Annotated in this window: 58 protein-coding genes (2 of these 58 running past the window's edge); 18 read left to right on the forward strand and 40 right to left on the reverse strand. The window is 65.6% G+C overall.

Translation table 11 applies throughout. The features are described from left to right. From ribH to fabR, 7 genes are all read right to left on the reverse strand, one after another. On the reverse strand, positions 1-81 hold the beginning of the coding sequence (ribH, locus tag G7Y85_RS01770) for a 6,7-dimethyl-8-ribityllumazine synthase (protein WP_166250926.1). The gene continues 450 nt to the left of window position 1, outside the view; the window shows 81 of its 531 coding nt (coding positions 1-81); the start codon lies at positions 79-81; the stop codon falls past the left edge of the window. Further along, positions 81-1,217, reverse strand: coding sequence for a bifunctional 3,4-dihydroxy-2-butanone-4-phosphate synthase/GTP cyclohydrolase II (gene ribBA / locus G7Y85_RS01775; RefSeq protein WP_166250928.1), 1,137 nt, complete (start codon positions 1,215-1,217; stop codon positions 81-83). Before ribBA ends, ribH begins: the two co-directional genes overlap by 1 nt. A 75-nt stretch (positions 1,218-1,292) precedes the next feature. Beyond that, positions 1,293-1,895 (reverse strand): riboflavin synthase, encoded by a 603-nt coding sequence (locus G7Y85_RS01780; protein WP_166250930.1) that lies wholly within the window; start codon positions 1,893-1,895, stop codon positions 1,293-1,295. A 3-nt stretch (positions 1,896-1,898) separates the two neighbouring features. Further along, on the reverse strand, positions 1,899-2,993 hold the full coding sequence (gene ribD, locus G7Y85_RS01785; RefSeq protein ID WP_241695911.1) for a bifunctional diaminohydroxyphosphoribosylaminopyrimidine deaminase/5-amino-6-(5-phosphoribosylamino)uracil reductase RibD: 1,095 nt from the start codon (positions 2,991-2,993) through the stop codon (positions 1,899-1,901). Positions 2,994-3,004: 11 nt separating this feature from the next. Beyond that, a complete protein-coding gene (gene nrdR / locus G7Y85_RS01790) occupies positions 3,005-3,535 on the reverse strand; it encodes a transcriptional regulator NrdR (RefSeq protein ID WP_166250932.1) in 531 nt (176 codons plus the stop codon). A 71-nt stretch (positions 3,536-3,606) separates the two neighbouring features. After that, positions 3,607-4,893 (reverse strand): serine hydroxymethyltransferase, encoded by a 1,287-nt coding sequence (gene glyA / locus G7Y85_RS01795; protein ID WP_166250934.1) that lies wholly within the window; start codon positions 4,891-4,893, stop codon positions 3,607-3,609. 91 nt (positions 4,894-4,984) lie between these two features. Beyond that, entirely contained in the window at positions 4,985-5,638 is a 654-nt protein-coding gene (gene fabR / locus G7Y85_RS01800; RefSeq protein WP_366514900.1) for an HTH-type transcriptional repressor FabR, read from the reverse strand. Positions 5,639-5,859: 221 nt separating this feature from the next. Here fabR and G7Y85_RS01805 point away from each other — a divergent pair, with 221 nt between their 5' ends. Genes G7Y85_RS01805 through G7Y85_RS01815 form a run of 3 tightly spaced genes read left to right on the forward strand, consistent with a single transcriptional unit; the run spans position 5,860 to position 8,425 of the window. Beyond that, positions 5,860-6,918 (forward strand): ferredoxin reductase, encoded by a 1,059-nt coding sequence (locus tag G7Y85_RS01805; protein WP_166250938.1) that lies wholly within the window; start codon positions 5,860-5,862, stop codon positions 6,916-6,918. Positions 6,919-6,920: 2 nt separating this feature from the next. Then, positions 6,921-8,012 carry a fatty acid desaturase family protein gene (locus G7Y85_RS01810; RefSeq protein ID WP_166250940.1) on the forward strand — a complete coding sequence of 364 codons (1,092 nt, stop codon included), beginning with the start codon at positions 6,921-6,923 and terminating at the stop codon, positions 8,010-8,012. 8 nt (positions 8,013-8,020) lie between these two features. Next, positions 8,021-8,425 (forward strand): hypothetical protein, encoded by a 405-nt coding sequence (locus tag G7Y85_RS01815; RefSeq protein WP_166250942.1) that lies wholly within the window; start codon positions 8,021-8,023, stop codon positions 8,423-8,425. A 616-nt stretch (positions 8,426-9,041) separates the two neighbouring features. Here the strand turns inward: G7Y85_RS01815 and nadA are convergent. The 6 genes from nadA to G7Y85_RS01845 form a co-directional block, all read right to left on the reverse strand. Next, on the reverse strand, positions 9,042-10,139 hold the full coding sequence (nadA, locus tag G7Y85_RS01820; RefSeq protein ID WP_166250944.1) for a quinolinate synthase NadA: 1,098 nt from the start codon (positions 10,137-10,139) through the stop codon (positions 9,042-9,044). A 35-nt stretch (positions 10,140-10,174) separates the two neighbouring features. Continuing rightward, positions 10,175-11,593, reverse strand: coding sequence for a hypothetical protein (locus tag G7Y85_RS01825; protein ID WP_166250946.1), 1,419 nt, complete (start codon positions 11,591-11,593; stop codon positions 10,175-10,177). Between the two features lie 39 nt (positions 11,594-11,632). Further along, positions 11,633-13,408 (reverse strand): aspartate--tRNA ligase, encoded by a 1,776-nt coding sequence (aspS, locus tag G7Y85_RS01830; RefSeq protein ID WP_166250948.1) that lies wholly within the window; start codon positions 13,406-13,408, stop codon positions 11,633-11,635. Positions 13,409-13,552: 144 nt separating this feature from the next. Further along, on the reverse strand, positions 13,553-13,906 hold the full coding sequence (locus G7Y85_RS01835; protein WP_166250950.1) for an FmdB family zinc ribbon protein: 354 nt from the start codon (positions 13,904-13,906) through the stop codon (positions 13,553-13,555). Between the two features lie 49 nt (positions 13,907-13,955). Next, positions 13,956-15,056 (reverse strand): sensor histidine kinase, encoded by a 1,101-nt coding sequence (locus G7Y85_RS01840; RefSeq protein WP_166250952.1) that lies wholly within the window; start codon positions 15,054-15,056, stop codon positions 13,956-13,958. 97 nt (positions 15,057-15,153) lie between these two features. Beyond that, the gene (locus tag G7Y85_RS01845; protein WP_166250954.1) at positions 15,154-15,927 is read right to left on the reverse strand and encodes a competence/damage-inducible protein A; all 774 of its coding nucleotides are present in this window, start codon (positions 15,925-15,927) and stop codon (positions 15,154-15,156) included. A 307-nt stretch (positions 15,928-16,234) separates the two neighbouring features. Here G7Y85_RS01845 and G7Y85_RS01850 point away from each other — a divergent pair, with 307 nt between their 5' ends. Then, on the forward strand, positions 16,235-16,780 hold the full coding sequence (locus tag G7Y85_RS01850) for a DJ-1 family glyoxalase III (RefSeq protein WP_166250956.1): 546 nt from the start codon (positions 16,235-16,237) through the stop codon (positions 16,778-16,780). A 61-nt stretch (positions 16,781-16,841) separates the two neighbouring features. On the opposite strand, the gene grxD is transcribed toward G7Y85_RS01850, so the two are convergent. Next, positions 16,842-17,168: a Grx4 family monothiol glutaredoxin gene (gene grxD / locus G7Y85_RS01855; RefSeq protein WP_166250958.1), complete on the reverse strand. Its 327-nt coding sequence runs from the start codon at positions 17,166-17,168 to the stop codon at positions 16,842-16,844. A 164-nt stretch (positions 17,169-17,332) separates the two neighbouring features. Here grxD and G7Y85_RS01860 point away from each other — a divergent pair, with 164 nt between their 5' ends. The 3 genes from G7Y85_RS01860 (at position 17,333) to nadC (ending at position 19,771) form a co-directional block, all read left to right on the forward strand. Beyond that, complete coding sequence (locus G7Y85_RS01860) at positions 17,333-17,908, forward strand: superoxide dismutase (RefSeq protein ID WP_166250961.1); 576 nt, start codon at positions 17,333-17,335, stop codon at positions 17,906-17,908. Between the two features lie 82 nt (positions 17,909-17,990). Beyond that, on the forward strand, positions 17,991-18,899 hold the full coding sequence (gene argF / locus G7Y85_RS01865) for an ornithine carbamoyltransferase (RefSeq protein WP_166250963.1): 909 nt from the start codon (positions 17,991-17,993) through the stop codon (positions 18,897-18,899). Between the two features lie 17 nt (positions 18,900-18,916). Then, on the forward strand, positions 18,917-19,771 hold the full coding sequence (gene nadC, locus G7Y85_RS01870; protein ID WP_166250965.1) for a carboxylating nicotinate-nucleotide diphosphorylase: 855 nt from the start codon (positions 18,917-18,919) through the stop codon (positions 19,769-19,771). A gap of 28 nt (positions 19,772-19,799) precedes the next feature. Here the strand turns inward: nadC and murI are convergent, their stop codons facing one another. Genes murI through G7Y85_RS20220 form a run of 7 tightly spaced genes read right to left on the reverse strand, consistent with a single transcriptional unit; the run spans position 19,800 to position 26,449 of the window. Then, positions 19,800-20,582: a glutamate racemase gene (gene murI / locus G7Y85_RS01875; RefSeq protein ID WP_166250967.1), complete on the reverse strand. Its 783-nt coding sequence runs from the start codon at positions 20,580-20,582 to the stop codon at positions 19,800-19,802. After that, positions 20,579-21,469, reverse strand: coding sequence for an alpha/beta fold hydrolase (locus G7Y85_RS01880; protein ID WP_166250969.1), 891 nt, complete (start codon positions 21,467-21,469; stop codon positions 20,579-20,581). Before G7Y85_RS01880 ends, murI begins: the two co-directional genes overlap by 4 nt. A gap of 3 nt (positions 21,470-21,472) precedes the next feature. Further along, positions 21,473-23,344, reverse strand: coding sequence for a signal peptide peptidase SppA (gene sppA, locus G7Y85_RS01885; RefSeq protein WP_166250971.1), 1,872 nt, complete (start codon positions 23,342-23,344; stop codon positions 21,473-21,475). A 23-nt stretch (positions 23,345-23,367) separates the two neighbouring features. Then, positions 23,368-24,489 (reverse strand): beta-ketoacyl-ACP synthase III, encoded by a 1,122-nt coding sequence (locus G7Y85_RS01890; protein WP_166250973.1) that lies wholly within the window; start codon positions 24,487-24,489, stop codon positions 23,368-23,370. A 32-nt stretch (positions 24,490-24,521) separates the two neighbouring features. Next, positions 24,522-25,952, reverse strand: a complete 1,431-nt coding sequence (locus tag G7Y85_RS01895; protein WP_241695912.1) for a prolyl oligopeptidase family serine peptidase — start codon at positions 25,950-25,952, stop codon at positions 24,522-24,524. A 24-nt stretch (positions 25,953-25,976) separates the two neighbouring features. Then, positions 25,977-26,270 (reverse strand): hypothetical protein, encoded by a 294-nt coding sequence (locus G7Y85_RS01900; RefSeq protein WP_166250975.1) that lies wholly within the window; start codon positions 26,268-26,270, stop codon positions 25,977-25,979. An 8-nt stretch (positions 26,271-26,278) separates the two neighbouring features. Then, entirely contained in the window at positions 26,279-26,449 is a 171-nt protein-coding gene (locus tag G7Y85_RS20220) for a hypothetical protein (protein WP_241695913.1), read from the reverse strand. A 6-nt stretch (positions 26,450-26,455) separates the two neighbouring features. On the opposite strand from G7Y85_RS20220, the gene G7Y85_RS01910 reads away from it, so the two are divergent. Both G7Y85_RS01910 and G7Y85_RS20570 read left to right on the forward strand, forming a co-directional pair. Further along, positions 26,456-27,127, forward strand: a complete 672-nt coding sequence (locus G7Y85_RS01910; protein ID WP_241695914.1) for a YqiA/YcfP family alpha/beta fold hydrolase — start codon at positions 26,456-26,458, stop codon at positions 27,125-27,127. Positions 27,128-27,289: 162 nt separating this feature from the next. Continuing rightward, a complete protein-coding gene (locus G7Y85_RS20570; RefSeq protein WP_166251832.1) occupies positions 27,290-27,595 on the forward strand; it encodes a DUF3293 domain-containing protein in 306 nt (101 codons plus the stop codon). On the opposite strand, the gene G7Y85_RS01920 is transcribed toward G7Y85_RS20570, so the two are convergent. The 3 genes from G7Y85_RS01920 to G7Y85_RS01930 all read right to left on the reverse strand — a co-directional run bounded on the left by G7Y85_RS01920 (position 27,516) and on the right by G7Y85_RS01930 (position 30,062). Continuing rightward, complete coding sequence (locus G7Y85_RS01920; protein WP_166250979.1) at positions 27,516-27,803, reverse strand: Rdx family protein; 288 nt, start codon at positions 27,801-27,803, stop codon at positions 27,516-27,518. The two genes, G7Y85_RS20570 and G7Y85_RS01920, sit on opposite strands and share 80 nt — an antisense overlap. A 148-nt stretch (positions 27,804-27,951) precedes the next feature. Then, a complete protein-coding gene (locus G7Y85_RS01925) occupies positions 27,952-28,419 on the reverse strand; it encodes an acyl-CoA thioesterase (protein ID WP_166250981.1) in 468 nt (155 codons plus the stop codon). Continuing rightward, positions 28,416-30,062, reverse strand: a complete 1,647-nt coding sequence (locus G7Y85_RS01930) for an FMN-binding glutamate synthase family protein (RefSeq protein WP_166250984.1) — start codon at positions 30,060-30,062, stop codon at positions 28,416-28,418. Before G7Y85_RS01930 ends, G7Y85_RS01925 begins: the two co-directional genes overlap by 4 nt. Before the next feature lie 151 nt (positions 30,063-30,213). Between G7Y85_RS01930 and G7Y85_RS01935 the strand changes: the two genes are divergently transcribed. From G7Y85_RS01935 to G7Y85_RS01955, 5 genes are all read left to right on the forward strand, one after another. Next, positions 30,214-30,669, forward strand: a complete 456-nt coding sequence (locus G7Y85_RS01935; RefSeq protein ID WP_166250986.1) for an SUF system Fe-S cluster assembly regulator — start codon at positions 30,214-30,216, stop codon at positions 30,667-30,669. A 29-nt stretch (positions 30,670-30,698) separates the two neighbouring features. Then, a complete protein-coding gene (sufB, locus tag G7Y85_RS01940; RefSeq protein WP_166250989.1) occupies positions 30,699-32,171 on the forward strand; it encodes a Fe-S cluster assembly protein SufB in 1,473 nt (490 codons plus the stop codon). A gap of 144 nt (positions 32,172-32,315) precedes the next feature. Beyond that, a complete protein-coding gene (gene sufC / locus G7Y85_RS01945; protein ID WP_166250991.1) occupies positions 32,316-33,068 on the forward strand; it encodes a Fe-S cluster assembly ATPase SufC in 753 nt (250 codons plus the stop codon). Further along, positions 33,065-34,303, forward strand: a complete 1,239-nt coding sequence (gene sufD / locus G7Y85_RS01950) for a Fe-S cluster assembly protein SufD (RefSeq protein WP_166250993.1) — start codon at positions 33,065-33,067, stop codon at positions 34,301-34,303. Before sufC ends, sufD begins: the two co-directional genes overlap by 4 nt. Further along, positions 34,300-35,550 carry a SufS family cysteine desulfurase gene (locus tag G7Y85_RS01955; protein WP_366514901.1) on the forward strand — a complete coding sequence of 417 codons (1,251 nt, stop codon included), beginning with the start codon at positions 34,300-34,302 and terminating at the stop codon, positions 35,548-35,550. The genes sufD and G7Y85_RS01955 overlap by 4 nt, the downstream gene beginning before the upstream one ends. A 94-nt stretch (positions 35,551-35,644) precedes the next feature. Here G7Y85_RS01955 and G7Y85_RS01960 read toward each other — a convergent pair whose 3' ends face one another. The 4 genes from G7Y85_RS01960 to G7Y85_RS01975 all read right to left on the reverse strand — a co-directional run bounded on the left by G7Y85_RS01960 (position 35,645) and on the right by G7Y85_RS01975 (position 39,465). Continuing rightward, the gene (locus G7Y85_RS01960; RefSeq protein ID WP_166250995.1) at positions 35,645-36,652 is read right to left on the reverse strand and encodes an energy transducer TonB; all 1,008 of its coding nucleotides are present in this window, start codon (positions 36,650-36,652) and stop codon (positions 35,645-35,647) included. 307 nt (positions 36,653-36,959) lie between these two features. Next, positions 36,960-37,355 carry a hypothetical protein gene (locus tag G7Y85_RS01965; RefSeq protein ID WP_166250997.1) on the reverse strand — a complete coding sequence of 132 codons (396 nt, stop codon included), beginning with the start codon at positions 37,353-37,355 and terminating at the stop codon, positions 36,960-36,962. 59 nt (positions 37,356-37,414) lie between these two features. Then, entirely contained in the window at positions 37,415-38,110 is a 696-nt protein-coding gene (locus G7Y85_RS01970; RefSeq protein ID WP_166251000.1) for a response regulator transcription factor, read from the reverse strand. Further along, positions 38,107-39,465, reverse strand: a complete 1,359-nt coding sequence (locus G7Y85_RS01975; RefSeq protein ID WP_166251002.1) for an ATP-binding protein — start codon at positions 39,463-39,465, stop codon at positions 38,107-38,109. The genes G7Y85_RS01970 and G7Y85_RS01975 overlap by 4 nt, the downstream gene beginning before the upstream one ends. Positions 39,466-39,594: 129 nt before the next feature. On the opposite strand from G7Y85_RS01975, the gene G7Y85_RS01980 reads away from it, so the two are divergent. Further along, entirely contained in the window at positions 39,595-41,178 is a 1,584-nt protein-coding gene (locus G7Y85_RS01980) for a cytochrome-c peroxidase (RefSeq protein WP_166251004.1), read from the forward strand. Positions 41,179-41,198: 20 nt separating this feature from the next. Further along, positions 41,199-41,597, forward strand: coding sequence for a hypothetical protein (locus G7Y85_RS01985; protein ID WP_166251006.1), 399 nt, complete (start codon positions 41,199-41,201; stop codon positions 41,595-41,597). 397 nt (positions 41,598-41,994) lie between these two features. Here the strand turns inward: G7Y85_RS01985 and G7Y85_RS01990 are convergent, their stop codons facing one another. The 6 genes from G7Y85_RS01990 to alaC all read right to left on the reverse strand — a co-directional run bounded on the left by G7Y85_RS01990 (position 41,995) and on the right by alaC (position 49,131). Continuing rightward, positions 41,995-42,501, reverse strand: coding sequence for a GNAT family N-acetyltransferase (locus G7Y85_RS01990; RefSeq protein WP_166251008.1), 507 nt, complete (start codon positions 42,499-42,501; stop codon positions 41,995-41,997). A 228-nt stretch (positions 42,502-42,729) separates the two neighbouring features. Further along, the gene (recJ, locus tag G7Y85_RS01995) at positions 42,730-44,454 is read right to left on the reverse strand and encodes a single-stranded-DNA-specific exonuclease RecJ (protein ID WP_166251010.1); all 1,725 of its coding nucleotides are present in this window, start codon (positions 44,452-44,454) and stop codon (positions 42,730-42,732) included. Between the two features lie 261 nt (positions 44,455-44,715). Further along, entirely contained in the window at positions 44,716-45,837 is a 1,122-nt protein-coding gene (gene thrC, locus G7Y85_RS02000; RefSeq protein ID WP_166251838.1) for a threonine synthase, read from the reverse strand. 15 nt (positions 45,838-45,852) lie between these two features. Further along, positions 45,853-46,458 carry a GNAT family N-acetyltransferase gene (locus G7Y85_RS02005; protein WP_166251012.1) on the reverse strand — a complete coding sequence of 202 codons (606 nt, stop codon included), beginning with the start codon at positions 46,456-46,458 and terminating at the stop codon, positions 45,853-45,855. Beyond that, positions 46,458-47,780 (reverse strand): homoserine dehydrogenase, encoded by a 1,323-nt coding sequence (locus G7Y85_RS02010; protein WP_166251014.1) that lies wholly within the window; start codon positions 47,778-47,780, stop codon positions 46,458-46,460. The genes G7Y85_RS02005 and G7Y85_RS02010 overlap by 1 nt, the downstream gene beginning before the upstream one ends. Before the next feature lie 109 nt (positions 47,781-47,889). After that, positions 47,890-49,131 (reverse strand): alanine transaminase, encoded by a 1,242-nt coding sequence (alaC, locus tag G7Y85_RS02015; RefSeq protein WP_166251017.1) that lies wholly within the window; start codon positions 49,129-49,131, stop codon positions 47,890-47,892. A 285-nt stretch (positions 49,132-49,416) separates the two neighbouring features. Between alaC and G7Y85_RS02020 the strand changes: the two genes are divergently transcribed. Then, positions 49,417-50,475 carry a fatty acid desaturase gene (locus G7Y85_RS02020; RefSeq protein ID WP_166251019.1) on the forward strand — a complete coding sequence of 353 codons (1,059 nt, stop codon included), beginning with the start codon at positions 49,417-49,419 and terminating at the stop codon, positions 50,473-50,475. A 9-nt stretch (positions 50,476-50,484) separates the two neighbouring features. On the opposite strand, the gene G7Y85_RS02025 is transcribed toward G7Y85_RS02020, so the two are convergent. The 4 genes from G7Y85_RS02025 to surE form a co-directional block, all read right to left on the reverse strand. Then, positions 50,485-51,318, reverse strand: coding sequence for a peptidoglycan DD-metalloendopeptidase family protein (locus tag G7Y85_RS02025; RefSeq protein WP_166251021.1), 834 nt, complete (start codon positions 51,316-51,318; stop codon positions 50,485-50,487). Positions 51,319-51,344: 26 nt separating this feature from the next. Beyond that, positions 51,345-51,947, reverse strand: coding sequence for a DedA family protein (locus tag G7Y85_RS02030; RefSeq protein WP_194241069.1), 603 nt, complete (start codon positions 51,945-51,947; stop codon positions 51,345-51,347). A gap of 157 nt (positions 51,948-52,104) precedes the next feature. Continuing rightward, positions 52,105-52,770, reverse strand: a complete 666-nt coding sequence (locus G7Y85_RS02035; RefSeq protein WP_166251844.1) for a protein-L-isoaspartate(D-aspartate) O-methyltransferase — start codon at positions 52,768-52,770, stop codon at positions 52,105-52,107. Continuing rightward, positions 52,767-53,513: a 5'/3'-nucleotidase SurE gene (surE, locus tag G7Y85_RS02040; RefSeq protein ID WP_166251023.1), complete on the reverse strand. Its 747-nt coding sequence runs from the start codon at positions 53,511-53,513 to the stop codon at positions 52,767-52,769. Before surE ends, G7Y85_RS02035 begins: the two co-directional genes overlap by 4 nt. Before the next feature lie 75 nt (positions 53,514-53,588). Here surE and G7Y85_RS02045 point away from each other — a divergent pair, with 75 nt between their 5' ends. Next, on the forward strand, positions 53,589-54,137 hold the full coding sequence (locus G7Y85_RS02045) for a Smr/MutS family protein (protein ID WP_366514904.1): 549 nt from the start codon (positions 53,589-53,591) through the stop codon (positions 54,135-54,137). A gap of 92 nt (positions 54,138-54,229) precedes the next feature. Here G7Y85_RS02045 and G7Y85_RS02050 read toward each other — a convergent pair whose 3' ends face one another. Then, positions 54,230-54,862: a TetR/AcrR family transcriptional regulator gene (locus G7Y85_RS02050; protein WP_166251027.1), complete on the reverse strand. Its 633-nt coding sequence runs from the start codon at positions 54,860-54,862 to the stop codon at positions 54,230-54,232. A gap of 41 nt (positions 54,863-54,903) precedes the next feature. Then, positions 54,904-55,000: the 3' portion of a 2-C-methyl-D-erythritol 2,4-cyclodiphosphate synthase gene (gene ispF / locus G7Y85_RS02055; protein ID WP_166251029.1), read on the reverse strand. The gene runs 407 nt beyond the window's last position; only the last 97 of its 504 coding nucleotides appear in the window; its start codon lies beyond the right edge, outside the window; the stop codon is at positions 54,904-54,906.

A 55,000-nucleotide genomic window follows, 5' to 3' on the forward strand; every position in this document is an offset into this window, starting at 1 on the left:
CTTGCCCGGCGCGGCGTATCCGGTCTTGGCGTCGGCCGGCGCGCCGGTCTTTGCTTTTCCTGCCGTCCTGGTCTTGCTCATCAATCGCAGGCCACGTATTCCACCACTTCGAGGCCGAAGCCGGAGATGCCCTGCATGCGCTTGGGCGCCGACAGCACGCGCATCCGTCGCACGCCCAGATCGGAAAGAATCTGTGCGCCGATGCCGTAGGTGCGCAGCAGCGGGCGGACGTCGTGCGGCGTCTCGTCCTGCATGTTCAGGGACACGATCTGCTGCACCAGTTCGCGCGAGTTCTCCGGCTTGCGCAGCAGCACGACGACACCGCTGCCTTCGTCGGCGATGCGCTTGAGCGCGCGCCGCAAGGGCCAGGCGAAGTCCTCGTGCTCGACGCCGAGCACGTCCTGCAGCGTATTGCGCAAGTGCACGCGCACCAGTGTCGGCGAGGCAGAATCCAGATTGCCCTTGACCATCGCCAGATGCACGGTGTTGTCGATCGTGTCCTGGTAGGTCACCAGGCGGAAATCGCCGAACTCGGTGTTCACATGCGTTTCGGCGACGCGCTCGACGGTATGTTCGTTGTCGAGGCGATAGCGGATCAGGTCGGCGATCGTGCCGAGCTTGAGATCGTGTTCGCGCGCGAACTTCTCGAGGTCGGGGCGGCGCGCCATCGTGCCGTCCTCGTTGAGAATCTCGACGATCACGGCCGCCGGCTCCAGACCGGCGAGACGCGCGAGATCGCAGCCGGCCTCGGTATGGCCGGCGCGCGTCAGCACGCCTCCGGGCTGCGCCATCAGCGGGAAGATATGCCCCGGCTGCACGACGTCCTCGGGGCGCGCGTCGTGCTTGACAGCGGCCTGCACGGTGCGCGCGCGGTCGTGCGCGGAAATGCCGGTCGTCACGCCCTGCGCCGCCTCGATCGACACCGTGAACGCGGTCTTGTGGTTCTCCTCGTTGCGCGAGACCATCTGCGGCAGACGCAATTGACGGCAGCGTTCCTGCGTCAGCGTCAGGCAGATCAGGCCACGGCCGTAGCGGGCCATGAAATTGATGTCCTCCGGCCGGATCAGGGAGGCCGCCATCAGGATGTCACCCTCGTTCTCGCGGTTCTCGTCGTCCATCAGGATGACCATCTTGCCGGCCTTGAAGTCGGCCAGGATGTCCTCGATGGAATCGAGCTTGCTCGAACGTGCTTCGTCGATGTTCGCAACTTTCGTCATGTTCATTCCTCGTGTGCATCCTGCACGGGATGGCGCCATCCATGACGCCGACTTTCAAAACAGGCAGATCGCTCTTCAGACCACATCATTTCTGCTGTCGAGCAGACGCTCCAGATAGCGGGCAAGCAGATCGACTTCCAGGTTGACCACTTGCCCCGGCTGCAAGCGACCCAGGGTCGTATGGGTCAGCGTATGGGGAATGATGTTAACGCCAAACCGGGCGCCTTCGACGTCGTTGACCGTGAGGCTGACGCCGTCGATGCAGATCGAGCCCTTGCGCGCGACATAGCGCGCAAGGCCTTGCGGCAGCTCGAAACGCATGCGCGTCGAGCGCGCGTCCCCGAAGCGTTCGAGCAGGGTGCCGGTGCCGTCGACGTGGCCGACAACCATGTGCCCGCCCAGGGGCTTGCTCGGTGTCAAGGCGCGTTCGAGATTGACTGCGGCGCCGGACTGCCAGCCGCCTGCCGTCGTCAGCTTCAAGGTCTCGGCCGACAGATCGGCGACAAAGCCGTCATCGACGAAGCGGGTCGCCGTCAGGCACACGCCGTTGACCGCGATGCTGTCGCCGATCTGTGTGCCGGCGAGCAGACCGGGCGCAGTAAAGCGCATGCGGCAGTCACCGCCGACGACCTCGATGTCGGCGATGCTGCCGAGCGCTTCGATGATGCCGGTGAACATGACTCAGGCGGCCTCGCGACGGCCGGGTCGCAGCGTGATGCGCAAATCGCTGCCAATCTGTCGGGTGTCGACGAATGTCAGCTCGATGCGCTGCGACAGCTGCTCCAGCCCGGGCAGATAAGCGAACGGTCGGGCCTCGTGACCCAGCAGCGTCGGCGCCAGATACGCCACCACCTCGTCGACCAGGCCGGCGGCAAGAAACGCGCCCGCCAGTCGCGGCCCGCACTCGAGCAATACTTCGTTGACGGCACGCGCCGCGAGCGCGGCCAGCGCGTCCAGCAGGCGAATGCTGCCGTCGTCGCCGCAGGCGACTTCAATGAGTTCGACCCCCTCAGGCCGGACCGCTGGCGGCCGACCGACCAGCCAGTAGCGCCGGGCATCGCCTTGCCAGACCCTTGCCGTCAGCGGTACGCGCGCCGACGAATCGAGCACGATACGGTCCGCCTGCCGAACCGCAAAGCCGGTATCGCGGGCGGTCAGCTGCGGATCGTCGGCCAGCACGGTGGCGCCGCCGGTCATCACGCTGCCAGCCGCTGCGCGCAGACGATGCACGTCGGCGCGTGCCGCCGCCCCGGTGATCCACTGGCTTTCGCCGCTCGCCATCGCGGTGCGGCCATCGAGGCTGGCGGCCAGCTTCAGCGTCAGCCACGGCCGACCGCGCGTCATGCGCGAAACGAAGCCGCGATTGAGTTTTCCCGCTTCGCCTTCCAGCAGCCCGGTTTCGACTTCGATACCGGCTGCGCGCAGGCGCGCGATTCCGCGGCCGCTGACTTGCGGATTCGGATCGACCATCGCGACCGTGACCTTGCGAACACCGGCGGCGATCAGCGCATCGGCGCAGGGCGGCGTACGACCATGATGCGAACAAGGTTCCAGCGTCACGAACAGCTCGGCGCCGCGCGCGCGTTCGCCCGCCATGCGCAGGGCATACACCTCGGCATGCGGCTCGCCTGCACGCAGATGCGCGCCTTCGCCCACGACCAGGCCATCGGCCACGATGACGCAGCCGACGCGTGGATTCGGTTGCGTCGTGTAAATGCCGCGCTCGGCCAGCCGCAGCGCATGCGCCATGAACCCCGCGGCGGCGGCCGGCGTCATCGGCAAAGCGCTCAGCCGTTCTTGCCGCGACGGCGCGTGGTCGTCTCGGCTTCCAGCAACGGCAACTGCGATTTGCGCTCCGCCGCGCTCGGCTGCGCTTGCAGGCGCTCGATCTCCTCGCGGAATGCATTGACGTCCTCGAACGCGCGGTAGATCGAAGCAAAACGCACGTAGGCAACGTGGTCGAGATCGCGCAGTTCTTCCATCACCCACTCGCCGACCTGTCGCGACGGCACTTCACGCTCGCCCGTGCCGCGCAGCTTGCGCATCACGCTGTCGATGGCGTGATCGACCATTTCCGGCGACACCGGCCGCTTGTAGATCGCATGGCCGATGCCTTCGCGCAGCTTGTCCTCGCGAAACGGTTCGGGATCACCGCTGCGCTTGACGATATTCGGCATCGTCAGCTGCGCGCGCTCGAAGGTCGTGAAGCGGCCACCGCATTTCTCGCATTCGCGGCGACGGCGAACCTGCGTACCGTCCTCGGCAAGCCGCGAATCGACGACGCGCGTATCCGGCGTCTTGCAGAAAGGACATTGCACCCGGGCCGCCCTCTAGCGAGCCGCCCTGAACGGCAGCCCGAGTCGCGAACCGCTGGCGCGTTGCGAACTCATCAGATCGCGCGCAGGCGGGCACCGTACACCGGGAACCGCGCACACAGGCCTTCGACTTCGCCGCGCACGCGCGCCAGCGCCGCCTCGACGTCGCCACCCGAACTCATGGTGTCGACGATGTCGGCAATCCAGCCGGCGACCTTGGCCATCTCGGCTTCCTTGAAGCCGCGCGTGGTCGACGCCGGCGACCCGAGACGCAGACCGGAAGTCACGAACGGCGACTTCGGATCGTTCGGCACCGAGTTCTTGTTGACGGTGATGTGCGCCTTGCCAAGCGCCGCTTCGGCGTCCTTGCCGGTGACGTTCTTGGCGATCAGGTCGAGCAGGAACAGGTGATTGTCGGTGCCGTCCGAAACGACCTTGTAGCCCCGGTCGAGGAAGACCCTGGCCATCGCGCGCGCATTCGCGACCACCTGCTTCTGGTAAACCTTGAAGCTCGGATCGAGGGCTTCCTTGAACGCCACGGCCTTGGCGGCGATCACGTGCATCAGCGGGCCACCCTGGATGCCCGGGAACACCGCCGACTGGAACTTCTTGTTGAAATCCTCGCCCTGGCCCTTGGTCAGGATGATGCCGCCGCGCGGGCCGCGCAGGGTCTTGTGCGTGGTGCTGGTGACGACGTGCGCGTAAGGCAGCGGGCTCGGATACTCACCGGCGGCGACGAGACCGGCGATGTGCGCCATGTCGACCCAGAAGTACGCGCCGACCTTGTCGGCGATCTCGCGCATGCGCTTCCAGTCCTTGACGCGGCTGTATGCCGAGAAACCGCCGATCAGCATCTTCGGCCTGGTTTCGAGCGCGATACGCTCCATCTCGTCGTAATTGATCAAGCCGGTCTCGGTATCGAGTCCGTACGGCACGATCTTGTATTGCTTGCCGGAGAAGTTCGCCGGGTTGCCGTGCGTGAGGTGGCCGCCCTGCGCGAGATTCATGCCCATCACGGTATCGCCGGGCGAGACCAGCGCAAGGAAGATCGCAGCGTTGGCCTGGGCGCCGGAATGCGGCTGCACATTGGCGTAGTCGCAGTCGAAGACTTTTTTGATGCGGTCGATCGCCAGCTGTTCGGCGATGTCGACGTATTCGCAGCCGCCGTAATAGCGCTTGCCCGGATAACCTTCGGCGTACTTGTTGGTCAGCTGCGAACCCTGCGCCTCCATCACTGCCGGGCTGCAGTAGTTCTCCGACGCGATCAGTTCGATATGCGCTTCCTGGCGACCAGCCTCCTGCTGCATCGCGGCGTTCAGTTCAGGATCGAAGTCGGCAAGGCGCGGGGCGCGTTCGAACATGGGCGAGAGTCCCTTTGGCGGAGATGGCGGGAAAAGCGGGCGCGTATTCTAGCCGAGACCCCAGAAATTGGGTCGATCTGCCGGCGCCGCTCTACTTCTTGTGTCGCACGTCCGGATCGGCGCGCCATTGTTCGGCGCCAAGGAACACCAGACGGATCTGGCTGATGAAGTTCTCTTCCAGTTCGCGGGTCAGCTGCGGCTGGTCGGCCGGCAGATCGAGAATGTCGCTGGCGGCGTTGAGCATGGTGTTGATGACCAGGCTGCAGATCATCTCCAGCGCTTCGGTCGGCAGATCGGAGCGGTACCCGATCAGGCGCAGGTCCTGCGCCATCTCGCGCACGAAATGACCGACTTCGTTGCGGATCGCCTGGCGCATCGCCGGCGAACCGCCGTTGCGCTCGCTGGCCGCCGTGCGGAAATGGCGCGGATGGGCGCGCACGTACTGCAGATAGATCGCCACCGAGTGGCGAATGATGTCGGTGGTGGGCACGCCGGCCTTGCGCACTTCGCGCAACAGGCGCCGCAGGGTCAGCCCGCATTCCTCGACCAGCGCCAGTCCCAGCTCGTCCATGTCGTGGAAATGCCGGTAGAAAGCGGTCGGCACGACACCCGCCTCGCGCGTCACCTCGCGCAGGCTCAGACTCGGAAAGCTGTTGCCGCCGCTCATCAGGGTCAGCGCCGCATCGAGCAGACGCTCGCGCGTCATCTGCTTGCGCGCACCACGGCCGGCGCCCGGAGCTTCCACTCCGGCAGCGGATTCCAGCTTTCGACGAGCAGACATGTTCACAATATAACATCAATCATGACAATGAGTTGAATATATAAGTAAAGCATTGGAAATTTTTCAGTGAACAAGTGTTGACATTCTGCTGCGGCGCAGCAACTATATGTGCACACTTGTTCACAGACAGCACGTCGATGCCCACACCGGTCCTGCCTCTCCGTCTCCGTGATCACGCCAGCCGCATGCTGCGTTCACCCTTGCTGCACCCGTTGAACGATGCCGACGCGATCAACGATCTGCTCGCCCTCGCCAACCCGCGCTGGTCGTTGACCGAGATCCGCGCCGAGGTCGTCGGCCGCGAGCAGCAGACCGCCGATACCCTCCGCTTCTGGCTGCGCCCGAACCGGCGCTGGAAAGGCTTTCGCGCCGGTCAGCATGTGGCGATCACGGCCGAGATCGACGGTGTCCGTCACACCCGCGTCTACAGCCTGTCCTGCGATCCGGCCGTGCCGGGCCTGCTGACGCTGACGGTCAAGCGCCAGGCCGACGGCCGGGTGTCGAACTGGCTGCACGATCAGCTGCGCGTCGGCAGCATCGTCACCCTTGGCGATGCCGACGGCGACTTCGTGCTGCCGACCCATGGCGGACCGCTGCTGCTGCTCAGCGCCGGCAGCGGCATCACGCCGATGCTCGCACTGCTGTACGAATTGCGGGCTCGCGTCCGCGCCGGCGATACCGAACAAGACATCGTGCTCGTGCACGTCTGCCGCGATGCCGGCGACCAGATCTTCGCCAACGAAGTGCGCGAACTCGCCGCCGACTGGCCGGCGCTGCGCATCGAGACCTGGCACAGCGCGAGCCGCGGCCGGCCTGCACCGGATGCCCTGCTCGCCGCCGTCCCCGATTACGCCACGCGCGACACCTTCCTGTGCGGACCATCTGCCTTCATGGCCGACATCGAAGCGCACTGGGCCGATCGCGGCATCACCGAACGCCTGCGCCTCGAACGCTTCGGCGCCGCGCCGCGCAGGCTCGAAACCGGCGATGCCTCGGAAGTGCGCTGCGCGCGCTCCGAACGCATTTTCACGACCGAAGCCGGCGAAGCCCTGCTGCCGGCCGCCGAGCGCGCGGGCCTGAAGCCCGCCTACGGCTGCCGCATCGGCGTCTGCCGCACCTGTCTCTGCCACAAGCGCGGCGGCACCGTCGAAAACCTCGTCACTGGCGAGCGCTCCGGCAACGGCGACGAATGGATTCGTCTCTGCGTCAGCACCCCGCGCAGCGACCTCGAACTGGAGATCTGAAGATGAGCACCCTGAACCGCAAACGCCTCAGTCGCGAAGACGCTGCCGCCCTGCAGACCGATCTCGACGCGGTCCGCGACAGCGTCATGAACACGCTGGGCGAAAAGGATGTCGCGCACATCCGCCGGATGATCCGTCGCGCCCGCGGCAGCGCGATCGCCGGCCGCGCGATGATCGGCCTGGGCTTCGACCCGGTCACGTTCGTCGTCGGTGTCGCCGCCCTGGCCCACGCCAAGATCGTCGAGAACATGGAGATCGGCCACAACGTCATGCACGGCCAGTACGACTGGACCAACGATCCGGCGCTGAACTCGCAGCGCTACGAATGGGACAACGTCTGCGATGCCGGCATGTGGCGTCATTTTCACAACTACGAACACCACACCTACACCAACATCCTGGGCAAGGATCGCGACTTCGGTTACACCATTCTGCGCATGTCCGATGAGCAGAAATGGCATCCGTTCTTCCTGTTCCAGCCGGTCTGGAACGCGATCCTCGCGCTGGCGTTCGAATGGGGCGTGGGCGGTCACGACATCGGCGCCGAGCGCCTGCTCGACGGCAAGATGAGCTGGAAGGAATTCAAGGAACGCTCACGTCCGTTCCACAAGAAAATCCGCAAGCAGCTGTTCAAGGACTACGTGCTGTTTCCGCTGCTGACGTTCTGGAACGCGCCGCGTGTGCTGCTCGCCAATCTGCTCGCCAACCTGATCCGCAACCTGTGGTCGTACGCGATCATCTTCTGCGGCCACTTCCCGGAGGGCACGCAGGTCTTCAGCGAAGCCGACAGTGACAACGAAACGCGCGGCGACTGGTACTACCGCCAGCTCTGCGGCTCGGCCAACATCGAAGGCAGCCGCGCGTTCCACGTGCTCAGCGGCCACCTGAGCCACCAGATCGAGCATCACCTGTTCCCCGACATGCCGGCCCACCGCTACGCCGAGATCGCGCCGCAGGTGCAGGCGATCTGCGCCAAGTACGGTATTGCCTACAACACCGCGAGCTTCGCGCGGCAGTACGGCACGGTGCTGGGCAAAGTGTTCCGCCATGCGCTACCGTCACGTCGGACCACCCCGGTTCTCGCCGAAACGTGAAACGACCGATGAAACCGCTGCAGCGACTCGAACTTCTCAAGGATCTGGTGCAGCAGGCCGTCGACCGCGGCGCGACCTCGGTCGAGGCCATCCACCAGCAGATCGCCGCGCTACCGTTCGAGATGCTGGAGAAATCCGGCCTGCTCGACGACGACAAGCTGCGCCTGCGCGACAAGCAGCAGCGCACGATCGGCACGGTCTACGACGCGATCCGCCGCATCAACCGCCAGGTCGGCGAACTGATCTCCGACCAGTTCGAGCTGGTCGAGGACAGTGCGCACATCAAAAAAGTGCTCGACGAGAAGGACGCCGCCAAGGCTGCGGCGCGTCCACGAAAGACAGCGACGAAAGCGGAACGCGCACCGGCGAAGAAGCCGCTGAAGGCGAAGAAGACAAAGACGTCCAGGTCTTAGCAGGCCGTGTCGTTCTCGATCTGACCTTTGCTTTCGCCCTATGGGGCGAGTTCCTTTTCTTTGCTTGTCCAAAGAAAAGGAACCAAAAGAAACGACACCCTGGCTACCGCGTCGGTGCTGCGCACCGATACCCTGCGATGCTCGCCACGCCGGCCGCCGCTGAAACTCGCGCTGCTGCGCAGCGCTCGAACAGTCAGCGACGGACAGCCCCGGCGTGCCTGTGCTTCTCGGCGCTTCGCAAAGGGGCCCGGACGTCAAAAGCGGGAACGGCCGCCCGCTGTTGCGTCTGCTTTTGACTTTCGGGGGCCCCTCAGGACCGCACCGAGCAGCGCAGCGCGCGCAGGGGGCGGCATGCCAGGACGGCACGCCGAGTCGCCGTCGCGGCAGGGACGCCGCGTCGGCGACGACCCCGAGCACGGGAGCAGCGCAGGCTCCGCTCGCACAGCGAGCGGTGCGGCTCTCAGGGGCGTGCTTTCTCTTGCCTACTTCTCTTTGCACAAGCAAAGAGAAGTAGGTCGCGCCGCAGCGCGAAACAAAATGCCAGACTGGAAAACGAAACGAGCAGCGACAGCGCTTCACGCACCTCTCCTGCAAACGGGAGAGGAAACTGTATGGATTAGTCGACCACTTCCAGCATCAGATTCAACGCCGCCCGCGCCGGCTCGGCAATCTCCTCCGGCACGCGGATGCGATTGACCGGCTGCCCGGCGACGATATTGTCGAGCGTCCACGCCAGATGCTGCGGGTCGGTACGGAACATCGTCGAGCACATGCACACGGTCGGCGACATGAACTCCACCGTCACACCCTTTTCCTTCATCTCGTCTGCAACGCGATTGACCAGATTCAGCTCGGTGCCGATCAGCCAGTGGTCGCCCGGCTGCGATGCGCGCACGGTTCGCAGGATGTATTCGGTCGAGCCCACATAGTCGCTGGCTTCGCAGACGGCGAGCGCGTTCTCCGGATGGCTGATGACCTTGCCGTTCGGCACGCGCTTGCGGAAATTCTCGATGTGCGACGGCTGGAACATCTGGTGCACCGAGCAGAAGCCGCGCCAGAGAATCATCTTGGCGGCCTTGATCTGCTCCGGCGTGTTGCCGCCGAGCGGTTTGGTGAAGTCCCAGACGATCATTTCGTCGAGACTGATGCCCATGTTCTTCGCGGTATTGCGGCCGAGATGCTGGTCGGGGAAGAACAGCACTTTCTCGCGACGCGCGAACGACCATTCAAGCACCGCGCGCGCATTGCTCGACGTGCAGACGATGCCGCCGTGGCTGCCGCAGAACGCTTTCAGGTCGGCCGCCGAGTTGATGTAGGTGACGGGCGTGACATGCTGATCGGGATCGAGCACTTCGGAAATCTCGGCCCAGCACCTGCGCACTTTGACAAGGTTCGCCATGTCGGCCATCGAACAGCCGGCGGCCAGATCCGGCAGGATCACGGTGCGCTTGCCGAAGGTCAGGATGTCGGCGACTTCCGCCATGAAATGCACGCCACAGAAGACGATGAACTCGGCGTCCGAGTTCGCCGCCAGCTGCGAGAGCTTCAGCGAATCGCCGGTGAAGTCGGCGTGCTTGAAGACCTCGTTGCGCTGATAGTGGTGGCCAAGGATACAGAGCCGGTCGCCGAGGACCTTCCTGGCGGCGACGATGCGCGCATCGCATTCGCCATCGTCGAGCAGATTGAATTCGTCGAGCTTCAGTACGGCAGCCATCGTCCTGTCCTTCCGGGCGCGAGCCCGGACCAAACCTAATCCAGAGCCTGAATCTTCAGCGGCACGGTGACCGTCGGCGCGTCCGAAGCGCTGCCCAATGCAGCCGTCACGTCCACCGACACCGGACCGTCGGTCGGTATCGTCAACGAGAACAGATCGCCGGACTTGATCGACAGATTGTTGCCGATCGTCGCCACCGACGCGTCGGACACCGACCAGATCACGTGCCGCGTGATGTCCTGCGTCGTGTTGTCGGTGAAGGTCGCGATACCCGAATACTGCAGATCGTCGAGCGCCGTCAGCGTCTGCTCGTCGGCCGGCGAGATTGCGAGGCTCTTGAACGTGCGCTCGCCACCTGTGACCGTCACCGGCGCCGAGGTGACCGGATCGACATCGTCATAGACCGGATTGCCGTCGGCATCGATCACCGGAAAACTCGCCGTGATGTTGGCGGTGCCGGCTTTCAGCACCGACACGTAACCGATCACCGGGGCAATGACCGTGCTGTCGCTCGACTGCAGCGTCACCTGCCCCGACAGATCCTGCGTATCGGACACACCGTCGCCGAAGCCGGCGATCGTCTTCATGGTTTCGGTCGTGTTCACCGTCTGCGTCTTGGTGTCGGCCGTATAGGTCATGACATTGATCGCCTGGCTCGCCGGAAACTCCGGCGTCAGGCTCAGTGTCTTGAGCTCGCGGACATTGACCGGAATCTGCAGCGCCGCCTGGGCCATCGCCGCCACGTCGCTGCCGTCCGGGCAGTTCAGCGCCATTTGCGCGGTGCGCGTGCCCAGGGTGTCACCGGCCACCAGCGTGACGCCACTGGAGGACGAGGCCAGCTGCACGACGCTGTCGAGCGGATTGTCGCTGCTGTCCGTCGAGGTCGTGCTGCCGGTGACCTCATCGGCAGGTTGATCGGTGAACGACCAGGTGCCGAAGCCAGTGACCGTTCGCGTGTAACCGTCGACGACGGTCTTGGCATTGATCGGCGTGCTGGTGTGCTTGACCATCGACACGCTGGACTGGTCGACACTGAACGAGGTCGGGGTTTCCACCGTCAGATCGTAGCTCACGTTCAAGGACGAAAAGCTGGCCGTGATCGTGGTCGTACCCGGCTGATTCGGAATCACGACACCGGCGCCGTACGCCAGCGTCGTGCTGCCCGGATACAGGATGTCGCCGTTGCTGACCGCGGCGACATCGGGATTCGACGACGCCCAGTGAGCGCGCGTCGCGAAACCGCTGTCGTAGTGTCCGTTGTCGAACACGATCGACAAGGTCAGCGCCTCCGGAAAACACAGGAACGACTTGCCCGAGTTCAGACCCAACAGACCGTTGGTCTGCGCGATGACCAGATGGTCAGGCTTCGAACCATGGCCCACACCACTGCACGCAGCGACCATGCAGCTCAACGCGGCGCACCAGCACAGCAACAAGCATTTCTGAAATTTCATGAGTCCGGCCCCCTGAGCGCCGGCTTTTTGAATTCGTGATCAGGCCACCTTGGGCTGGACCGTCGAACGGACATGGAGTTCCCGCAACTGCCGGGCATCAACCTCGCTCGGCGCCGCCGTCAGCGGGTCGTGCGCGGTCTGTGTTTTCGGAAACGCGATGACCTCGCGGATCGACTGGCCGCCGGCCATCAGCATCACCAGGCGATCGAGGCCGAGCGCCAGCCCGCCGTGCGGCGGTGCACCGAACGACAGGGCTTCGAGCAGGAAGCCGAACTTCTCCTGCTGCTCGTCGGCGCCGATGCCCAGCAGATCGAACACGGCCTGCTGCACATCGGGACGATGGATACGCACCGAGCCGCCGCCGACCTCGACGCCGTTGAGCACGATGTCATAGCCCTGCGACAGGGTCGCGCCCGGATCGGCGCGCAGCGCATCGGCATCGAAAGGCTTCGGCGCGGTGAACGGATGGTGCAGCGAGACCCAGCGACCGGCTTCATCATCGCGCTCGAACATCGGCCAGTCGACGACCCACAACGCACGCCAGCCGTCGGCGGTGAACTTCAGGTCATTGCCGATCTTCAGGCGCAGCGCGCCCAGTGCGTCGCTGACGACCTTGCTCTTGTCGGCGCCGAAGAAAATCACGTCGCCATCACCGGCGTCGGTGCGTTCCAGCAGGCCGGCCAAAGCAGCGTCGTGCAGATTCTTGACGATCGGCGACTTCAGACCCTCGCGGCCCCTGGCCTTGTCTTCGACGACGATGTACGCGAGCCCGCGCGCACCGTAGACCTTGACGAATTCCGTGTACTTGTCGATGTCGCCGCGCGACAGCTTGGCGCCGCCCGGCACGCGCAGCGCGGTGACGCGGCAGGCCGGATCCTGGGCTGGCGCCGAGAACACCTTGAAGTCGACGTCGGTGAGCAGATCCTTGACGTCGACGAGTTCGAGCGGATTGCGCAGGTCCGGCTTGTCGGAGCCGAAGCGACGCATCGCCTCTTCGTAGCTCATGTGCGGCAGCTCGCCGAGATCGACGCCGAGCACGCCCTGGAACAGGTCCTTCACCAGGCCTTCGATCAGCGCGACGATCTCGTCCTGCGTCATGAACGAGGTTTCGACGTCGAGCTGCGTGAACTCCGGCTGGCGATCGGCGCGCAGATCCTCGTCGCGGAAGCAGCGCGCGATCTGGTAGTAGCGGTCGAGGCCCGACATCATCAGCAACTGCTTGAACAGCTGCGGCGACTGCGGCAGTGCGAAGAACTTGCCCGGATGCGTGCGTGACGGCACCAGATAGTCGCGCGCGCCTTCCGGCGTCGCCTTGGTCAGGATCGGCGTCTCGACATCGACAAAGCCATTGGCATCCATGAAGTCGCGGATGCGCTTGATGACGTCATGCCGCAGGCGCAGGTTCTTCTGCATCTGCGGACGGCGCAGGTCGATGTAGCGGTACTTGAGGCGCGTGTCCTCGCCGACGGTCTCGTCGTCGAGATGGAACGGCGGCGTTTCGGCCTTGTTCAGCAGCTCGACCTCCTGCGCCAGCACTTCGATCCGGCCGGTCGCCAGATTGGCGTTTTCGGTACCGTTCGGACGCGGACGCACACGGCCGATGACCTTGACGACATATTCGGAGCGCAGCTTGTCGGCAGCCGCGAAGGCTTCCCGGGTGTCCGGATCGAACACGCACTGCAGCAGGCCTTCGCGGTCGCGCAGATCGATGAAGATCACGCCGCCATGATCGCGGCGGCGGTGTACCCAACCACAGACGGTGACGGTCTGGCCGGTCAGTGCTTCGGTGACCTGGCCGCAGTAATGACTACGCATTAATGAAGATTCGTGAGAAATCCGCCTGCGCGGATCGAATGACGGGGAGAGCCGGAAAACCTGGGTTCCGCTCCGGGCCGCGTAGTGTAACCGCGTGCCGGCGCCGCAGCCACGCAGCTCGCCGGCCGGGCATGGCGCCTCGGTTCAGGCCGAAGCTTCGCCCTTGCCCGATGCCGCCGGTTTGCTGTCGCCTGCCTTGGCCGCCGGCGCACTGGCGGGACTGTCGGCCTTCTTCGTTTCCGTCTTGGCGCTGTCGTCCGCCTTGGTCGCGGCCGGCTTGTCGCCACTTTGTTCGCCGGCCAGATTCTTCTTGCCGCCTGACTTGAAGTCGGTCTCGTACCAACCGCCACCGCTCAGGCGAAAACCGGCAGCCGAGACCTGCTTGACCAATGCCGGCTGGCCGCATTCCGGACAGATCGTTTCCGGCGGATCGGAAATCTTGTGCAGGATCTCGCTGTCGGCCTTGCAGGCCGTGCAGTGGTAGTCGTAAATCGGCATCGCGTTCCTCGAAACTGGTCATCCCCGCATGGGGTCGCGGCGCGTATTCTCAAGAACCGCGTTGCTGCGGTCCAGCACTATTCGCGGCTGCGCCCTGCGGCCGCGCGCGCGTCGGCAACAACAGGTGTATCTGTGCGCCGCCGTCGTGCGGCTCCGCCCAGATCTCGCCATCGTGATAGGCCGCGATCTTGCGGCAGATCGCCAGCCCCATGCCGGTACCACTGTAGTCGGCCTGCGCGTGCAGGCGATGAAACGGCGCGAAGACGTGATCGACCTGTTCTGCGGGAATGCCGATGCCGTTGTCGGTGAACGTGAAATGCCATTCGTCGCGCTCGGCACGGGCTCGCACCGCCAGGCGCGGCACACGCCCGGCCGGCTGGTATTTCAGCGCATTGGCGATCAGGTTCTGGAACAGTTGCGCCAGCAGCGCATGATCGGCCTCGATCACCGGCAGTTCGGGCACGATGATCTGCGCGTCCAGTTGTGCAATCTCGCTGGCCAGTTGCTCGCGCGCCTGGGCAAAAGCCTCGTCCAGGGGACGCATCTCGATACGGGCGTCGCGCCGACCGATCCGCGACAACTGCAGCAGGGCATCGACCAGCTTCTGTGTCTGCTGCACGCCTTGCCGGATCTGCGCGACAAAGCTGCGCGCGTCGCTGTCCAGCGTTTCGCCATAGCGCTGATCGAGCAGCCGCGCGAAGCCTTCGATGTTGTGCAATGGTGTCTGCAGGTCATGCGACGCCGCATAGGCAAACTGCTCGAAATCGGCCGCCGAGCGCTTGTACTGCTGCAATGCATTGCGCAAACGCTTTTCGCTGGCTTCGTGCAGCAGCAGTTCCTGACGCAGATGGTCCTGCGCAGCCGGGGATGGGTCGACTGCATTGCTCGTCACCTCGCGGCGCCACTGCCGCATCATGGCCAGCGCCGCCAGCAAGACGACGATCGTCATCGTCGCCGCCGCCATCTTCCAGCCGCTGCCGATCAGGACGACGGCAAGACCCAAGGCGATCAGCAAGGCGCAGCAGACGACGCGCTCGCGATGTCGTGGCCAGGCCAGCGGCCAGACGCGCGCCAGGCCGAAGCCGGCAAGCAGCCAGCAGATCGCGGCCAGCAATGCGGACATCAGCGGTGGCGACAGCAAGGCATTCATTCGATGTGGCGCAAGGATCGGGGCGGTCCGTTTCTGCGCGAATTCTGACTCAAAGCCCAGTACTTCTGGTCGCCGCCGGCCGGTGCAGGCACGCCGTTCAGTTGTCCGCCGCCGGGGCTGCCAGCGGCTCGATCGTCAGATCCGGAAAGCGCAGCAGACCCTCGGCAAAAGCGCGATAGGCCGCTGCCGCTACCGCGGCACGACCCTTGAAGCCGAACTCGATGTGCCGCGGCCCGCCCGCGATCGCGCGCGACGGCAGGCTCGACAGCTTCAGACCCGGGTGGCCGGCCAGGGTGTCGCGCATCAGATCGAGCAGATCGCCCTCGCCGCTGCTGCCGATCGCGCGCAGCCGGAACTCGACATCAGGCTCGGCACAGTGCAGGTAGCGCAGCTGCGTGTCGAGCACCCATTCGAGCATCGGCCAGGCCATCTCCGGAAAACCCGGCACGAAGTAGCAGTGCCCGAAACTGAAGCCGGGAACCTGATTGACCGGATTCGGGATCAGGCCGGCGCCGAGCGGAAAATCGGTCATCAACAAGCGATTCGGCGTCGCCGCCGCACCGTAGTGCTCGACCAGCATCTGCTCGGCTTCGCGATGCCGTTGCAGCGGCACGCCGAACGCCAATGCCGCCGCCTGCCGCGTGCAATCGTCCGGCGTGGCGCCGATGCCGCCGCAGGACAACAGCTCATCACCACGCGTCACGACCGCGCGAACGGCCTCGGCGATCGCCAGCTCGTCATCGCCGAGGAACTGCGCCCAGCCGAGTTCGATGCCGCGGGCGCGCAGCAGCTCCAGCACCTTCGCAAAATGCCGGTCCTGGCGTTTGCCGCTGAGAATTTCGTCGCCGATGACGAACAAACCGAGAGCCATGCGCGTTTCCGTGTGCCGATGCGATGAGGGCGGCTGACGCCGCCCCCGTATTCTGCCGCGTAACGGTGTGTGCCACTCGTCCGGCCAGCCGAATTTCCCTCAGGCCTCGGAGATGTCGGTCTCGGTGCCCTGCCTTTTTTCGCCATTCGCACGAAAGCCTGACGTGCCGCCACGGCATGGCATGCCTGAGCGGCAATTCGCCTTTTCGCATCGCGGAGTTTGTACGCGGAATTTTGCGGCCGTTATGCTGCAGCCGGCGAAACCGAAAACCCCACAAGCCCTGCGCTTCACGCATTGGAGAAGAGCGATGAATGTGCTGATCCCGATTGCCGACGGTTCCGAATCGCTGGAAACCGTCACCCTCACCAACGTCCTGCGACGTGGCGGCCTCAGCGTCACGCTCGCAGCGATCGGTCGCAAGACCGAAGTCAACGGCACACGCGACATCGGCCTGCGCGCCGACACGCTGTTCGATGCGGTTTCAGACCGCGATTTCGATGCCATCGTTCTGCCCGGCGGTGAAGCCGGCGCCAGCGCACTCGGCGCGCATCCGGCGCTGGTCGAGAAGCTGCATGCGCAGCGGCTCGCGCATCGCTGGTTCGGCGGCATCTGCGCCGCCCCGGCGCTGGCACTGGCGCCGCATGGCCTGCTCGATGGCAAGCAGGCAACCTGTTATCCGGCATTCCGCGACAAACTGCTGCACTGGGTCGACCAGCCGGTGGTCGCCGATGGTCATTGCCTGACCAGCCAGGGTCCGGCGACCGCCATCGCTTTCGGCCTTGCGCTGATCGAAAAGCTGGCAGGCCACAACACCCGGCAACGCGTCGCCGCCGATCTGCTGGCCGAGAGCTGATGCCGGCACAACGAAAAACGCCCGCTTGCAGCGGGCGTTTTTCGCTTCAGCAAGCGCGGGTTCAGGCCGCTTTCTTGTCGACGGCTTCGGTCAGCATCTTTTTCAGCTCGCCGCTCTGGTAGAGATCGAGGGTGATGTCGCAACCGCCGATCAGTTCGCCCTTCACGTACAGCTGCGGGAACGTCGGCCAGTTCGCGAACTTGGGCAGCGCGCGATAGACCTCTTCGTCCTCGAAAATGTTGACGTAGGCGAACGGCGCTTCGCAGGCCTTCAGTGCCTGCACCACACGGGCGGAAAACCCACACTGCGGAAAATCGGGCGTCCCCTTCATGTAGACGATGATCGGGTTGTCGGTAACCTGCTTCTTGATTCTTTCGAGTGCATCCATTACGTCTCTCCGGACGAGGGAGTTCAAACGGCGGCGGATTATACGCCGCCATTCACGGGAAGGTGATTCCTATTGAATTGTCTGGGGGTATTCGCCTATTTTGTCGATCCCCCGAGCCAGTACGTGCAGCTCGCACCGACACCAGCAGAAAAAGGAACACCGACATGGCATTGACGCTCCCCGAACTCCCGTACGCCCGCGACGCGCTGACACCGCACATGTCCGCGGAAACCCTCGATTATCACTATGGCAAGCACCACAAGGCCTATGTCGATAACGGCAACAAGCTGATCGCCGGCACTGAATTCGAAAGCATGCCGATCGAGGACATCATCAGGAAATCCTCCGGCAAGATCTTCAACAATGCCGCGCAGGTCTGGAATCACACGTTCTTCTGGAACTGCCTGACGCCGAAGCAAGGCGCGCCGGGCAAGAAGTTGACCGACGCTCTGGTCAAACAGTTCGGCGGAATCGACGATTTCAAGAAACAGTTCACTGAAACCGCGGTCGGCACCTTCGGTTCCGGCTGGGCCTGGCTGGTGCAGAACGCCGACGGCACGCTGGCCATCACCAGCACCGCGAATGCCGACAACCCGCTGACCAAGAACCAGAAGCCGCTGCTGACCTGCGACGTCTGGGAACACGCCTACTACGTCGACTACCGCAATGCCCGGCCGACCTTCCTCGAACACTTCTGGTCGCTGGTGAACTGGGATTTCGTCGAGAAGAATCTGGGTTAAAATCGGCCAATCCGATGAGTCGAGAGCCGCGCTTGCGCGGCTCTCGGCTTTCTGGGTTCCCGTTTTTCGAGGAAGCTGCACGATGCCGCGTCATTTTCTCAAGCTGTCCGATCTGAGCGCCGCCGAGGCACGCAGCCTCATCGAGCGCGCAATCGCGCTCAAGGCGCAGGCAGCGGACACCCGCTATCGTCCTTTCGTCGGCAAGACGCTGGCGATGATCTTCACCAAGAACTCGACGCGCACGCGAGTCAGCTTCGAAGCCGGCATGGCGCGTTACGGCGGCCACGCCCTGTTCCTGTCGGCCGGCGTCACCCAGATCGGCCGTGACGAACCGATCAGCGACACGGCCAAGGTGCTGTCGCGGATGTGCGACGCCATCATGATCCGCAACGATTCGCAGGCCGATCAGGCCGAGCTCGCGGCCAATTCGCGCGTGCCGGTCATCAACGGTCTGTCGGACCAGCATCACCCCTGCCAGCTGCTGGCCGACATGCAGACCTGGTTCGAGCACCGCGGCGACCCGCGCGGCAAGATCGCAGCCTGGATCGGCGACGGCAACAACAATGTCTGCCATTCGTTCATCGAGGCAGCCGTGATGTTCGGCTTCACGCTGCGCATCGCCGCGCCGGCCGGCTATGCGCCGGACGCGGATCTGGTGAAGGCGGCCGGCGCCGCCGTGCAGATCGTCGACGCAGCCGCGACGGCGGCAAAGGGCGCCGATCTGGTCGTCACCGATACCTGGACCAGCATGGGCCAGGAAGCCGAACAGAAGAAGCGGCTGGCGGCGTTTGCGGCCTATCAGGTCGATGCCGGATTGATGGCGAGCGCACATGCCGATGCGATCTTCCTGCACTGCCTGCCCGCCCATCGCGGCGAAGAGGTGACTGCGGAGGTGATCGACGGCGCGCAATCGGTCGTGTTCGACGAAGCCGAAAATCGCCTCTGGGCGCAGATGGCGCTGGTCGAATTCCTGCTGCAGCCGCAGCACTGACGGCCGGAGCCACGCGCATGAGCGGTCCGAGCATTCCGGCCGATGTCGCACTCAGCGTACGTCGCGCGCTCGACGAGGATATCGGCAGCGGCGACGTCACCGCGCAGCTGGTTCCGGCCGACGAGATGGCCGATGCCACCGTGATCTCGCGTGAGGCTGCGGTGATCTGCGGCCGGCCGTGGGTCGACGCGGTCTTTCACGCGCTCGACCCCGGCATCGCGGTCGGCTGGCAGGTCGACGAGGGCGAACGGGTCGAACCCGACCAGCCGCTCTATCTGCTGCGCGGCCCGGCACGCGCCCTGCTGACCGGCGAGCGCACAGCGCTCAATTTCCTGCAGACCCTGTCCGGGACCGCGACGGTCGTGCGCCAGTACGTCGACGCCGTGGCCGGCACCGCTTGCCGGATCGTCGACACGCGCAAGACGCTGCCCGGCCTGCGCACTGCACAGAAGTACGCCGTGCGGTGTGGCGGCGGCGACAATCATCGCATCGGGCTCTACGACGGCATCCTGATCAAGGAAAACCACATCGCCGCGGCCGGCGGCATCCGGCCGGCGATCGCCAACGCGCGCGCACTGAATGCCGACGTGCCGCTGATGACCGAGGCCGAGGATTTCGATGAAGTCGACGCCGCGCTCGCGGCCGATGTCGAGCTGCTGCTGATCGACGAATTCAGCGACGACGAAATTCGCGAGGCCGTGCGCCGCACCCACGCGCATCGCGCGCGCGGCGGCAAGACCGTCATCGAATATTCCGGCGGGGCGACGCTCGACACCGTACGCCGTATCGCCGAGTGCGGCGTCGATCGCATCTCGATCGGCGCGATCACCAAGCACGTGCGCGCCATCGATCTGTCGATGCGGTTCCGCTAGAAGCTTCTCCGGAATCCGGCGAAACTCGTCAGGTGTTCGCCGCGAGCAGACGCTCGATCACCGGCGCAACGCTTGCCCGGTCGCCACTGGTGCGCCATTCCAGCGTGCCGGCATGCGCGGCATCGGCCAGCAAGCCCTCGCGCTCGAGGACTCGCCGGGTCTGTCGTGCTACCGCCTCTCCGGTATCCAGCAGGCCGACCCGCGGCCCGACCAGCGCGGAAAGCGCGGGGCGCAGGAACGGATAGTGGGTACAGCCGAGGACCAGGGTGTCGGCGCCGTCCGCGAGCAGCGGAGTGACGTACCGCTCCAGCAGGACGCGCAGTGCCGGGCCCTCGAGCTCGCCGCGCTCGACGAATTCGACCAGCCCGGGACAGGGCTGGGTGATGACGCGGACCTGCGCACCGTGCTGCGCGCGCAGTTTCAGGAACTTGTCGCCGGCGAGTGCCGCGCCGGTCGCGAGCACGCCGACGACGCCGCTGCGGGTCTGCGCGACGGCAGGCTTGATCGCCGGTTCGATGCCGACGAAGCTCAGCGGATAGATGGCGCGCAGGCGCTCGATCGCCGCGATCGTCGCCGTGTTGCAGGCGACCACGATCAGCTTGACGCCAGCCGCCAGCAATTCATCAGTGATTGCCACCGCGCGCGCGCCGATCTCGTCGGCAGACTTGCCACCATAGGGGCAATGGCCGCTGTCCGCGTAATACAGCAGGTTCTCCTGCGGCATCAGGCGGCGGATCTCTCGCAGCACCGACAGTCCGCCGACACCGGAATCGAAAATGCCGATCGGCGCGGCGCGGTCGTCGGTGTTCACGACGGTCCGGCCACGTCCGGCATCGGCGCCGGTTCCGGCTCGCTGCTGGCCAGGGCTTCGGCCGCACGGGCTCGCATGCCGGCGTCGTGCGTCTCGCGTGGCGCATCGGCTGTGCGCAGGAAGCGCATGACGAGCCGGTTGAAAACCTCCGGCATTTCCGACGGCAGGGCGTGATGGGCACCGGCGACGATGTGCAGACGGCCACGCGGCAGCGCGTGCGCGAACCGCACTGTTTCCTCGCGGGTGTAGTAATCGTGCTCGGCGGCAAGGATCAGTACCGGCAGGCGCATCTCGCCGAGGCGCTCCAGCACCGACCAGCGGCCGAGCCCGGCAAGCGCGGCCAGATACGCATAGCGCGAGGTGTGCGCGCCGCGCGCCGCACTCTTCTCGCGCTCGGCGGCCTGGTCTTCGCGGGGATACATGCGCTGTGCACCGATCCGTGACAGGCGCGCCGGCCCGAGCAGGCCCATGACCAGCCAGCGATACGCGAACTCGGCGACATGCCGGCGGGTCTGCGGCCTGAACATCGGCATGCTGTTGGCGACCACCAGCCTTTGCACACGCTGCGGATGGTCGAGGCTCAGCTGCTGGACGATCGCACCGCCCATCGAATGGCCGATCAACTGACACTGCGCGATACCCAGCCGGTCGAGCAGCAACACCACGTCCTGCATCAGGCGCCGGATCGAAAACAGGCGCCGGCCCGTCCCGCTGCGGCCGAAGCCGCGCAGATCCGGCGCGATCACGCGAAAGCGCGTCGCCAGCACGCCGATCTGATGTTCCCAGTCGAGATGGCTGCCGCCGAGCCCGTGGATCAGTACGAGTGGCGGGCCGGAGCCCGCCTCCACGTAGTGCATGTCGATGTCATCGACGCGAACGACCGCCATCAATCAGTGTCCGCGACTGCCCTGCTGCGGCGTGCAGAAGCACTGCGCGTACATGCCGCGCGGATCGTTGAACGACGACAGCCAGCGTTCGATGTCGGTCTTCTCGCTGATCGTCTGCAGCCAGCTGCGGGCCGCACTCGGCATCCAGGCATAACGCGCTTCGCTGGAGAAGTGCGACAGTATTTCCATCGCGAAATCGCGCTTCGGACTCATTTCCTCGACGTCGTATTCGTCGAGCTTCAGACCGGCGAGTTTGGCCGCCGCATCCTCGGCCTGCTTGAGTCCGCCGATCTCGTCGATCAGGCCGAGCTGTCTGGCATGCTCACCGCTCCAGACGCGGCCACGGGCAATTTCGTTGACCTTGTCGACCGGGATGTTGCGCGCCTTCGATACGCCGCCGATGAAATCGCGATAGCCCTTGTCGATCTGCGCCTGGATGATCTGCCCGACTTCCGGCGACAAGGGCCGGTCCATCGCGAACGCGCCGGCCAGCGGCGTGGTGCCGACACCGTCGGTGTGGATGCCGAGCTTGGCCAGGCCGCGATCGATCGTCGGGATCATGCCGAAGATGCCGATCGAGCCGGTGATCGTCGAGTCGTGCGCGAAAATCTTGTCGGCGTCCATCGACACCCAGTAGCCGCCGCTCGCGGCGACCGTCGACATCGACGCGACGACCGGTTTGCCGGCCGCCTTCAGGTTGTCGACCGCGCGACGGATCTGCTCGGAGGCCCAGACGCTTCCGCCCGGTGAATTGACGCGCAGCACGACCGCCGAGACATCGTCGTCACGACGCGCCTGATCGAGCAGATCGGCGATCGCGTCGCCGCCGGCCTGGCCGATGTCGCCATCACCGTCGACGATCTCGCCTTGCACGAACACCAGCGCGACCGTGCCCTTGGCGGCGGCTTCCTTCTTCTTCTCGGCTTCGTTGCCGACGGCGGACAGGTAATCGAGGTAGTTGATCTGGCGGAAGCTGCCGATGTCGTCGTCCATGCCGACCTGCGCGCCCATGCGCTTGCGGAAGGCTTCCAGGGTTTCGACGCTGGTCACCAACCCGCTGGCTTTGGCATAGGCCGCAGCGTCGCCGCCATTGGCGACCAGGCCGCTGGCAAATTGCCTTACATAGCTGTCGGCTGCCGTCGCCGGCAGTTTGCGGCCCTCGCCGACGCCGGCGCCGTAGTCCTTCCACAGATCACCCAGCCAGTCGAGATCGGCAGTACGTGCGTCCGGCGACATGTCATTGCGCGTGAACGGCTCCACCGCCGACTTGTACTCGCCGACACGGAACACGTGCACGTCGACCCCGAGCTTGTCGAGACCGTCCTTGAAATAGTTGTTGTAGGCACTGAAGCCTTCGAGCGAGAGGCTGCCCATCGGATCCATCACGATCTCGTCGGACTGCGCCGCCGCGTAGTAAGTAGACTGCTCGTACGACGGACTCCAGGCAATGATCTTCTTGCCGCTGGCGCGGAAGTCCTTCATCGCCGCGACCAGTTCTTCGAGTTGCGGCAGCCCGGCGTCGCTGAGGCCGTCGAGCTTGAGCACCGCGAACGGAATCCGCGCATCCTTCTTGGCGTCTTCGATCGCATCGATCAGATCGCGCAGCGAGGACTGTGCGGGCGGCGCACCGTTGACGTTGTCGATGATGCGCTTGCCCGGATCTTCGTCGAGCTGATCGACCAGCACCCCGGTCGGCGCCAGGATCAGCGGAACGTTCTTCTCGACGGTCACGCCATGACCGCCGCGCAGGCCGATCCAGGCCAGCGCGAAGCCGCCGATCACGATCACCATGACGATCAGCTTGAGGAAGCCGCTGACCAGCATCCAGAGAAAGTTGAACAGCCGGCCAAACAGGGAACGCGGTTTTTCATTCATGGAATTTCTGCTTTCCTGCCAGTTCAGATACGACGCATCACGACCGAGCCTGCCGAGTAACCGGCACCGAAGGCGCACAGCACGGCGACATCGCCGCTGCGCAGATCATCGTGATACTTGTGGAATGCAATGACCGAGCCGGCCGAACTGGTGTTCGCGTACTCGTCGAGAATCACCGGCGCCTCCTCGGCCGAAGGATCGCGGCCCAGCACTTTACGGGCGATGAATTCGTTCATGCCCAGATTGGCCTGATGCAGGAAGAAGCGCCGCACGCTGTTCGGTTCGATCGCCAGCGCACCGAGATGTGCGATCAGCAGTTCGGACACCATCGGCACGACTTCCTTGAAAACCTTGCGCCCTTCCTGGCGGAACAGCACGTCGTCCCAGCGCCGCTGCGGCACTTCGCATTCGTTGAGAAAGCCGAAGTTGTTGCGGATGTTGTTCGAGAACTGCGTGGCCAGACGCGTGCCGAGCACTTCGAAACGGTCGTCGGAAACCGCACTGTCGAGCGGTTCGACCAGCACCGCGGTGGCGGCATCGCCGAAGATGAAATGGCAGTCGCGATTGCGCCAGTTCAGATGGCCGCTGCAAACCTCGGGATTGATCACCAGCACCGCGCGTGCGGTGCCGAGCCGCACCGCGTTGACCGCCGCCTGGATGCCGAACGCCGCCGACGCGCAGGCGACATTCATGTCGTAGGCGAAGCCCTGGATGCCGAGCGCGTTCTGGATCTCGACGCTCAGTGCCGGATAGCCGCGCGGCATGTTCGAGCAGGCCGCGATCACGAAGTCGACGTCGGCCGCCGTGCGGCCCGCGCTGGCCAGCGCCTGGTTCGCCGCCGCCACACCCATTTCCGCCAGCAGCGACAATTCGTCGTTGCCGCGCATCGGAATGCGCGGGCGCATGATGTCGACATCGAGCACGCCGGCCTTGTCGACCACGTAGCGCGCCTTGATCCCCGACGCCTTGACGATGAACTCGCTGCTCGACGGCGCCATCGCCGTCATCTCGCCGGCAGCGATCGCAGTGGCGTTGTCGGCGTTGAAACGCTCGACGTAGCGGTTGAAACAGGCCACCAGCTCGTCATTGGAAATCGACTGCTGCGGCGTGAACAGGCCGGTGCCGGTAATCGCGGCTGTTTTCATGAGAGGTTCGGTAGGGGCAAAGAAGCGCGATTCTACTCCAGCGCCCAGCTGGCCCTGGACATCGCCAGTTTCAGCGTATCGCGGACCTCGTGTTCGCTGCGGATCGACAGGTGCGAGCCCTGATACCACTGCACCGGCACATCCCAATGCCGGCTCAGCTGCAGCGGATGATCCGGCACCACGATGCGGTCGCCCGTCGCCGCGACGATGAACAGGCGTTCGCGATCGACCAGCGGCGCGCGTGTCAGCGGCGACACCGCTCTCAGCACATTGCGATAGCGATCTTCGTCGAGGCCGTGCTCGGCGTAGTAATGGCGATGCGCCGGCGGCGCGACACTCCACAGTGCCTGCGCCAGATCGATGACCGGAATGCCGGCGACCACGAAATCCAGCTCCTTGTCGTAGCCGGACAGCAGCGCCGCGTTGTAGCCGCCGAGCGAAATGCCGTAGACACCGACGCGCGCACCCGGCTCGTTGCTGCGCAGCCAGGCCAGCGTGCGACGCAGATCCCAGAGCGCCTGCGACTCGGCGTAAACCAGCTCGGTCAGGTCACCGTCGAGATAGTGGTCGCCGGACCGCCAGCCGCTGCTGCGCGGACCATGCAGCGGCAGCACCGGCTGGATGATGTTCAGCCCGAGCTTCTGATGCAGCCAGCGCGGCGAGAACAGATTGAGGTCCATCCACGGCGCGCCCATGCGGTAGCCGTGGATGCAGAGCAGCCAGGGCCGCGGCCGCCCGGCGTGACGCAGGATGCGGACATGGCACTCGGCGTTGTTGACGTGGCTTTTCCAGACCGCCGCGTTCGGCAGCCCGGCCGGCGGCACATAGCCGCTGTCGAAGCGCAGGATCTCGAACTCGGCACCGTAGATGCGGCCGCGATCGACATAGGTTTCCTCGGGTGCCGCTGGTGCGGCATGCAGACTGGCCGGGTCGCGATCCCAGCCCTGACCGCGCAGGGCATCGTCCATGCGCAAGGTGTCCTCGCAGGCGCGCAGCGCCTCGGCGCCACTCGGCACGCGCGCGGCGCCGACGAAGTACCCGAGCACGGTTTCGTCGAACGCGACCTTGATGTCCATGCGCGTCGAGATTTCCGGCGCGGTCGCGCCCAGATACAGCGGCGCGCGCCGGATGCTCGCGCGACCGGCGGCCAGAAAGCTGGCAAACGACCCGAGGCCTGCGAAGAACGCAGTGCCCAGGTCGCTGAGCATCCAGGCAGGCAGGGTCAGCAGCATGCCGAGCAATGCACCGACCGCCATCAGACTGATCGTGCGCGGATCACCCGGCGTGACCAGCAGGCTGACGCCGGCCGCCAGCATCAGCGCGCCCGGCAACACGGCAAACAGGAGCCAGCCCGCACCGTCGTGCGCCAGCAGCCAGTACAGTCCGGCGATGATCGGCACCCAGCTCAGCGGGTCCCATTGCCGGGGCTTGGGATGTTCCATGCCGTTTCTCTCGTTGCTCATGGTCGAAAATTGCAGGCGCGGCACCTAGCCGAGCGCGCGGACGATCCAGCCGGTGCCCGTCGCCAGACCGGCGAGCAACGTCACCTCGGCGAACCAGCGGCCGGCGCGCAGACGCCAATGACTCCAGAAAGCCCAGCCTGCGATCGCGGTCAATGCGGCAAACACCAGCGTCAGCTTCAGCACCGTGTACCATTCGCTGCGCATGCGCGGTGCCGCGTCCAGATGCGCGGCATACAGCACGCAGACCACCGCCAGTGTCAGCGCCACACTCGCCATCAGGGCGAGCATCGCCGCGTTGAACAGATTCAGTGCCTTCATCGTTTCGTTCAGCGTGAACGGCGCTGTCGGATCGGCAGCGCCAGCAAGGGAAAGATTTCGCGTGCCACGCGCGGCTGCTTCATCGCCGTGCGCAGCAGCAGGTTGACGAAACCGCGCAGTACGCGATCGCGATTGGCGATGATGCCACCGACCATCGGCACGCTGCGATTGTCGATCACCGTGACATGATCTTCGGGCTCGGCGCCGAAGTTGAAGCGCACGGTCAACTGCACGTCGAGCGGTTCCTTGCCGCGACGGCGCTTGCGTGGCGGCTTGCTGACCATGTCCGCATCCGGACTCTCTTTCGCTTTGCGTATCATGCGCCGACCTCATTCTCGGTGAATTCCATGACCGAAAACCTGATCGTTTTCGCGCACGGCAAGGAAAGCGGCCCCTGGGGCACCAAGATCACGCAGCTTGCGAAAACCGCCGAGCGGCGCGGCTTCGATGTGATCAGTCCGGATTATAGTCATTCGCAGGAGCCGCAAGACCGCATCGACCAGCTGCTGACGCTTGCCCCGCGCGCGCAGCGCCTGGTGCTCGCCGGCTCCAGCATGGGCGGCTATGTGTCGGCCATGGCCTGCGCCGCGCTGCAGCCGCAGGCCCTGTTCCTGATGGCGCCTGCCATCCATTTTCCGTTTCCGGGATGGGACGGCGAACCGCTCGGCATCCCGAAACGCTGCACGGTGGTGCACGGCTGGCACGACGACATCGTGCCGCTGGCCCAGGCGCAGCGCTTCGCCCGCGAGCACAACGCGGCGCTGCACATCCTCGACTCCGGCCACACGCTCAACGATCGGCTGCCGATGCTGGACCTGCTGCTCGACCAGTTACTGGCCGACGTCCTGCAGTCGTGAGCGCCGCGGCGGCGCCGGCGGACGCCTACGCGCAGGCGCGATTCGAGGTCCGCCTCGGTGGCGGAATCCGCGTGTTCCGCATCGGCGTCGGCAATGCCGGCAACGACCGCGCCCTGCAGCGCGCCGGCTGCAAACGACAGTGGCACATCCTGACACCCTGCAATCCACGCTCGCGACGCCTGGGCTCGGCACAGAACGGCGCGCGGCTGGCGTCATGCTGCAAGCCTCGCCTGCGCGGACGACGGCAGCTGGCCCGAACCCGGTTTCTGTCTGTTCGATGTCGAACGCCGCTCGGTGCTGGCGCTGGCGCGTCGTTACCGGCAACACGCCATCGTCGGCGCGAAACTCGGCGCGGTGCCGCGGCTGCTGTGGACCACGCCAGCGGCGCTCAGGCGCCCGGAGCGCGCCTGGCATCGCTGTGCCCGAGATCACGATCCGGCGCGATGCGATCGCGGATCGCCTGCTTGAGCAAGGGCAGATCGGGAAAGCCGCCATCGGCGGCACGATCGCTGAGGCGTTCCCCGTTGAGGTGGATCGCGAAGACACCGCCGCGGCCGGGTTTCAGGGCCACTTCATCGAGTTCATCGGCAAACGTCGTCAGCAGCTCCTGCGCCATCCAGCTCGCGCGCAAGAGCCAGCGACATTGCGTGCAGTAGTCGATTTCGATCCGATTCACTTATGACATCCCTGTCGCTGCGCCCCGGCCCGACATCCCTGTCGGGCGTTCGCCGGCACCGATTGCCATTCAAGGCGATCGGCGAAAGCCCGGCTCACCCAGCGACACTGCGTGCAGTATTCGATTTCGATGCGATGCCCGGCCTCGCTCACGACGCATCGCCTTCGCGCCGCGGCCAGGGTTTGTAGGCCTGGAACTCCGCCGGCATGCGCTTCGGCCGTCCGCTCTTCATGTCGACGCAAACCCACTGCGTCTGTCCGCGCAGCACGGTTTTGCGATCCGCAGCGCGGACAATCTGGTAGCGGCGCCACATGCTGAGACGGAAATCGTTGTCGTGCACCCAGGTCGCCAGCCACAGCTGCTCGCCGGCGAAGGTCGGCGCCAGGTAGTCCAGTTCGTGGCGGCGCGCGACACAGCCGGCGCCGAGCTTTTCGTACGCGGCGAAATCCAGACCGAGACTTTCCGAGTGCGACCAGGCGACACGTTCGAGCAGCGAGAGGTACACCACGTTGTTGGTGTGACCGAAGCGATCGACGTCGCCCGCCGCGATCGTCGCCAGTTCGACAAACGGTTTCGGCACGTCCCAGACCGCGTCGGTGGCAATGCTGTCGTTCATGCGCTGGCCAATCCTTGCGGATCGAAGCTGTGTGCGGATGCCATCGGCCAGTACATCTCGTAGACCGCATGCGCCGACGGATTGCGCAGCAGCTCGCCCGGCGCCAGGAACTTGAACAGCGTCGACACCAGACGGATTTCGTTGTGGACGACACGCCGCACGATGTGATGCGGCTTGAGATCGCCGGGATGCGACAGGCCGGCGGCGCCGACCAGTTCGGCAAGCGCGTGCAGGGTGTGGCGGTGAAAGCTGGCGACGCGCTGTGCCTTGTCCGGCACCACCAGCGCCCGCTGCCGGCTCTTGTCCTGGGTGGCAACGCCGGTCGGACACTTGTCGGTATGGCAGCTCTGCGATTGCACGCAGCCGAGTGCGAACATGAAGCCGCGCGCGGCGTTGCACCAGTCGGCGCCGAGCGCCAGAGTGCGCGCCATGTCGAATGCGGAGATGATCTTGCCGCTCGCGCCAATGCGGATCTTCTCGCGCAGGTTCAGGCCGACCAGCGTGTTGTGCACGAGCAGCAGCGCCTCCTGCAGCGGCGTGCCGATGTGATCGGCGAACTCCAGCGGTGCGGCGCCGGTGCCGCCCTCGCCGCCATCGACGACGATGAAGTCCGGCAGCAGGCCGGTTTCCAGCATCGCCTTGCAGATGCCGAAGAATTCCCAGGGATGGCCGAGCGCGAACTTGAAACCGGTCGGCTTGCCGCCCGACAGCTCGCGCAGCCTGGCGATGAACTCGAGCAGCTCGACCGGCGTCGAGAACGCCGAGTGGCCGGACGGCGAAATGCAGTCGACACCGACCGGCACGCCGCGCGCCTCTGCGATCTCGGCCGTCACCTTCGGCGCCGGCAGCATGCCCCCATGCCCCGGCTTGGCGCCCTGCGAAAGCTTGATCTCGATCATCTTCACCTGCGGCGTCTGTGCCTGCCGGGCGAATTTCTCGGCGTCGAAACGACCCGCGTCGTCGCGGCAACCGAAATAACCGCTGCCCAGTTCCCAGATCAGATCGCCGCCCGGCTCGCCCGGCTCCTCCGGGCGGTGATAGCGGCTGATCGAGCCTTCGCCGCTGTCGTGCGCGAAGCGGCCGAGTTGCGCGCCGCGGTTCAGGGCCCGGATCGCGTTCGCCGACAAGGCGCCGAAGCTCATCGCCGAAATGTTCAGCAGCGACGCCTGGTAAGGCTGCGTGCAACGGTCCCCGCCGATCGCGACGCGGAAGTCGGTATTGGCGATCTTGCGCGGACGCATTGAATGGTTCACCCATTCATAGCCGTTGCTGTAGACATCCAGCTCGGTGCCGAACGGTCGCGCGTCTTCGGCGCCCTTGGCGCGCTGGTAGACCAGCGAACGCTGCGCTCGCGAAAACGGCGCCGCCTCGGTTTCCGATTCGAACAGGTATTGACGCAGCTCCGGGCGGATCGCCTCGACCAGCCAGCGGATGTTGCCGACGATCGGGTAGTTGCGGCGGATCGCATGCGACTTCTGCAGCAGGTCGTAGACGCCGAGCGCACACAGCAGCGCCGCAATCGCGGCCAGCACCCACCAGTCCGGACTCAGGCTGCGCGCGGCGAGAACCGACGCAATCAGCACCAGCACCGCCAGCGCGGGCGCGTAGTGACGTGGCGAAATCAGCTGCGGAATCTGGCGCATCAGCATCCTTCGACGAAATGGCAGTGCGCCGCTTATACCCTCAGCGCGGCATGATCTTCAAATCGGCAGCAGGCAACCGACCCGCCGCTGCTATTCAAACCACCGCCCACATCCGCTAGACTGGCAATCCGTACTGATCTGGTCCTGATTCGTGTTGAAGCTGAGCAAACTCGCCGACTACGCCACCGTGCTGATGACGGCGGCCGCGCGCGAACCGGCCCGCACGCTGACCGGTCAGGAACTGGCGGAGCGCACGCACGTGCCGCTGCCGACGGTCGCCAAGCTGCTCAAGGTGCTGACGCGCGCCAAGCTGCTGGAGTCGCTGCGCGGCGCGCGCGGGGGCTATCGGCTGGCGCGTCCGGCGGAAAAGATCTCGGTCGCCGACATCATCAAGGCGCTCGAAGGTCCGTTGGCGGTCACCGCCTGCTCCGGCCACCACGGTGAATGCAGCATCGAAACCAACTGCGCGACACGCGCCAACTGGCGGCTGATCAACAGCGCCATTCGCCAGGCGCTGGAAGCGGTGACGCTGGCGCAGATGGCGCAGGGCGGCGTGCCCTCGGCACGCGCCAAGACCCCCAGGGAATTTCCGCTGATCCGGGCCTGACCCGGCAGCACGAACCGGATAGCGACCTCATGGCAGCCAATCCCTCAGAAATCGAAACACTGGTCCAGAACCGCAAGTATGCGGCGGGGTTCATCACCGACATCGAGTCGGACAGCGTGCCGCCCGGCCTGTCGGAAGACGTCGTGCGGCTGATCTCGGCCCGCAAGCAGGAGCCGGAATGGCTGCTCGAATTCCGTCTCAAGGCCTATCGTCGCTGGCTGACGATGCGCGAGCCGCGCTGGGCGCATGTGCAGTATCCGAAGATCGACTATCAGGCGATCTCGTACTACTCGGCGCCGAAGTCGATGAAGGACGCGCCGAAATCGCTCGATGACGTCGATCCGAAACTGATCGAGACCTACAACAAGCTCGGCATCCCGCTGCGCGAGCAGGAAATGCTGGCCGGCGTCGTTCCCGACCGGCCGCAGGTCGCGGTCGACGTCGTCTTCGACTCGGTGTCGGTCGGCACGACCTTCAAGAAAAAGCTCGCCGAGGCCGGCGTGATCTTCTGCTCGATCTCCGAGGCCGTGCGCGAACATCCGGCGCTGGTGAAGCAGTATCTCGGCACCGTCGTGCCGTTCGCCGACAACTTCTACGCGTCGCTGAACTCGGCCGTTTTCACCGACGGCTCGTTCGTGTTCGTGCCCCGGGGCGTGCGCTGCCCGATGGAACTGTCGACGTACTTCCGCATCAACGAACGCAACACCGGCCAGTTCGAGCGCACGCTGATCATCTGCGAGGACGACGCCCACGTTTCGTATCTGGAAGGCTGCACCGCGCCGCAACGCGACGAAAACCAGCTGCACGCGGCGGTCGTCGAGCTGGTCGCGCTCGATCGCGCCGAGATCAAGTACTCGACCGTGCAGAACTGGTATCCGGGCGACGAGAACGGCGTCGGCGGCATCTACAACTTCGTCACCAAGCGCGGCGACTGCCGCGGCGTCGCCAGCAAGATCTCGTGGACGCAGGTCGAGACCGGCTCGGCCGTGACCTGGAAATACCCGAGCTGCATCCTGCGCGGTGACGATTCGGTCGGCGAGTTCTATTCGGTTGCCCTCACCCATCATCGCCAGCAGGCCGATACCGGCACCAAGATGATCCACCTCGGCCGCAACACGAAGTCGACGATCGTCTCCAAGGGCATTTCCGCCGGCCACGGCCAGCAGGCCTACCGCGGTCTCGTGCGCGTCGGCGAAAAGGCCGAGGGCGCCCGCAATCACACGCAATGCGACTCGCTGCTGATCGGCTCGAACTGCGGCGCCCATACCTTCCCGTACACCGAAGTCCGCAACCCCACCGCGATCGTCGAACACGAAGCGACGACTTCGAAGATCGGCGAAGACCAGCTCTTCTATTGCCGCTCGCGCGGCATCGGCGAAGAAGACGCCGTGTCGATGATCGTCAACGGCTTCTGCAAGGATGTCTTCAAGGAACTGCCGATGGAGTTCGCGGTGGAAGCCCAGAAACTTCTGCAGGTTTCCCTGGAAGGGGCCGTGGGGTGAGCACCGATTTCCACAGGAAATTGAAAGCCACATTGCGTGGCTTTCAAAGGCGCGAACGCCCGGCCATGGATGGCCGGGCCGGGGGTTATTCATCGAGCAGCCGTCGCGCCATGGACGGCATCCCAGAACAAACCAATGACTGACATGACCAAGCTTCTCGAAATCGAAAATCTGCACGCCAGGATCGGCGACAACGAAATCCTCAAGGGTCTGGACCTGTCGGTCGGCGCCGGCGAGATACACGCGATCATGGGCCCGAACGGCGCGGGCAAGTCGACACTGTCGAAGGTGCTGGCCGGCGCCGAGGACTATGTCGTCACGTCGGGCACGATCCGCTACCAAGGCCAGGACATTGCCGAGCAGTCTGCCGAGCAACGCGCGGCACACGGCATCTTCATGGGCTTCCAGTATCCGGTCGAGATTCCCGGTGTCAGCAACATGATGTTCCTCAAGGCTGCGGTCAACGCGCAGCGCAAGGAGCGCGGCGAACCGGAAATGGCAGCCAACGATTTCCTCGCCTGGGTCCGCCATCGCGTCAAGCAGATGAAGATGGACCCGGCGATGCTGTCGCGCGGCGTCAATCAGGGTTTTTCGGGCGGCGAGAAGAAGCGCAACGAGATCCTGCAGATGCTGGTGCTGGAGCCGAAGCTGATGGTGCTCGACGAAACCGACTCCGGCCTCGACATCGATGCGCTGAAGATCGTCTCCGACGGCATCAACGCCATGCGCTCTCCGGAGCGCGCGACCATCCTCGTCACGCACTACCAGCGCCTGCTCGACTACGTGCAGCCGGACTTCGTGCACGTGCTGGCGGCGGGCCGCATCGTCAAGAGCGGCGGCCCGGAACTGGCACGCGAACTCGAAGAAAAAGGCTACGGCTGGCTGCAGGCGGCATGAGCGACATCCACGCATCCTGGGGCGAGGCGTTTGCGCGCTTCGCCGGTGGCCTGCCCGCCGTCGATCACGCGGCACGCAGCGCCGCGTTCGACGAGTTCATCCAGCACGGCATGCCGGACGACGCCATCGAGCGCTGGCATTACACCGATCTCAGCGCCTTCCCGAAAAAGCCCGTGCAGCTGGCGACAGCGGCAGCGCTCGGCGGCTATGCACGCTGGCAGTTGAGCGGTTGCGACGAACGGATCTGGCTCAACGCCCGAAACGTGGCCGGCGCGTCTTCCGCGACCGCTTCGCTGCCGAGCCTCGATGCGCACGCCGGCATCGCCGGATTGCACCGCGCTTTCGCGCAGCCCGGCCTGCAGCTCGACGTCGGCCCCGGTACGGCGCTCGCCCGCCCCGTTCATGCCCTGACGGTCACGACCGCCGATGCCGACGGCGAGATGACGCACCTCGCGCATCGCATCTCGCTGGCACGCGGTGCCGCGGCCACCGTGATCCTGCAGAACGTCGGCCTGCCGGGGGCAACGCGCTTCTCGACGCAAAGCCTCACGGTCGAGCTGGCCGAACAGGCGCAGCTGACGCTGATTCGCGTGCAGGACGAAAGCCGATCGACCACGCAGTGGCTGCAGACCGACGTCAACGTCGGCCGCGACGCCCGTTTCCAGCTGGTCAATGTCGATCTGGGCGGCAAGCTGATTCGCAACGACTGGCGCGTCAAGCTCACCGGCCCCGGCGCATCGACCGAACTCGCCGGCCTGTTCGCTGCCGACGCCCGTGTCCATCTCGACAACCAGTACGAGATCGACCACATCGCCCCGCACGGCACGAGCCATCAGTATTTCCGCGGCCTCGGCTTCGGGCCGAGCAAGGCGGTGCTGAACGGCCGCGTCGTCGTGCGGCCCGGCGCGCAGAAGACGGACTCCGAGCAACGCATCGCCAACCTGATGCTGGCCAAGGGCGCGGAAATCGATGCCAAACCCGAGTTGGAAATCTACGCCGACGACGTGAAGTGCGCGCACGGCGCGAGCTGCGGACAGCTCGACGATACGGCCGTGTTCTACCTGCGCACGCGCGGCGTCCCGGAAACCCAGGCACGCGCGCTGCTGACCTACAGCTTCATCAACAGCGTGCTTGAAAGAATTGCGCACGCCGGCTTGCGCACGCGTATCGCGCGACAGGTGACCGCGCTGCTGGGGGCCGACCTCGACTTCGACGCGATCGGAGATCTGTCGTGACCGCCGGTGTCGGAATCGAAAAGCCGGGCGACGTCGCACCGGCCACCCTCGACCTGCAGGCGATTCGCGCCCAGTTCCCGATCCTGGCCGAGCGCGTGCGCGGCAAGCGTCTTGCCTACCTCGACAACGCCGCGACCACGCAGAAACCCGAGGCAGTGCTGCAGGCGCTCGATCACTACTACCGCACGTCGAATGCCAATGTGCATCGCGCCGTGCACGAGCTGGCCGAGCGTGCGACCACCGCCTACGAAGGCGCGCGCGACCGCATCGCCGCGTTCATCGAGGCGCCGCGCGAGCAGATCGTCTTCACGCGCGGCACGACCGAAGGCATCAACCTCGTCGCACGCAGTTTCCTGCAGCCTCGCATCCAGCCAGGCGACGAAGTGCTGGTGACCGGCATGGAGCATCACTCGGACATCGTGCCCTGGCAGCTGGCTGGCGCGAGGACCGTCGCCGCACCGGTGCTCGACGACGGCTCGCTGGATTTCGACGCCTGGCTGAAACTGCTGAGCCCGCGCACGAAACTGGTTGCCGTCGCACAGATCTCGAACTCCCTCGGCACGATCAACCCGATCGCCGACATCATTCGCGAAGCGCATGCGCGCGGCATCCCGGTGCTGGTCGACGGCGCGCAGGGCATCGCTCATCTGCCGGTCGATGTGAAGGCGCTCGACGTCGATTTCTACGCGTTCTCGTCGCACAAGCTCTACGGACCGACCGGCTTCGGCGTGCTGTACGCGAAGCGCGAGCATCTCGAAGCGATGGAACCCTGGCAGGGCGGCGGCGACATGATCCGCACCGTCGCCTTTGAGGGCAGCACCTGGAACGAGGTGCCGTACAAGTTCGAAGCCGGCACGCCCGACATGGCCGGCGCGATCGGCTGCGCCGCAGCGATCGACTGGCTCGATGCGATCGGTGTCGAAGCCGCGGCTGCGCATGAACATGCGCTGCTGGAGTACGGCACGCAGCGCATGGCGGAAGTGCCAGGCCTGCGCATCATCGGCACTGCGCCGCACAAGGCCGGCATCCTGTCGTTCGTGATGGACGGCGCGCATCCGCAGGACATCGGTTCGATCCTCGACATGGAAGGCGTCGCGATCCGCACCGGCCATCACTGCACGATGCCGCTGATGGAACGCTTCGGCGTGCCGGCAACCGCGCGCGCGTCGCTGGCGATCTACAACGGCGAGGACGACATCGATCAGCTCGTCGCGGCGCTGCACAAGGTGCGCCGACTGTTCGGCTAGTCAGCGCACGTCACAGCTGTGCTCTCGAGCACCGATCCCGGACCATTATCGACAAATCGACGGCAAGGCCCCGCAACACATCGCGCCGCGACGCTCAGGTCGGCGCGAATGTCAGCGTGAAATTCGGCACATCGGTATCGATGATCGTCTGGCTGGAATCGATCTTTATCTTCTCGAAATATCGCCGCACGGCTTCGACAAATGCCGCATCGCTGAACGAACTGGAGACGATGCGGCAGTCCGTGACCCAACCGAACTGATCGACTGTGAACGACAGCGTGATGCTGCCGCCGTTCGACAGGTTTTCGATCGTGCGCCGTGCACGAAACATCGCGTGCAGCGTGATCAAGGCTCGCTCGCGAATACCCGTGAGAATGTCCGCCGAATCCCAGGCAGTCAGCGAATCGAAGCTGGGTGGCTGTGGCTGCATGTGCGCGACATTCCTGAAGGTCGGAAACGGCGCGACAGGAAAGTCGATTTGCTCGTGAGCAACGAATGCGCCGAGTGCAACATCGCTCATCGACGGTGCTGGCTGCGCGCCGTTCGAATCCTTGTAGGCCTGCAAGGATGCGATAACCCGGCGAGCATCCATGGCCCAGAGCACGTCATCAGGCAGTGGCGCCTGGTACATGTCGACGGTGCCGGATGCGTTCCAGGTCTGAATGGTGGTGCCGGGGACGTAGTAGTACGAGTAACCACCGCCGCGCACGGGCATCGCCGTCACTGGCGCCGCGCCATGAAGGGCCGCATCTCTGCGGATCGCCGGCGCCTCGCCAGGCGTAGCGACAGCGGGTGTCCATCGCCACTGCGAATCGATGCTCGAACTTTGCGCCGGCGGCTTCTCGCCGGGATGAATCACCAGATACTGAAAGCCTTTCTCGAGCGTCAGCTCTGCGCAGCGATACAGCCACAGATTGAGCACATGCTCCTTCTGGGCGTACCCATTGCCGTTGAAATACACCCAGTATTTGTGATCGGTGATCGCCTTTTCGCCAAATCCGCCTCCCGCCAGATTGAGAATGCCTTGCTTCTGGTAAGGCGTGGCGCAACTGCATAAGGCGAGCAACAGCGACAGAATCAACACGCGGACAGACAGCTTCATCGTTCCCCCCCGGTAACGAAGTCACACCTTGATATCGTAGCGGTACACCACGCTTCGCGCATCGGATTGCACGAGACCGATTTCATCTCGTATCCCGCAGCAGCGGATCCTCTGCCCGAGATCCGGCAATGAGCGCAAGCCCAGGTCGGGTTTGTGAATCCGGACTATCGATCGCCTTGCAGCTAAATGACCCGATTTCGCACCGCCGCCGAAGTCCGGAGTCGAACATCCGGCAGCCGCAGGTCGGGGGGAGTTTGCGAGTCCCGACGACCGGCCAGAGTCCACCGCACAGGAGTGCGGACCATTGCTAATGCAGATTCTGTCGCTCCGGATCGCCATTCACTTCGCGTGACAGGCGCTGCTGCGAATCGGCGCTGAGATCGTTCGGGCTGCGGTGCGTGTCGTAGTAGTCGCCGATCTTCTCGCCGACACTTTTCCTGACGGGCACTGCGTTGTCGGCACCGGGCAGACTCTTCAGCAGCTTGGCGAGCTTGTGATCGGATTCGCCGAACACATCGTCCGGCGTGACGATGACGGTGGGCACCGGCGCGTCGGCCTGATCCGGCGGTGATGCCGGATCGCTGGTCTGCGGCGCGGGCGCTGGCGTTGCGCCTGACGCCAGTGGCGCGAACGCGACCAGCAGCACCGCCGAGATGATGGCACGCTGTCCGGCGACACGCTCTGGCCTCGCGCGAACTCGCATCGATCACTGCCCTCCGTCAATACACCGGCCGCCCGAGCCGGACAGAAGCCGAGTGTGCGCTATGTCAGCGCTCCAGCGTCAAGACCATAGCCGACGCCGTAGACGCTGCGGATCGGATCGCCGCCTTCGAGGTGGTCGCGCAGTTTGCGACGCAGGTTCTTGATGTGGCCGTCGATGTTGCGCTCGTAGCCCGAGAAGTCGGTGCCGCGCACGCGCTCCAGCAGCTGGGCACGTGACCAGATGCGCTGCGGCTGCGACAGGAAGCTGGCGAGCAGCTCGAACTCGATCGGCGTCAGCGTCAGCAACTCGCCGGCCACGCGCGCCTGATGGGCCGCGGCATCGAGCTGCAGCGCGCCGACCACGAGCGCGCCGTTGCCGGGCGCCGACGGCAGCAGGCGACGCAGCACGGCGCGTGCGCGCGCCACCACCTCGCGTGGACTGAAGGGCTTGCAGATGTAATCGTCGGCGCCGAGTTCGAGGCCGATCAGGCGATCGATTTCGTCGACGCGGGCGGTGAGCATGATGATGGCCGGGTCCGGACCGCGGGCACGCAGCGCGCGACAGATATCGAGACCGTCGCGCCCCGGCAGCTGCAGATCGAGAATCAGCAGCTGCGGCGCAAAGCGTGCGATCGCCGCATCGGCTTCGTCGCCGCGATGGATCACCTCGACCGTGAAGTCGGCGTGCGCGAAATAGTCGCGCAGCAGCGCGGCGATCTTCGGATCGTCCTCGACGACCAGAACGCGCGCGCTCATGACCGCCCCAGCGGCAGCTCGAAACGGATTTCCAGGCCGCCGCCGTCGGCGCGTTGCGCGGCGATCTGCCCGCCATGCGCCTCGACGATCGAGCGGCAGATCGCCAGGCCCAACCCCGAGCCGCCGCGATCACGGCTGCGCGCCGCATCGACGCGATACAGACGATCGAACAGTTTCGACAGCGCCGCGTCCGGCACACCGGGACCGGCGTCGCGCACGCATACGACAACACGCCCGGACTCGACGTCGAGACGCACGCGGATCGGCCCCGGCGCCTGCGCATGGCGCAGCGCGTTTTCGAGCAGATTGACCAGCACCTGCTCGATCCGCTGCGCATCGATGTCGACCGGCACGGAGCGCGGCGGCGGCTGCCACTGCAGCGCGAAGCCGAGCTGACTGCAGCGGCCCTGCCAGCGCTGCACCAGATCGCCGACCAGCGCCGACAGCTCGCAGGCTTCGCGCTGCAGGTGCAGGCCGCTGGATTCGGCGAGCGCGAGCAGATGCAGATCGTCGACCAGGCCCTGCAGCCGCAGCACTTCCTGATGCAGCGAGCGCGTATTGGCCGCGTCCGGGCGGCGCACGCCATCGATCAGTGCCTCGATCTCGCCACGCAACACGGCAAGCGGCGTACGCAGTTCGTGGGCGATGTCGGCCAACCACTGGCGTTGGCGCAGGTCATAGCGCTCCAGCGCTTCGGCAAGGCGATTGAAGTCCTCGGCAAGGCGACCCAGCTCGTCGCCGGAGGTCACGGCGAGGCGCGTGTGGAATTCACGCTGGCGCAGCGCCGCAACGCCACCGGACAAGCGCCGCAGCGGACGCAGGATCAGCGTCGACAACAGCGCAGCCAGCAGCGCCGCGAGCAGCAACGCGCCACCACCGACCGCATACAGACCGCGCGCCTGCCGCCTGGAAAACTCGGCGTCGACATCGCCCTCGCCGAGCGGAATCGGCGGCCGCTGCACACGACCGACGAGTTCGCCGTCGACGACGATCGGTTCGACCAGCGCGTCCGGCACCAGCGCATTCGGTTCGCCGCGAATCATCGCGCCGTCGCGATCGACGATGGTCAGCGGTGGTGGCGGCCGTCGCAGGTGCTGCGCTCCCACACCCGGCGGCGGCATCGGCCGCGTGCGCGGATCGGTTTCGCGCACGGCCTCGCGCAGATCATGCGTGCGCCGGTAGGCCTCGGCGATCTCGCTGGCGACCTGGCGCAGATGATCGTGCTCGCGTTCTTCCAGATAGCGCGAAAAACTCTTCGTCGTGTACTGGCTCATCACCAGCAGCGTGCCGCCGAGCAGGGCCGCGGCCGCCACCAGCTGCAGCGCGAACAGCTTCCAGAAGAGCTGCGATTTCATCGCCATATCTTATCGACGAGTCGGCGCCGTAGTTGTCGATCACAGCGTATGCACGCAGTTTCCGCACGGTTTCCCCACATTTGCCGACTACGGTGTGCGCCATCGCTACGACAGGACAGGAGACCCACCGTGCCGACCCCGAGCTTGCCGCGCATATTCCCCGCGTCGGCCATGCTGCTCTGCGCCGTGCTTGCCGCCTGCGGCGGCGGTGCGGCCGACAGCGGCACCGCCGCGCAGGGCACGACACCGACCACACCGGCGACACCGACCCCACCCGCGCCGACGCCGACGGCCCTCGACCAGACCCTGCGCACCCGCATCGATGCGCTGCAACTGAGCGGCAATCCGGCAGCAAATCTCGGCGTCGAGAACATCGACGATCCGCTGCCGCAGCTCGGCATGCGCCTGTTCTACAGCAAGAGCCTCGGCGGCAACTTTGACAGCGCCTGCGTCAGCTGCCATCACCCGGACCTCGGCGGCGGCGATCGGCTGTCACTGCCGGTCGGCGTCGCCGCCATCGATGCCGATCTGCTCGGCCCCGGCCGCGAAGCCGCCGACGGCGTGCTGCGCGTCGGCCGCAACGCGCCGACCACGTTCAACGCCGCCCTCGCCGATCGCGCGCTGTTCGACGACGGCCGCGTCGAAAGCCTCAACCCGCAGCCCGGCGCCAACGGCGCCGGTGGCGGCATCCGCACACCGGACTCGGCCTTCGGCGTCGCCGACCCGAACGCCGGCAGCACGCTGCCAGCCGCACAGTCGCGCTTCCCCATCGTCACACCGGAGGAAATGCTCGGCACCCTGCTGCCGAACGCCGATCACGACACGGTGCGTACCCATCTGGCGCAGCGCATCGGCGGCTACGGCGCCGCCGCCGGCGAGCTCGCGCGCAACAACTGGCTGCCGCTGTTCCAGTCGGCGTTCGGTATCGCCGGCAACGCCCGCAGCCTGGTCACCGACGCCAGCATCGCCACTGCCATTGGCGCCTACGAGCGTTCGCAACTGTTCGTCGATACCGACTGGCGGCGCTATGTCGAAGGTGATCTGACGGCGATCTCCGACGCTGCCAAACGCGGCGCCACCCTGTTTCTGACGCCCGCCAATCAGGGCGGCGCCGGCTGCAACGCCTGCCACCGCGGTGACCTTTTCAGCGACCAGAATTTCCATACCGTCGCGTTCCCGCAGATCGGCCCGGGCAAGGGCGACGGCGCCAACGGTGACGACGACTTCGGCCGCGAACGCGAATCCGGCAATGCCACCGACCAGTACGCCTACCGCACGCCGTCACTGCTCAACGTCGCGCTGAGCGCGCCTTACGGCCACGCCGGCGCCTACGCGACACTGACCGACGTGGTGAACCACTACCGCAATCCGCGCGGCTCGGTCGCCAACTACGTCAACCAGCACGACTGGTGCGTGCTGTCGCAGTTTGCCGACCTGTCCACTGCCAGCTGCAACGCGTTGTTCCCGGATGCCGCCGCCAACAGCAATGCCGCACTCGCCAAGCTGCAGGCCGATCGCAATGCCGGCCGCCTGTCGATCCCGAACATCCAGATCAGCGATGGCGATGTCGCCGACATCGTCGCCTTCCTGAACACCCTGACCGACCGCTGCGCCGCCGACGCGAGCTGCCGCGCGCGCTGGATTCCGCCGCGCGACGGCGGCCCGGACGGCGAGCAGCTCGACGCGGTCGACGTCAACGGCAACCCCCTCTGAAACCTGCCACGGAGCACAACATGTCCGGAAAATTTCTCGCCCTCGCCGCCCTGTGTGTCGGCATCGTCATCAGCAGTGCTGCCTTCGCCGGGATGCCGCAGCCGCCACAAGGCACCACGCGCCACATGCAGGGCCCGCCGCCAAACCTCGATCGTATGGCGATGACCAACCTGATCATCACCGCGCTCGAGCTGCGCACCGGCCGCTCGGCCGATGAGATCAAGCGCATCATCGGCGATCGCCCGCCGCACGAAGCCGCTGACGAACTCGGTATCGACCGGGAAACGATGAAAGCGATCTGCGATCAGGCGCGCAGCACGCTGCTCGACAGGGCGGTGCAGGCGCAGATGATCACGACGGAGCAGGCGGCGACGTTGAAATCCATCCCGCCGCCACGGCCACGGTCCGGCACAAATTGAAGAACGCGCCTACGACGGAGCACACATATCCGCGACTCGTCGCGTCGATGACCATCGAGCAAACCGCAAATAGACCCAGTCAGTACATCCTCCCCTCAAAGGAGACCCCAGCGCCGGAGCGAGGCTTGCTTCGATCAGGAGGAGCGTCGCAATAGCCACAATCGCTTCCCGCGGTACAGTACTGACCGCTCGATTCGACAACGAACGCACCGACGATGCAGTTAGCTTCGGTGCGCACGGCACCGACACACGAAAGCCAGCTGCGTTCGTTGCCAAAGCCTTGATCGGACACAGCGGCGCGACGGGTCGTTCGCGAAAAGACGAGTACCTTCCAACCAAGATCGGCCACCAAATGCCGTCACTTCGAGCACGTTGCAGTGTTCGCCAACCACCGCCGTCACCACCGAACCTGTTGCGCAAGTCTGGACATCGCGTGCACATCGACATAAGTGCCGTCGCGGAACGCGTACTCGCGAAATGTGCCATCCACGACGAAGCCGAATTTCCTGTACAAGCCGATCGCGGCCTTATTGTCGGTATAGACCGACAACTCGATCCTGCGTATCGCAAGCCACCGCTCTGCCATGTCGATGGCAGCTGCCATCAACGCGCTGCCAACCCCGCGTCGCCGTGCATCGCCTTTGACACCCATGCCGATATTGGCAACATGCCTGCGGCGAGGTGAGGCCTCGACCAGCAGCGCCAGTTGTCCCAGCACCTCGCCTCCATCACAGGCAACGAAGCTGTAGGCTCCGTCCGGCAACACACCAAGCTTCCTGGTCCAGGCAGCAGCCGATGGCAATGGCAACTGCAAGGTATTGGCATAGACCGCGGGCTCGGCATAGATCTGCCGAATCTGCTCTATGTCCCGATCATCACTATGTCGAACTTCCAACGCTTTCATCGCGATCCCCTGACGTGAAGCCATTCGGCGGGACCAACAAAAAACCCGCCTGGTGGCGGGTTTTTTGGCAAGCAGCCAGCATTATCCCCACCAATCAATATTGGCGGCAGTAAGTCGGCTCGAGACAAAGGAAACTGGGCAAATCATTTGATGATGCTATCACCGGGCTGTCATTGATGTCCAAAAGTGCAGCAGCACCCCGCGTGCATTTGGAAATGAGAAAACAATTCAGCTCCGCCATACGTCGTCAACATACAACTCCAGACTCTCAGCATCGCGCCAGCGATTGATCCCCAGCCTGTAGGTCGCGTGCAGCCAGCCGCCATCGCAGAGCTGTTCGACGCCATCGAAGTGAATCGCGCCGAGTGCGCCGGAAGAGTGCGCGAGGCGGTATTTGACGTGGCGGTCCTTGAGCACGCGGTAGTCGAGAATGCGGAAGCGCCCTTCGAACAACGGTTCGGCGAAGCCCTGTCCCCAGGGGCCGGCGCGCTCAAGCGCATGGGCAGTTTCGAGGCTCAATTCGCTTTCACCGAGTTCGCCATCGGTGTGGACGATGCGGGCGAGCGTGTCGTCGTCGAGCAGTTCCATGCAGACGGCGTCGAAGGCTTGCGCGAAGGTCTCGTAGTCGGACTCCGCGATCGTCATGCCGGCCGCCATCGCATGGCCGCCGTAGCGATGCAGCAGGCCGGGCGTACGTGCGTCGAGCAGTACCAGCGCATCGCGCAGGTGCAGGCCGGGGATCGAACGACCCGAGCCTTTCAGCAAGCCACCGTCCTGCGCACGCGCGAAGGCGATGGTCGGGCGATGCAGTCTGTCTTTGACCTTTGAAGCAACGAGACCGACGACGCCTTCGTGCCAGCCGTCGTCGAACAGGCAGACGCCGGCGGCATCGCTGTCTTCGACCAGCACCAGCGCTTCGTCACGCATCTGCGCTTCGATCTCGCGGCGCTCGCGATTGAATTGGTCGAGCCGACGCGCCAACGACAAGGCCGTCTCGAAGTCGGTCGCCAGCAGGCAGTCGATGCCGGTGCGGATATCGTCGAGACGGCCGGCCGCGTTGATGCGCGGCCCGAGCACGAAACCGAGATCGCTGGCCGTCAGCTGCGCCGGATCGCGACCGGCGACCTGCAACAGCGCCTGCACACCGGGACGCGCACGACCTGCGCGGATGCGCGCGAGGCCCTGACTGACGAGAATGCGGTTGTTGTAGTCGAGCCTGACGACATCGGCGACGGTGCCGATCGCGACCAGATCCAGCAGCTCCGCGAGGTTCGGGCCGCCGTCGAACGCGCCGCGGGCACGCAGCAGTGCGCGCGTCGCCAACAGCACGTAGAACATCACGCCGACACCGGCAAGGTTCTTGGAGACAAAGGTGCAGCCGGGCTGGTTCGGATTGACGATGGCGTCGGCCGCGGGCAGTGCGTGACCCGGCAGGTGATGATCGGTTACCAGCACCTGCAGACCCAGTTCCCTCGCCCGCGCGACGCCGTCGACACTGGCAATGCCGTTGTCGACCGTGACGAGCAGCGTGGCGCCGGTCTGCGCCGCGAGTTCGGCGAGCCCCGGCGACAGTCCGTAGCCCATGCGGAAACGATCCGGCACGACGTAATGCACTTCGCGCGCGCCCAGCGCGCGCAAGCCGAGGATGGCGATGGCAGTGCCGGTCGCGCCGTCGCAGTCGTAGTCGCCGGCGATGACGATGCCGCGGCCGTCGGCGATCGCGTCCGCGAGCAAGGCCGCGGCGTTGTCGATGCCCCGCAGCGTCGTCGGGGCTTGCAGTCGGGCGGCTTCCAGTTGCAGCTGTTCGGCGGTGACGGCGCGTGCGGCGTAGAGACGTCGGACGACCGGGTGCAGCGTGTCGGGTAGCGCGTGGATGTCGCCCGGCGGGCGGCGCTCGAAACGGGGACTCACGGCGGTGCTTCTTTGCGGTTTCGGGTCGGCATGGGAAAACATGTGGCGCTATCTTGCCGGTTTATTGCGCGTGGCGAAGGTCCGTGTCCGGTTAGTCCTTCGGCTGACGGCTACCTGGCCCTCTCCTCCTGGGAGGAGCGGATTGGGTGAGGAGGGGCGGCGCGAGACGAACGTTCGGGGCGACGCGCTGGCACCCACTTCCCCCAAGCCCTCCACCCGCTCGCGGGCGGAGGGGGCCCACAACGGCTGAGACATCTCCCCTTGGTGGAGGAAAGGTTCGGATGCGGAGAAGGCCGTTGGCGCCTACAGGTGCGCGAGCAGCGCTTTTTCGACGGCGGCGCGTTCGGCGGGGACCTGGATCAGGCCCTTGAGTCCGTCCCTCATGACGATATCCGGGTCCTTGAGGCCGTTGCCGGTCAGGGTGCAGACCACGGTCGAGCCTTGCGCGATCTTGCCGGACTTGATGTCACGCAGCGCGCCGCACAGCGAAGCGGCCGATGCCGGTTCGCAGAACACACCCTCGCTGCCCGCCAGCAGCTTTTGCGTGGCGAGGATTTCGTCGTCCGTGCACTCGTCGAACCAGCCGTCGGATTCCTTCTGCAGCGCCCATGCGAGCTGCCAGGACTGCGGGTCGCCGATGCGGATCGCGGTGGCGACGGTTTCCGGATTCCTGACCGGACCGCCGCGCATGAACGGCGCGCTGCCTGCGGCCTGGTAACCGACCATGCGCGGACGCTTGCCGGTCAGCGGCTGATCGAGGAAGCGGCCGTCGCCGTGGTAGGCGCTGATCGACGTCGCAATGCCGGCCATTTCGCTGTAGCCGATCCAGTGCGCACTGATGTTGCCGGCGTTGCCGACCGGCAGGCAGTGGAAGTCCGGCGCGCGGCCGAGCGCTTCGACGATCTCGAACGAAGCCGTCTTCTGCCCCTGCAGGCGATACGGATTGATGGAATTGACGATGGCGACCGGCGTGGTTTCGCCGATCTCCTTGACCAGACGCATGCCGTCGTCGAAGTTGCCCTGGATCTGCAGCACGACGGCGCCGTGCACGACCGCCTGCGCGAGCTTGCCGAGCGCGATCTTGCCGTCCGGAATCAGCACGAACGCCGTGACGCCCGCACGCACGGCGTACGCCGCGGCGGCGGCCGAGGTATTGCCGGTCGACGCGCAGATGATTGCCTTCGCGCCTTCGTGCACGGCCTGCGTGACGGCCACCGTCATGCCGCGATCCTTGAACGAACCGGTCGGGTTCAAGCCCTCGAACTTCACGTACAGCTCGCCTTCGAAACCGACCTGCCGGGGCAGGTTCTCGAGCTTGATCAGCGGCGTGCGGCCTTCGCCGAGGGAAATCGCGCGGGCATCGGCAGCCAGCGGCAGGCGGTTGCGATAGTGTTCGATCAGGCCGGTATAACGGGTCACTTCGATTCTCGGTTTACGACTTCAAAAACGGGGCGCCAGCAGCGTTTCGAGATGCCGCTTCACATGCGGCCACTCGACGTCGACGACGCTGAAGTAGACGCTGTCGCGCACGCGGCCGGACTCGGTCAGCATGTGGCGGCGGAACACGCCTTCCTCGCTTGCGCCGATGCGCTTGAGCGCGCGCCGCGACTTTTCGTTCAGCACGTCGGTCTTGAACTCGACGCGCATCAGGCCCAGTGCCTCGAACGCGTGGCGCAACATCAGATATTTCGATTCGGTGTTGATCGGCGTGCGCTGATACGCCGGCGCCAGCCAGGTCCAGCCGATTTCGGCGCGACGATGCCGCTGATCGAACGCACCGAAACGCGTGCTGCCGATGATGCGGCCGCTGGCGGCATCGATCTGCACGAACGGCAGCGCCGTGCCGGCCGCGCGTGCGGCCAGCGATACCTCGACGAAGCGACGCATCCCGTCCGGCGTCGCTGCCGACTCCGGATACCAGGCCCAGATCGCCGGATCGCTGCCGACCGCGATCAGCGCGTCGAGATGCATCGCCTGCAGCGGTTCGAGGCGGACGTGCTCTCCGCTCAGGACCGGCAGGTCCGGTGCTGCGAAATCGCCGTGCATCAGTCGAACTTCTCGACGCGGAAACGCGCCGCATCTTCACGCACGAACGGCAGTGCGCGCATTTCGTTGACCGCGTGATCGAAGCGATGCTGCGGAATCACCGAGGTGATCAGCGCGACATTGGCATCCTCGTGACCGCGCGGCTCGCGCTGCAGGATCGCCTCGACGCTGATGTCGTGGCTGGCGAGGATGGCGGTCAGCTTCGACAGCACGCCCGGTTCGTCGGCCACTTTCAGGCGCAGATAGAACGCGCTCGCCACTTCGGCGGACGGCACGATCGGCAGGGCACGTACGGCATCCGGCTGGAACGCCAGCGCCGGCACCGCATGCCGCGCATCGGCGCCGAGTCCGCGCGCCAGATCGATCAGATCGGCAACCACCGCCGACGCCGTGGCATCGCCACCGGCGCCGCGGCCATAGAAGCCGACTTCGCCGACGGCATCGCCGCGCACCACCACCGAATTCAGGACGCCGTCGACCTTGGCAAGCAGCGTGTTGTCCGGCACCAGGGTCGGATGTACCCGCAACTCGATGCCCTGTTCGCTGCCCTTGCCGCTGCGCTTGGCAATGCCGAGCAGCTTGATGCGATACCCGAACACCTGCGCGATCTGGATGTCCTGCGGCGTCACGCGCGTGATGCCTTCGACCGCGACCGATCCGTAATCCAGCGGCGTGCCGAACGCGATGCTGGCGAGGATGGCCAGCTTGTGCGCGGAGTCCATGCCTTCGATGTCGAAAGTCGGATCGGCCTCGGCATAGCCAAGCCGCTGCGCGTCGCGCAGGGCATCGTCGAACGCGGTGCCGTTTTCCTGCATCTGCGTGAGGATGTAGTTGCAGGTGCCGTTGATGATGCCGGCGAGCCGTTCGACGCGATTGCCGGCCAGGCCCTCGCGCACCGCCTTGATGACCGGAATGCCACCGGCCACCGCGGCTTCGAACGCCACGCTCGCGCCGCTGGCCCGGGCCGCCGCGAACACGCGGTTGCCGTCTTCGGCGATCAGGGCCTTGTTGGCCGTCACCACCGACTTGCCGCGCGCGAGTGCGGCCAGGATCAGTTCGCGTGCCGGACTGATGCCGCCGACCGTCTCGACCAGCAGATCGACATCGGCTTCGCGCGCCAGCTGCATGGCATCGGCGAGCGTCGTGATGCCGGACAGATCGCAGTCGCGCGCCTTGCCGGCATCGCGCACCGACGCATGCGTGACGACCAGCGGCCGCCCGACGCGACGCGCTATCTCGTCGGCATTGTTCTTCAGGAGGCGGACCACACCCTGCCCGACCGTGCCGAGGCCGATGACCCCGACTTTTATCGCTGCACTCATTTCGCTTCTGTGTCCATGTTCATCAAAGCCATCCATGGCGAGACTGCGCTTGTCCGAATGACCCCAGGCCCGGGCTCCCCGCCCGGGCGCTCGGCGTCGCGAGTGCCATTCAAGGCAGCCGCGACGCCTCGCCCTTCAGCATCTTCTTGATCCCGCGAATCGCCTGACGCGTGCGGTGCTCGTTCTCGATCAGCGCGAAACGCACATGCGTGTCGCCGTATTCACCGAAGCCGATACCCGGCGAGACCGCAACCTTGGCCTCTTCCATCAGCTTCTTCGCGAACTCCAGCGAACCCATGGCCTTGAACGGCTCGGGAATCTCCGCCCAGACGAACATCGTCGCCTTCGGCTTTTCGACCTTCCAGCCGGCCGCGTTGAGGCCGTCGCACAACACATTGCGCCGGTGTTCATACATGTGGCGAATCTCGGCGACGCATTGCTGCGGACCTTCCAGCGCGGCGATCGCGGCGACCTGGATCGGCGTGAACATGCCGTAGTCCAGATAGCTCTTGATGCGCGCGAGCGCGGCAACCAGCGTCGGATTGCCGACCATGAAGCCGACGCGCCAGCCCGGCATGTTGTAGCTCTTGGACAGCGTGAAGAACTCGACGGCGACATCCTTGGCGCCCGGCACCTGCATCACGCTCGGCGCGGTGTAGCCGTCGAACACGATGTCGGCATAGGCCAGATCGTGGACCAGCCAGATTTCGTTTTCGCGGCAGATCGCGACGACCTTCTCGAAGAAGTCCAGCTCGACGCACTGCGTCGTCGGATTGCCCGGGAAGTTGAGGATCAGCATCTTCGGTGCCGGCCAGGATTCCTTGATGGCCTTCTGCAGCTCTTCGAAGAAGTCGACGTCCGGTGTCATCCGTACATGGCGTACGTCGGCACCGGCCAGCACCACGCCATACGGGTGGATCGGATAGGCCGGGTTCGGCACCAGCACGACATCGCCGGCGCCCAGTGTCGCGAACGCCAGATGCGCGAGCCCTTCCTTGGAGCCGATCGTTGCGATCACTTCGCTTTCCGGATCGAGATCGACGTCGTAGCGCTGCTTGTACCAGCGCGCCATCGCGCGACGCAGGCGCGGAATGCCCTTGGAGACCGAATAGCGGTGCGTGTGCACGCCTTCTTCGTCGTGCAGCTCCGGCTTGACGTAGTCGGAGTCGGTGCCGCGCACGGACGCCTCGACCAGCTTGTCGAGGATGTGCTTGGGCGTCGGCTGGTCCGGGTTGCCCATCGAGAAGTCGATGACATCGTCGCCGCGAGCTCGGGCCGCCTTCTTCAGATCACCAACGATATTGAAGACGTAGGGCGGCAGGCGCTGGATGCGCGGGAAGACGGTTTTCACGGGGACCTTGGACGGATGGAAACAGCGATTGGAATTTCGTTCCGGAGCGGACCGAAAAAGGGGCGGTATTAAATCAAGTTGGGGGTTTTCCCGCAACCGCGGTGACGTCGCGAAATCCTAGCTTTCACAAGGGTTTCGGCGGCATTTCGCGCCGCGGGCGTGCGGCCTGCACGGCGCCGCCCGAGCGATTCCGGCACGCCGTGCATTGACCACCGTCAATCGCCACGATGCCAGTGCACCGCAGGATCGGCGCCGGCCCCTCCCGCCGCCTGCCATCGCTCCGCCATGCCTGACTATACCGCCACACCGGATGCTGCCCTGCCGTCACGCAAGACGATCCGCGACTGGCTGCAGGGCGAGCGGCGTCGATCCACCGCACGGGCGCTGCTCCTGGCCGCCGTCGACAGCCTGCTGTTTGCCGCCGCGCTCGCGGCCGTCGTCATCGCGCCGTGGTGGCCGCTGAAGCTGCTGATCGGATTCACGCTCGGCCTGATCATCGGTCGTCTGTTCATCATCGGCCACGATGCCTGTCACCAGTCGCTGACGCGGCATCGCGGCCTCAACCGCTGGCTCGGCCGCCTGGTGTTCCTGCCGTCGCTGACGCCATACAGCCTCTGGGAAGTCGGCCACAACGTCGTCCATCACGGCTACACGAACCTCAAGGGTTTCGACTTCGTCTGGGCACCGCTGACGTTGGCGGAATTCCGTGCGCTGCCGGGCTGGCGGCGACGACTGGAGCGCGTCTATCGCAGCGGCTGGGCACCCGGCCTCTACTATCTGATCGAGGTCTGGGGCGGACACATGATGCTGGCCGGACGCGACTCGCCAGGCGGCGGTCGGCGCGCCTTCCTGTTCGATCGTCTGCTGGTCTGCAGCTTTGCCGCGCTGTGGATCGCGGGCCTGCTGATCGCCGCAGACCGCAGCGGGCAATCGCGATTCCTGCTGCTGGCCTGCGGCTTCGTCGTGCCGTTCCTGAGCTGGAACATGCTGATGGGTTTCGTCATCTATGCCCATCACACGCATCGGACGATCGTCTGGCACGTCGACAAGCGCGACTGGGCGGCCGCCGTGCCGTTCGTGTCGACCACCGTGCATCTGCGCTTCGGCCGCGGCATCGGCGGTCTGCTGCATCACATCATGGAACACACGGCCCATCATGTGGACATGGGCATCCCGCTGTACCGGCTGCGCCGCGCGCAGGCGCGCCTCGAAGCGGCACTGCCGGGCCGCATCGCAATCCAGGATTTCTCGTGGCGCTGGTACTTCGCGACGGCGCGCTGCTGCAAGCTGTTCGACTTCGAGCGCCGCCGCTGGACCGGCTTCGACGGCAGGCCGGCAAGCTGAGCGGGCGATTCAGTTGCGGGTTCGCGCCGGCAGCTTGCTCGCCGGGCTGATCGGTTCGCCCTTTTCGCGAATCTCGAAATGCAGCATGGGCTTGTTCTCGGGCCCCAGGCCCATCTCGCCGATCGGCTGGCCGGCGGTGACGACATCGCCTTCCTTGACGTAGCGCTTGCTGTTGTAGCCGTAGGCCGACAGGAAGACGTCGTCGTGCTTGATGATGATCAGCTCGCCATAACCCTTGAGCGCGTTGCCGCTGTAGACGACGCGACCGGGTGCGGCGGCGAGCACCGGCTGTCCGACCACACCGCCGAAATCGACGCCCTTGCTGCCCTGCTGACCGAAGCCGCGCACGACCGGCGCCTGATTGACCGGCCACACCCAGCTGTAGCCGCCGGCGCTGGCGTCGTCGTCGTCGTTGCCGGCGGGCGCCACCGACGCGACCACCGGCGGCGGCGTGTCGGCATTCACCACCTGCGCCTGCGAGGCATCCGCGTCATTGATCGGCCGCGTCTGCATCACGCCGATCTGCTGTCGCGGCGGTGCGGCCTCGACGCGCGGCGGCTTCAGCCGCAGCACTTCGCCGGGATGAATCAGATAGTCGGAACCGATGCCGTTCCAGCGCGCGAGCGCGCGAAAGTCGACGCTGTTGCGGAACGCGATCGCATACACCGTGTCGCCCGGCCGCACCACGTACTCGTTGGGACCCGGCATGCGATCGGGCACCACCCCGGCTTCGAGACCGGGACGGCGCCACGGCTTGTCCCAGGAAGCCCAGCCGGCGCAGCCCTGCAGCGTCAGCAAGGTCAGCAACAGCATCGGTACCGCGAGCGATGTCGGGCGGATCATTTGCAGATCGTTCTCGGCGCGGCGCACTACACGCCGGTTTGTTTTTTGCGGTCCTTCAGCAGGAATCTGACCACAAACAGCCCAACAAGCAAACTGGCGGCGATGCCGATCTCGTTCGACCAGTGCCGGATCAGCTGGGCCACCGAGTCGCCGAAATGGAAACCGACCGCGACCAGCACGCTGCACCACAGCGTCGCGCCGAGCAAGGTGATCGCCGCAAACGCCGGCACGCGCATGCCGAACACGCCGGGCGGCAGCGAAATCAGGTGGCGGATCACCGGGATGAAGCGGCCGAGAAAGGTCGCCCAGTGCGCATTGCGCAGGAACAGCTGCTCGGCCTCGTGATACTTGCGCTCGTCGATCAGCAGGTACTTGCCGTAGCGCAACAGGAACGCACGCCCGACGTAACGGGCGAACAGATAATTCACGCTCGCCCCGAGCAGTGAGCCGCAGCCGCCAACCAGCGCCGCCAGCACCGGATCGAGCGAACGCTGCGCCGCGAGATAGCCTGCCGGAATCATCACCAGTTCGGACGGGATCGGCACCAGACTCGACTCCAGCGCCATCAGGAAAAAGATTTCCGGATAGCCGAGATGCGCGACGTATTGTTCGACCCAGGCGACGATCATGCGGATCCAGCCCTCAGAGCTTGTGAAGAAATCGTGGCGAGCGATGACGGTTTGTGCGCCGCCGGAGCGGAACAAGCGCAGCGTCCTCGCGTCCGTGAGGATGGCGAGTACTGCCGGCGCGCACAATGCCGAGCGCAGTGGATCTATTCACGAGCTCTCAGACCTTGCCGGCCAGCAGCGGCACGAAGCTGACCCAGCCGAGATCCTGCTCGCGCACCGACGAACCGCGTCGTTCGACCAGCTTCAGCGACTGGCGTCCGGGCGGACCGACCGGGATCACCAGGCGCCCGCCGGGGCCGAGCTGTTCGATCAGCGCCGGCGGCACACTCTCGGCACCGGCGGTGACCAGAATGCCCTGATACGGCGCATACGGCAGCCAGCCTTTCATGCCGTCGGCGTAGCCGAAGTGCACGTTGCGATACCCCAGCGCCGACAGGCGCGTGCGCGCCAGTTCCGACAACGGCTTGATGCGTTCGACCGTGAACACGGTGCCGACCAGTTCGGCGAGCACTGCGGTCTGGTAGCCGCTGCCGGTGCCGACTTCGAGCACGCGCTCGAGCTTGCGGCCCTGGGTCAGGGCCTGGGTCATGAAGGCAACCACCACCGGCTGGGAGATCGTCTGCGCGTGACCGATCGGCAGGGCATTGTTCTCGTAGGCGCGGTTCTTCAGCGCATCGTCGACGAATTGATCGCGCGGCACCTTGGTGATCGCGGCCAGCACGGCCGCGTCGCTGACGCCGGCCTTGCGGATTTCCTCGAACAGACGCGCACGCGCGGCGCTGATCGAGTTCGGCGTCTGCCGCGTGCTGCCGCGCGAGATCACAGTTGCGTCGCCCACTGCGACAGGTGTTCCAGCATGTTGTGGCGGGTCAGGTCGACGAGCAGCGGCGTGATCGACACCTTGCCGGCGGCGACCGCGTGGAAATCGGTTCCGGGCCCGCAGTCGGCTTCCGCACCGGCGGCGCCGATCCAGTAGATCGTGCGGCCGCGCGGGTCGGTGGTCTTCATCGCCGCCTCGGCGCGATGGCGGTTGCCGGCGCGCGTCACGGCGAAGCCCTGCAATTCTTCCCAGGGCAGGTCCGGCACGTTGACGTTGAGGATGGTGTCGCCGGGAATCGGCTGCTGCTGGATCCGTTCCAGCAGATGCAGCGTCACGCGCGCCGCGGTTTCGTAGTGCTGCGGCTGGATCGACACCGTCGAGACCGCGATCGCGGCGTAACCGAGATGCCGACCTTCCATCGCCGCCGCGACCGTGCCGGAATACAGGGTGTCGTCGCCCAGATTGGCGCCGGCATTGATGCCGGAGACGACGATGTCCGGCTTCAGGTCGATCAGGCCGGTCAGCGCCAGATGTACGCAATCGGTTGGCGTGCCGTCGACGCACAGGCTGCCGTCGTCATGCCGCTGCACGCGCACGGGATTCATGATGGTCAGCGAATTGCTGGCACCGCTGCGATTGCGGTCCGGGGCCACCACCACCAGCTCATGGCGGCTGCGCAGCTGGTCGCGCAGGCAGCGCAAACCCGGCGCCTGGCAACCGTCGTCGTTCGAAAGCAGGATTTTCATGAGGGCAAAACGGAAAGTTCCGCAAGTTTACCGGATATGATTCGGCGGACCACGGAATCGAGCTGCGAATCCGCCGTGAGCGACGACCAGTCCAGCAAGGCACCCGACGACGACACGGACCTGTTCCGCCTCGCCATGCTCGGCGTGCGCCCGCACCGGCCGACCGCACGCGCGCTGGCCGACAAGCCGGAACCCGCGCCGATCCCGCGCCAGCGGCTACAGGACGAGCTTGAGGTGCTGCGCGAACTGCTCGCCGATACCGAGCCGGACGAGATCGAAAGCGGCGACACCCTGCTCTATCGCAGCGCCGGCGTGCAGGACGCCGTGCTGCGCCGCCTTCGGCGCGGCCATTACCGCATCGAAAGCGAGCTTGACCTGCACGGCCACAACCGCGATCGCGCCAGACTGGCGGTCGTGCAGTTTCTCGCGCGCTGTCACGAACGCGACCTGCGCTGCGTGCGCATCATCCACGGCAAGGGCAATGGCTCGCCGAACAGCGGCCCGGTACTCAAGGCCCTGCTCGGCAGCTGGCTGCGCCGACGCAAGGATGTCATCGCCTATTGCTCGGCGCGGGTCGTCGACGGCGGCACCGGCGCCATCTACGTGCTGTTGCGGGCCCGCTGAGAGCAACGGCAGACCGCGGCGTTCGGGGATCGAAACGCCCGGGCTTCAGTGCCTGCCCTGGATCGTCGCCGAGATCCGCGGTTCGGACGCGTTCACGGCAGCGGGCCGCTGTCCGGCTTGCGTCCCGTCAGTTCGAATTCGAGCTGCGCGAGCAGCTGCCGGAACCGATGCGCGCCGGCCAGGCGTGCGATCTGCAGGCCGCCCTGCAGCGCGGCGCCGACCACGACGGCCTTGTCGTAGGCATCGCCCTCGAAGCGCAGCGAACCCTCGCGCCTGCCTTCCTCCAGCGTCAGCACCAGCCAGGCATAGGTCTCGCGCATCAGCATCCGCGCCTCGATGCGCATTTCGTCGCAGAGCACGCCGAAATCCGCCCCGAACACGCCTCCCGGACACAAACGCCCATCCTCGGTTTCAAGATGCGTCAGGTAGGTACTGAAGTAGGCCTGCAATCGCGCCCAGGCGGCGGTTTCGAATTCGAGCTTGCGCACCCACTTCTGGAAGCTGTCGCGGTAGCGGCGCACGAGCGCGACGCCGAGATCGTCCTTGGCCGGAAAGTGGTAGTGGATCGCCGCCGTGCGCAGGCCCAGCTGGCTGGCGATGTGCTGATAGCTGAAGCCATTGAACCCGCGCTGCTGCAACAGTGTTTCGGCACAGGCCAGGATCGCCTCGCGGGTATCGGGTCGTCCGCACGGCCGACGTCGCGGCTTTTGATCTGCGTCTGCCATGGCGCAGTCTAGGTCGGCCGGCGGAAACGCCGCAAACCCGCTCAGCGCGCTTCGAGAAGAACCACGGCGTGCGCGGCGAGGCCCTGCTTTTCGCCGATGGCATCCATGCCTTCGTTGGTTGTCGCCTTGACGTTCACG

Origin of the sequence: Solimonas terrae (genome assembly GCF_011067135.1) — a bacterium.
Taxonomy (GTDB): Bacteria; Pseudomonadota; Gammaproteobacteria; order Nevskiales; family Nevskiaceae; genus Solimonas; species Solimonas terrae.

What these genes read in the sequence shown, in the direction of transcription:
- ribBA (WP_166250928.1), bottom strand. Translation starts at nt 1,217, where the DNA reads ATGACGAAAGTTGCGAACATCGACGAAGCACGTTCGAGCAAGCTCGAT.
- G7Y85_RS01780 (WP_166250930.1), bottom strand. Translation starts at nt 1,895, where the DNA reads ATGTTCACCGGCATCATCGAAGCGCTCGGCAGCATCGCCGACATCGAG.
- ribD (WP_241695911.1), bottom strand. Translation starts at nt 2,993, where the DNA reads ATGACGCCGGCCGCCGCCGCGGGGTTCATGGCGCATGCGCTGCGGCTG.
- glyA (WP_166250934.1), bottom strand. Translation starts at nt 4,893, where the DNA reads ATGTTCGAACGCGCCCCGCGCCTTGCCGACTTCGATCCTGAACTGAAC.
- G7Y85_RS01805 (WP_166250938.1), top strand. Translation starts at nt 5,860, where the DNA reads ATGCTGCGTTCACCCTTGCTGCACCCGTTGAACGATGCCGACGCGATC.
- G7Y85_RS01810 (WP_166250940.1), top strand. Translation starts at nt 6,921, where the DNA reads ATGAGCACCCTGAACCGCAAACGCCTCAGTCGCGAAGACGCTGCCGCC.
- G7Y85_RS01815 (WP_166250942.1), top strand. Translation starts at nt 8,021, where the DNA reads ATGAAACCGCTGCAGCGACTCGAACTTCTCAAGGATCTGGTGCAGCAG.
- nadA (WP_166250944.1), bottom strand. Translation starts at nt 10,139, where the DNA reads ATGGCTGCCGTACTGAAGCTCGACGAATTCAATCTGCTCGACGATGGC.
- G7Y85_RS01825 (WP_166250946.1), bottom strand. Translation starts at nt 11,593, where the DNA reads ATGAAATTTCAGAAATGCTTGTTGCTGTGCTGGTGCGCCGCGTTGAGC.
- aspS (WP_166250948.1), bottom strand. Translation starts at nt 13,408, where the DNA reads ATGCGTAGTCATTACTGCGGCCAGGTCACCGAAGCACTGACCGGCCAG.
- G7Y85_RS01835 (WP_166250950.1), bottom strand. Translation starts at nt 13,906, where the DNA reads ATGCCGATTTACGACTACCACTGCACGGCCTGCAAGGCCGACAGCGAG.
- G7Y85_RS01840 (WP_166250952.1), bottom strand. Translation starts at nt 15,056, where the DNA reads ATGAATGCCTTGCTGTCGCCACCGCTGATGTCCGCATTGCTGGCCGCG.
- G7Y85_RS01845 (WP_166250954.1), bottom strand. Translation starts at nt 15,927, where the DNA reads ATGGCTCTCGGTTTGTTCGTCATCGGCGACGAAATTCTCAGCGGCAAA.
- G7Y85_RS01850 (WP_166250956.1), top strand. Translation starts at nt 16,235, where the DNA reads ATGAATGTGCTGATCCCGATTGCCGACGGTTCCGAATCGCTGGAAACC.
- grxD (WP_166250958.1), bottom strand. Translation starts at nt 17,168, where the DNA reads ATGGATGCACTCGAAAGAATCAAGAAGCAGGTTACCGACAACCCGATC.
- G7Y85_RS01860 (WP_166250961.1), top strand. Translation starts at nt 17,333, where the DNA reads ATGGCATTGACGCTCCCCGAACTCCCGTACGCCCGCGACGCGCTGACA.
- argF (WP_166250963.1), top strand. Translation starts at nt 17,991, where the DNA reads ATGCCGCGTCATTTTCTCAAGCTGTCCGATCTGAGCGCCGCCGAGGCA.
- nadC (WP_166250965.1), top strand. Translation starts at nt 18,917, where the DNA reads ATGAGCGGTCCGAGCATTCCGGCCGATGTCGCACTCAGCGTACGTCGC.
- G7Y85_RS01880 (WP_166250969.1), bottom strand. Translation starts at nt 21,469, where the DNA reads ATGGCGGTCGTTCGCGTCGATGACATCGACATGCACTACGTGGAGGCG.
- sppA (WP_166250971.1), bottom strand. Translation starts at nt 23,344, where the DNA reads ATGAATGAAAAACCGCGTTCCCTGTTTGGCCGGCTGTTCAACTTTCTC.
- G7Y85_RS01890 (WP_166250973.1), bottom strand. Translation starts at nt 24,489, where the DNA reads ATGAAAACAGCCGCGATTACCGGCACCGGCCTGTTCACGCCGCAGCAG.
- G7Y85_RS01895 (WP_241695912.1), bottom strand. Translation starts at nt 25,952, where the DNA reads ATGAGCAACGAGAGAAACGGCATGGAACATCCCAAGCCCCGGCAATGG.
- G7Y85_RS01900 (WP_166250975.1), bottom strand. Translation starts at nt 26,270, where the DNA reads ATGAAGGCACTGAATCTGTTCAACGCGGCGATGCTCGCCCTGATGGCG.
- G7Y85_RS01910 (WP_241695914.1), top strand. Translation starts at nt 26,456, where the DNA reads ATGATCTTCGGGCTCGGCGCCGAAGTTGAAGCGCACGGTCAACTGCAC.
- G7Y85_RS01925 (WP_166250981.1), bottom strand. Translation starts at nt 28,419, where the DNA reads ATGAACGACAGCATTGCCACCGACGCGGTCTGGGACGTGCCGAAACCG.
- G7Y85_RS01930 (WP_166250984.1), bottom strand. Translation starts at nt 30,062, where the DNA reads ATGCGCCAGATTCCGCAGCTGATTTCGCCACGTCACTACGCGCCCGCG.
- sufB (WP_166250989.1), top strand. Translation starts at nt 30,699, where the DNA reads ATGGCAGCCAATCCCTCAGAAATCGAAACACTGGTCCAGAACCGCAAG.
- sufC (WP_166250991.1), top strand. Translation starts at nt 32,316, where the DNA reads ATGACCAAGCTTCTCGAAATCGAAAATCTGCACGCCAGGATCGGCGAC.
- sufD (WP_166250993.1), top strand. Translation starts at nt 33,065, where the DNA reads ATGAGCGACATCCACGCATCCTGGGGCGAGGCGTTTGCGCGCTTCGCC.
- G7Y85_RS01960 (WP_166250995.1), bottom strand. Translation starts at nt 36,652, where the DNA reads ATGAAGCTGTCTGTCCGCGTGTTGATTCTGTCGCTGTTGCTCGCCTTA.
- G7Y85_RS01965 (WP_166250997.1), bottom strand. Translation starts at nt 37,355, where the DNA reads ATGCGAGTTCGCGCGAGGCCAGAGCGTGTCGCCGGACAGCGTGCCATC.
- G7Y85_RS01970 (WP_166251000.1), bottom strand. Translation starts at nt 38,110, where the DNA reads ATGAGCGCGCGCGTTCTGGTCGTCGAGGACGATCCGAAGATCGCCGCG.
- G7Y85_RS01975 (WP_166251002.1), bottom strand. Translation starts at nt 39,465, where the DNA reads ATGAAATCGCAGCTCTTCTGGAAGCTGTTCGCGCTGCAGCTGGTGGCG.
- G7Y85_RS01985 (WP_166251006.1), top strand. Translation starts at nt 41,199, where the DNA reads ATGTCCGGAAAATTTCTCGCCCTCGCCGCCCTGTGTGTCGGCATCGTC.
- G7Y85_RS01990 (WP_166251008.1), bottom strand. Translation starts at nt 42,501, where the DNA reads ATGAAAGCGTTGGAAGTTCGACATAGTGATGATCGGGACATAGAGCAG.
- recJ (WP_166251010.1), bottom strand. Translation starts at nt 44,454, where the DNA reads ATGTTTTCCCATGCCGACCCGAAACCGCAAAGAAGCACCGCCGTGAGT.
- G7Y85_RS02005 (WP_166251012.1), bottom strand. Translation starts at nt 46,458, where the DNA reads ATGCACGGCGATTTCGCAGCACCGGACCTGCCGGTCCTGAGCGGAGAG.
- G7Y85_RS02010 (WP_166251014.1), bottom strand. Translation starts at nt 47,780, where the DNA reads ATGAGTGCAGCGATAAAAGTCGGGGTCATCGGCCTCGGCACGGTCGGG.
- G7Y85_RS02020 (WP_166251019.1), top strand. Translation starts at nt 49,417, where the DNA reads ATGCCTGACTATACCGCCACACCGGATGCTGCCCTGCCGTCACGCAAG.
- G7Y85_RS02025 (WP_166251021.1), bottom strand. Translation starts at nt 51,318, where the DNA reads ATGATCCGCCCGACATCGCTCGCGGTACCGATGCTGTTGCTGACCTTG.
- G7Y85_RS02030 (WP_194241069.1), bottom strand. Translation starts at nt 51,947, where the DNA reads ATGATCGTCGCCTGGGTCGAACAATACGTCGCGCATCTCGGCTATCCG.
- surE (WP_166251023.1), bottom strand. Translation starts at nt 53,513, where the DNA reads ATGAAAATCCTGCTTTCGAACGACGACGGTTGCCAGGCGCCGGGTTTG.
- G7Y85_RS02050 (WP_166251027.1), bottom strand. Translation starts at nt 54,862, where the DNA reads ATGGCAGACGCAGATCAAAAGCCGCGACGTCGGCCGTGCGGACGACCC.